This window comes from Marinobacterium litorale DSM 23545 (assembly GCF_000428985.1).
Taxonomy (GTDB): Bacteria; Pseudomonadota; Gammaproteobacteria; order Pseudomonadales; family Balneatricaceae; genus Marinobacterium_D; species Marinobacterium_D litorale.
Window position 1 is genome coordinate 57,672 of the sequence record NZ_KE386828.1, and the last position, 57,331, is coordinate 115,002.

At 57.5% G+C, this 57,331-nt stretch carries 55 protein-coding genes and 5 tRNA genes (2 of these 60 only partly in view); 28 read left to right on the forward strand and 32 right to left on the reverse strand.

Features of this window, described 5'->3' with window-relative positions; all coding sequences use genetic code 11:
* The 6 genes from queA to rnr form a co-directional block, all read left to right on the forward strand.
* Positions 1-161, forward strand: the end of a protein-coding gene (gene queA, locus G403_RS0120700; RefSeq protein WP_027855660.1) for a tRNA preQ1(34) S-adenosylmethionine ribosyltransferase-isomerase QueA. It extends 883 nt beyond the left edge of the window; the window shows 161 of its 1,044 coding nt (coding positions 884-1,044); its start codon lies beyond the left edge, outside the window; its stop codon occupies positions 159-161.
* Positions 162-187: 26 nt separating this feature from the next.
* Positions 188-1,309, forward strand: coding sequence for a tRNA guanosine(34) transglycosylase Tgt (gene tgt, locus G403_RS0120705; protein WP_027855661.1), 1,122 nt, complete (start codon positions 188-190; stop codon positions 1,307-1,309).
* Between the two features lie 58 nt (positions 1,310-1,367).
* Complete coding sequence (yajC, locus tag G403_RS0120710) at positions 1,368-1,697, forward strand: preprotein translocase subunit YajC (RefSeq protein ID WP_027855662.1); 330 nt, start codon at positions 1,368-1,370, stop codon at positions 1,695-1,697.
* A gap of 66 nt (positions 1,698-1,763) precedes the next feature.
* Positions 1,764-3,617, forward strand: a complete 1,854-nt coding sequence (gene secD / locus G403_RS0120715; RefSeq protein WP_027855663.1) for a protein translocase subunit SecD — start codon at positions 1,764-1,766, stop codon at positions 3,615-3,617.
* Positions 3,618-3,630: 13 nt separating this feature from the next.
* On the forward strand, positions 3,631-4,554 hold the full coding sequence (gene secF, locus G403_RS0120720; RefSeq protein ID WP_027855664.1) for a protein translocase subunit SecF: 924 nt from the start codon (positions 3,631-3,633) through the stop codon (positions 4,552-4,554).
* 155 nt (positions 4,555-4,709) lie between these two features.
* On the forward strand, positions 4,710-7,121 hold the full coding sequence (rnr, locus tag G403_RS0120725) for a ribonuclease R (protein ID WP_027855665.1): 2,412 nt from the start codon (positions 4,710-4,712) through the stop codon (positions 7,119-7,121).
* 7 nt (positions 7,122-7,128) lie between these two features.
* Here rnr and G403_RS0120730 read toward each other — a convergent pair whose 3' ends face one another.
* The gene (locus tag G403_RS0120730; protein ID WP_027855666.1) at positions 7,129-8,457 is read right to left on the reverse strand and encodes a phosphatase PAP2 family protein; all 1,329 of its coding nucleotides are present in this window, start codon (positions 8,455-8,457) and stop codon (positions 7,129-7,131) included.
* A gap of 98 nt (positions 8,458-8,555) precedes the next feature.
* Between G403_RS0120730 and serB the strand changes: the two genes are divergently transcribed.
* Positions 8,556-9,776: a phosphoserine phosphatase SerB gene (serB, locus tag G403_RS0120735; RefSeq protein WP_027855667.1), complete on the forward strand. Its 1,221-nt coding sequence runs from the start codon at positions 8,556-8,558 to the stop codon at positions 9,774-9,776.
* On the opposite strand, the gene G403_RS0120740 is transcribed toward serB, so the two are convergent.
* From G403_RS0120740 to G403_RS0120760, 5 genes are all read right to left on the reverse strand, one after another.
* Positions 9,777-11,906: an EAL domain-containing protein gene (locus G403_RS0120740; RefSeq protein ID WP_027855668.1), complete on the reverse strand. Its 2,130-nt coding sequence runs from the start codon at positions 11,904-11,906 to the stop codon at positions 9,777-9,779.
* Positions 11,907-11,999: 93 nt separating this feature from the next.
* Positions 12,000-12,074: transfer RNA gene (locus G403_RS0120745), tRNA-Gln, on the reverse strand.
* A 6-nt stretch (positions 12,075-12,080) separates the two neighbouring features.
* A tRNA-Met gene (locus tag G403_RS0120750) sits at positions 12,081-12,157 on the reverse strand.
* Positions 12,158-12,170: 13 nt separating this feature from the next.
* Positions 12,171-12,245 (reverse strand) — tRNA-Gln (locus G403_RS0120755).
* Positions 12,246-12,258: 13 nt separating this feature from the next.
* Positions 12,259-12,335 (reverse strand) — tRNA-Met (locus tag G403_RS0120760).
* 176 nt (positions 12,336-12,511) lie between these two features.
* Here G403_RS0120760 and G403_RS0120765 point away from each other — a divergent pair.
* Both G403_RS0120765 and G403_RS0120770 read left to right on the forward strand, forming a co-directional pair.
* Entirely contained in the window at positions 12,512-12,781 is a 270-nt protein-coding gene (locus G403_RS0120765; protein ID WP_027855669.1) for an SEL1-like repeat protein, read from the forward strand.
* A 65-nt stretch (positions 12,782-12,846) separates the two neighbouring features.
* Complete coding sequence (locus G403_RS0120770; protein ID WP_027855670.1) at positions 12,847-13,422, forward strand: DUF1285 domain-containing protein; 576 nt, start codon at positions 12,847-12,849, stop codon at positions 13,420-13,422.
* A 6-nt stretch (positions 13,423-13,428) separates the two neighbouring features.
* Here G403_RS0120770 and ychF read toward each other — a convergent pair whose 3' ends face one another.
* The 7 genes from ychF to G403_RS0120805 all read right to left on the reverse strand — a co-directional run bounded on the left by ychF (position 13,429) and on the right by G403_RS0120805 (position 19,349).
* A complete protein-coding gene (gene ychF, locus G403_RS0120775) occupies positions 13,429-14,520 on the reverse strand; it encodes a redox-regulated ATPase YchF (protein ID WP_027855671.1) in 1,092 nt (363 codons plus the stop codon).
* 14 nt (positions 14,521-14,534) lie between these two features.
* Positions 14,535-15,128 (reverse strand): aminoacyl-tRNA hydrolase, encoded by a 594-nt coding sequence (gene pth, locus G403_RS0120780; RefSeq protein WP_027855672.1) that lies wholly within the window; start codon positions 15,126-15,128, stop codon positions 14,535-14,537.
* Positions 15,129-15,150: 22 nt separating this feature from the next.
* Positions 15,151-15,738 carry a 50S ribosomal protein L25/general stress protein Ctc gene (locus G403_RS0120785; RefSeq protein WP_027855673.1) on the reverse strand — a complete coding sequence of 196 codons (588 nt, stop codon included), beginning with the start codon at positions 15,736-15,738 and terminating at the stop codon, positions 15,151-15,153.
* 121 nt (positions 15,739-15,859) lie between these two features.
* Complete coding sequence (locus G403_RS0120790; RefSeq protein WP_156899759.1) at positions 15,860-16,801, reverse strand: ribose-phosphate pyrophosphokinase; 942 nt, start codon at positions 16,799-16,801, stop codon at positions 15,860-15,862.
* Between the two features lie 75 nt (positions 16,802-16,876).
* Positions 16,877-16,951 (reverse strand) — tRNA-Gln (locus G403_RS0120795).
* Positions 16,952-17,055: 104 nt separating this feature from the next.
* The gene (gene lolB, locus G403_RS0120800) at positions 17,056-17,646 is read right to left on the reverse strand and encodes a lipoprotein insertase outer membrane protein LolB (protein WP_027855675.1); all 591 of its coding nucleotides are present in this window, start codon (positions 17,644-17,646) and stop codon (positions 17,056-17,058) included.
* The gene (locus G403_RS0120805; protein ID WP_027855676.1) at positions 17,643-19,349 is read right to left on the reverse strand and encodes a tetratricopeptide repeat protein; all 1,707 of its coding nucleotides are present in this window, start codon (positions 19,347-19,349) and stop codon (positions 17,643-17,645) included. Before G403_RS0120805 ends, lolB begins: the two co-directional genes overlap by 4 nt.
* A gap of 144 nt (positions 19,350-19,493) precedes the next feature.
* Here G403_RS0120805 and hemA point away from each other — a divergent pair, with 144 nt between their 5' ends.
* The 5 genes from hemA to G403_RS0120830 are packed head-to-tail and all read left to right on the forward strand — an operon-like array spanning position 19,494 to position 23,929.
* Entirely contained in the window at positions 19,494-20,765 is a 1,272-nt protein-coding gene (gene hemA / locus G403_RS0120810; RefSeq protein WP_027855677.1) for a glutamyl-tRNA reductase, read from the forward strand.
* A gap of 11 nt (positions 20,766-20,776) precedes the next feature.
* Complete coding sequence (gene prfA, locus G403_RS0120815) at positions 20,777-21,865, forward strand: peptide chain release factor 1 (protein ID WP_027855678.1); 1,089 nt, start codon at positions 20,777-20,779, stop codon at positions 21,863-21,865.
* Positions 21,866-21,871: 6 nt separating this feature from the next.
* Positions 21,872-22,729 (forward strand): peptide chain release factor N(5)-glutamine methyltransferase, encoded by an 858-nt coding sequence (gene prmC / locus G403_RS0120820; RefSeq protein ID WP_027855679.1) that lies wholly within the window; start codon positions 21,872-21,874, stop codon positions 22,727-22,729.
* Positions 22,730-22,732: 3 nt separating this feature from the next.
* Positions 22,733-23,494, forward strand: coding sequence for a molybdopterin-synthase adenylyltransferase MoeB (gene moeB / locus G403_RS0120825; protein ID WP_027855680.1), 762 nt, complete (start codon positions 22,733-22,735; stop codon positions 23,492-23,494).
* Between the two features lie 27 nt (positions 23,495-23,521).
* Positions 23,522-23,929: a CoA-binding protein gene (locus G403_RS0120830; RefSeq protein WP_036234928.1), complete on the forward strand. Its 408-nt coding sequence runs from the start codon at positions 23,522-23,524 to the stop codon at positions 23,927-23,929.
* A 30-nt stretch (positions 23,930-23,959) separates the two neighbouring features.
* Here the strand turns inward: G403_RS0120830 and G403_RS0120835 are convergent, their stop codons facing one another.
* From G403_RS0120835 to G403_RS0120910, 16 genes are all read right to left on the reverse strand, one after another.
* Entirely contained in the window at positions 23,960-24,568 is a 609-nt protein-coding gene (locus tag G403_RS0120835; RefSeq protein WP_027855682.1) for an ankyrin repeat domain-containing protein, read from the reverse strand.
* 18 nt (positions 24,569-24,586) lie between these two features.
* Positions 24,587-25,660, reverse strand: coding sequence for an SO_0444 family Cu/Zn efflux transporter (locus G403_RS0120840; RefSeq protein ID WP_245578408.1), 1,074 nt, complete (start codon positions 25,658-25,660; stop codon positions 24,587-24,589).
* Between the two features lie 19 nt (positions 25,661-25,679).
* Entirely contained in the window at positions 25,680-26,636 is a 957-nt protein-coding gene (locus tag G403_RS0120845) for an AEC family transporter (RefSeq protein ID WP_027855684.1), read from the reverse strand.
* 80 nt (positions 26,637-26,716) lie between these two features.
* Complete coding sequence (locus G403_RS0120850; RefSeq protein ID WP_027855685.1) at positions 26,717-27,211, reverse strand: SixA phosphatase family protein; 495 nt, start codon at positions 27,209-27,211, stop codon at positions 26,717-26,719.
* Between the two features lie 84 nt (positions 27,212-27,295).
* Positions 27,296-28,192 carry a DMT family transporter gene (locus tag G403_RS0120855; RefSeq protein ID WP_027855686.1) on the reverse strand — a complete coding sequence of 299 codons (897 nt, stop codon included), beginning with the start codon at positions 28,190-28,192 and terminating at the stop codon, positions 27,296-27,298.
* Positions 28,193-28,392: 200 nt separating this feature from the next.
* A complete protein-coding gene (locus G403_RS0120860; protein WP_027855687.1) occupies positions 28,393-28,878 on the reverse strand; it encodes a DoxX family protein in 486 nt (161 codons plus the stop codon).
* 5 nt (positions 28,879-28,883) lie between these two features.
* On the reverse strand, positions 28,884-29,624 hold the full coding sequence (locus G403_RS0120865; protein ID WP_027855688.1) for an HvfC/BufC N-terminal domain-containing protein: 741 nt from the start codon (positions 29,622-29,624) through the stop codon (positions 28,884-28,886).
* Positions 29,621-30,514, reverse strand: a complete 894-nt coding sequence (bufB, locus tag G403_RS0120870) for an MNIO family bufferin maturase (protein WP_084404143.1) — start codon at positions 30,512-30,514, stop codon at positions 29,621-29,623. Before bufB ends, G403_RS0120865 begins: the two co-directional genes overlap by 4 nt.
* Positions 30,515-30,561: 47 nt before the next feature.
* The gene (locus G403_RS0120875; RefSeq protein ID WP_036234930.1) at positions 30,562-30,885 is read right to left on the reverse strand and encodes a BufA1 family periplasmic bufferin-type metallophore; all 324 of its coding nucleotides are present in this window, start codon (positions 30,883-30,885) and stop codon (positions 30,562-30,564) included.
* A gap of 159 nt (positions 30,886-31,044) precedes the next feature.
* On the reverse strand, positions 31,045-32,568 hold the full coding sequence (locus G403_RS24170; protein ID WP_051299373.1) for an MFS transporter: 1,524 nt from the start codon (positions 32,566-32,568) through the stop codon (positions 31,045-31,047).
* 153 nt (positions 32,569-32,721) lie between these two features.
* Positions 32,722-33,423: an ABC transporter ATP-binding protein gene (locus tag G403_RS0120885; protein WP_027855691.1), complete on the reverse strand. Its 702-nt coding sequence runs from the start codon at positions 33,421-33,423 to the stop codon at positions 32,722-32,724.
* A 2-nt stretch (positions 33,424-33,425) separates the two neighbouring features.
* Positions 33,426-34,193, reverse strand: coding sequence for a high-affinity branched-chain amino acid ABC transporter ATP-binding protein LivG (livG, locus tag G403_RS0120890; RefSeq protein ID WP_027855692.1), 768 nt, complete (start codon positions 34,191-34,193; stop codon positions 33,426-33,428).
* Positions 34,190-35,446, reverse strand: a complete 1,257-nt coding sequence (locus G403_RS0120895) for a high-affinity branched-chain amino acid ABC transporter permease LivM (protein WP_027855693.1) — start codon at positions 35,444-35,446, stop codon at positions 34,190-34,192. The genes livG and G403_RS0120895 overlap by 4 nt, the downstream gene beginning before the upstream one ends.
* Entirely contained in the window at positions 35,446-36,375 is a 930-nt protein-coding gene (gene livH / locus G403_RS0120900) for a high-affinity branched-chain amino acid ABC transporter permease LivH (RefSeq protein ID WP_027855694.1), read from the reverse strand. Before livH ends, G403_RS0120895 begins: the two co-directional genes overlap by 1 nt.
* 79 nt (positions 36,376-36,454) lie before the next feature.
* Complete coding sequence (locus G403_RS0120905) at positions 36,455-37,567, reverse strand: high-affinity branched-chain amino acid ABC transporter substrate-binding protein (RefSeq protein WP_027855695.1); 1,113 nt, start codon at positions 37,565-37,567, stop codon at positions 36,455-36,457.
* 147 nt (positions 37,568-37,714) lie between these two features.
* On the reverse strand, positions 37,715-38,650 hold the full coding sequence (locus G403_RS0120910) for a LysR family transcriptional regulator (RefSeq protein WP_027855696.1): 936 nt from the start codon (positions 38,648-38,650) through the stop codon (positions 37,715-37,717).
* A gap of 235 nt (positions 38,651-38,885) precedes the next feature.
* On the opposite strand from G403_RS0120910, the gene aptA reads away from it, so the two are divergent.
* Complete coding sequence (aptA, locus tag G403_RS0120915) at positions 38,886-40,199, forward strand: omega-aminotransferase AptA (protein WP_027855697.1); 1,314 nt, start codon at positions 38,886-38,888, stop codon at positions 40,197-40,199.
* Between the two features lie 255 nt (positions 40,200-40,454).
* Here the strand turns inward: aptA and csiR are convergent, their stop codons facing one another.
* Positions 40,455-41,150 carry a DNA-binding transcriptional regulator CsiR gene (csiR, locus tag G403_RS0120920; RefSeq protein ID WP_051299376.1) on the reverse strand — a complete coding sequence of 232 codons (696 nt, stop codon included), beginning with the start codon at positions 41,148-41,150 and terminating at the stop codon, positions 40,455-40,457.
* Between the two features lie 187 nt (positions 41,151-41,337).
* Here csiR and glaH point away from each other — a divergent pair, with 187 nt between their 5' ends.
* From glaH to G403_RS0120960, 8 genes are all read left to right on the forward strand, one after another.
* Positions 41,338-42,297, forward strand: a complete 960-nt coding sequence (glaH, locus tag G403_RS0120925; RefSeq protein ID WP_027855699.1) for a glutarate dioxygenase GlaH — start codon at positions 41,338-41,340, stop codon at positions 42,295-42,297.
* Between the two features lie 86 nt (positions 42,298-42,383).
* Complete coding sequence (gene lhgO / locus G403_RS0120930; protein ID WP_027855700.1) at positions 42,384-43,583, forward strand: L-2-hydroxyglutarate oxidase; 1,200 nt, start codon at positions 42,384-42,386, stop codon at positions 43,581-43,583.
* A 119-nt stretch (positions 43,584-43,702) separates the two neighbouring features.
* Positions 43,703-45,151 carry an NAD-dependent succinate-semialdehyde dehydrogenase gene (locus G403_RS0120935; RefSeq protein WP_027855701.1) on the forward strand — a complete coding sequence of 483 codons (1,449 nt, stop codon included), beginning with the start codon at positions 43,703-43,705 and terminating at the stop codon, positions 45,149-45,151.
* Between the two features lie 560 nt (positions 45,152-45,711).
* On the forward strand, positions 45,712-46,737 hold the full coding sequence (locus G403_RS0120940; protein ID WP_036234933.1) for a TRAP transporter substrate-binding protein: 1,026 nt from the start codon (positions 45,712-45,714) through the stop codon (positions 46,735-46,737).
* A 115-nt stretch (positions 46,738-46,852) separates the two neighbouring features.
* Positions 46,853-47,395: a TRAP transporter small permease subunit gene (locus G403_RS0120945; RefSeq protein WP_027855703.1), complete on the forward strand. Its 543-nt coding sequence runs from the start codon at positions 46,853-46,855 to the stop codon at positions 47,393-47,395.
* The gene (locus tag G403_RS0120950; RefSeq protein WP_027855704.1) at positions 47,385-48,701 is read left to right on the forward strand and encodes a TRAP transporter large permease; all 1,317 of its coding nucleotides are present in this window, start codon (positions 47,385-47,387) and stop codon (positions 48,699-48,701) included. The genes G403_RS0120945 and G403_RS0120950 overlap by 11 nt, the downstream gene beginning before the upstream one ends.
* A gap of 4 nt (positions 48,702-48,705) precedes the next feature.
* Positions 48,706-49,125, forward strand: a complete 420-nt coding sequence (locus G403_RS0120955) for a universal stress protein (RefSeq protein ID WP_027855705.1) — start codon at positions 48,706-48,708, stop codon at positions 49,123-49,125.
* A gap of 59 nt (positions 49,126-49,184) precedes the next feature.
* On the forward strand, positions 49,185-49,769 hold the full coding sequence (locus G403_RS0120960; RefSeq protein WP_027855706.1) for a hypothetical protein: 585 nt from the start codon (positions 49,185-49,187) through the stop codon (positions 49,767-49,769).
* On the opposite strand, the gene ypfH is transcribed toward G403_RS0120960, so the two are convergent.
* Positions 49,760-50,407 (reverse strand): esterase, encoded by a 648-nt coding sequence (gene ypfH / locus G403_RS0120965; RefSeq protein WP_027855707.1) that lies wholly within the window; start codon positions 50,405-50,407, stop codon positions 49,760-49,762. The two genes, G403_RS0120960 and ypfH, sit on opposite strands and share 10 nt — an antisense overlap.
* 226 nt (positions 50,408-50,633) lie before the next feature.
* Here ypfH and G403_RS0120970 point away from each other — a divergent pair, with 226 nt between their 5' ends.
* From G403_RS0120970 to G403_RS0120985, 4 genes are all read left to right on the forward strand, one after another.
* Positions 50,634-50,936, forward strand: a complete 303-nt coding sequence (locus G403_RS0120970) for a hypothetical protein (RefSeq protein WP_027855708.1) — start codon at positions 50,634-50,636, stop codon at positions 50,934-50,936.
* A gap of 67 nt (positions 50,937-51,003) precedes the next feature.
* Entirely contained in the window at positions 51,004-51,594 is a 591-nt protein-coding gene (locus tag G403_RS0120975; RefSeq protein ID WP_027855709.1) for a CBS domain-containing protein, read from the forward strand.
* A gap of 129 nt (positions 51,595-51,723) precedes the next feature.
* A complete protein-coding gene (gene nifJ / locus G403_RS24175) occupies positions 51,724-55,347 on the forward strand; it encodes a pyruvate:ferredoxin (flavodoxin) oxidoreductase (protein WP_036234936.1) in 3,624 nt (1,207 codons plus the stop codon).
* Complete coding sequence (locus tag G403_RS0120985) at positions 55,347-56,351, forward strand: dihydroorotate dehydrogenase-like protein (protein WP_027855710.1); 1,005 nt, start codon at positions 55,347-55,349, stop codon at positions 56,349-56,351. Before nifJ ends, G403_RS0120985 begins: the two co-directional genes overlap by 1 nt.
* A gap of 19 nt (positions 56,352-56,370) precedes the next feature.
* Here the strand turns inward: G403_RS0120985 and G403_RS0120990 are convergent, their stop codons facing one another.
* The gene (locus G403_RS0120990; RefSeq protein WP_027855711.1) at positions 56,371-56,790 is read right to left on the reverse strand and encodes an Lrp/AsnC family transcriptional regulator; all 420 of its coding nucleotides are present in this window, start codon (positions 56,788-56,790) and stop codon (positions 56,371-56,373) included.
* A gap of 185 nt (positions 56,791-56,975) precedes the next feature.
* On the opposite strand from G403_RS0120990, the gene yjeH reads away from it, so the two are divergent.
* Positions 56,976-57,331, forward strand: the start of a protein-coding gene (gene yjeH, locus G403_RS0120995) for an L-methionine/branched-chain amino acid transporter (RefSeq protein ID WP_027855712.1). Its footprint extends 916 nt past the window's final position; only the first 356 of its 1,272 coding nucleotides appear in the window; the start codon lies at positions 56,976-56,978; its stop codon lies off the right edge, out of view.

The window sequence follows — 57,331 nt, forward strand, 5'->3', positions numbered from 1 at the left end:
TCCACCTGCCGGAGTCCACGCTGCTGATGCTGGTCAGCGCTTTTTCCGGCTATGACCACATGATGAACGCCTATGCCGAAGCGGTTGCCGAGCGCTACCGTTTCTTCAGCTATGGCGATGCCATGTTCCTGACCCGTCAGCGTCTATCGGAGACAGAATGAGCGACACAGATAACCGTCAGTGTTTTATGAGCTTTGAGCTTCTGGGAACCGAAGGCTCGGCTCGCCGGGGGCGTTTGACCTTTCCCCGCGGAACCGTGGAAACTCCCGCGTTTATGCCGGTAGGAACCTACGGCACGGTCAAGGGGATGTTGCCTCGGGATATCGAGGCGACCGGGGCACAGATTATCCTGGGTAATACCTTTCATCTGATGCTGCGTCCGGGCACCGAGATTATCGGCCAACACGGCGACCTGCACGATTTCATGCAGTGGAAGGGCCCGATTCTCACGGATTCGGGGGGCTTTCAGGTGTTCAGCCTGGGCAAAATGCGCAAAATCACCGAGGAGGGTGTGTCCTTCCAGTCACCGGTCGATGGCAGCAAGGTGTTTCTGAGCCCGGAAGTATCGATGGACGTTCAGCGCAAGCTGGGTTCGGACATCGTCATGATCTTTGATGAGTGCACGCCTTATCCGGCAACGGAGAAGGAAGCAGCGGACTCTATGCGTCTCTCGCTGCGCTGGGCTAAACGCTCGAAAGAGGCTCATGCGACCAGCCCATCGGCGCTGTTTGGCATTGTGCAGGGGGGGATGTATGAATCCCTGCGGGATGAGTCCCTGGCCGGGTTGACCGAGATCGGGTTTGACGGCTACGCCATTGGCGGGCTCTCCGTGGGTGAGCCGAAAGACGATATGATGCGCGTGCTCAAGCATATCGCGCCGAAAATGCCGCAGGATAAGCCGCGTTATCTGATGGGCGTCGGAAAGCCGGAAGATCTGGTCGAAGGGGTACGCCGGGGCGTGGATATGTTCGACTGCGTCATGCCTACCCGTAACGCCCGCAACGGTTTTCTGTTCACCGACACCGGTATCGTTAAAATCCGTAACGCGGTGAATAAAACCGATACATCACCGGTGGATGAAACCTGCAGCTGTTATACCTGTCAGAACTTCAGCCGCGCTTACCTTCACCATCTGGACAAGTGCGGGGAAATGCTTGGTGCGCAGCTCAACACAATCCACAACTTGCACTATTACCAGACGCTGATGGCCGGTTTGCGTGGCGCTCTTGAACAGGGTAAATTGAGCGCCTTTGTGGAGCAGTTCTACGCACGGCGGGGGCTTGATGTGCCGCCGCTTGATGAGCAATAAGGGTGTCTAGCAGGCACCAAACCACAGTTAAGATTTATTAATTCAGGAGATTGCTTTAATGAGCTTCCTTATCGCCCCGGCCCACGCCGCCGAAGGTGCCGGACAGATGGATCCGGGTATGTTTAACATCATCTTCCTCGTGGGTTTTGGTCTGATCTTTTACTTCTTCATGTGGCGCCCGCAGGCCAAGCGCGCGAAGGAGCACAAAAATCTGATCGCCGGCCTTGCGAAAGGTGATGAAGTTATCACCGCCGGTGGCATCATCGGCAAGGTGATTCGCCTGAATGAGGAGTACGTGGTACTGGAAGTCTCCGAAGGTACCGAGATGAAGTTCCAGAAGGCCCATGTGGCGGCTGAGCTGCCCAAGGGTACGATCAAAGAGATCTAAACCCGTTCTATCTCCCCCCGCCAGCGCATCGCGCTGGCGTTTCCGTTTTGTTAAGGATGGAGCACGATGCTCAACCGCTATCCTCTGTGGAAAAATCTCCTGATTGTCTGTGTGCTGGTGGTTGCGGCCATCTACGCCGCACCCAACCTTTATCCAGAAGACTATGCCGTACAGGTCTCCGGAACGCGGGAAGCGTATACGGTTGATACGTCCACCATGGAAAGGTTGGAGCAGCAGCTTCAGGAGGCGGGCGTCTCCTTCAAAGCGGTGGAGTTGAATGAGGGCACCGGGCTGATTCGCTTCGCTAACGGTGATGCGCAGCTGCGTGCCAAGGACCTTCTGGCACAGACGCTGGGCAACAACTACGTTGTGGCCTTGAACCTGGCACCGACAACCCCGGCCTGGCTGGAGTCAATCGGTGCCGGGCCCATGAAGCTGGGGCTGGACCTGCGTGGCGGTGTGCACTTCCTGTTGGAAGTGGATATGGCGCAGGCGGTCGGTCAGCGCCTGGATGTCTATGTCAGCGATATCAAAGGTCAGCTTCGTGATGAACGGTTGCGTTATCGGCAGGTAGAGCATCTGGATGACGGTCGGCTGTCCGTGCGCTTTGCGGACCCACAAGTCCGTGACGAAGCACAAAGCCTGCTAAGAAAAAACTTTCCGGAGTTTATGTTCGAAACCGCGGATGAGGAGGGAAATAACTTCCTCTACATCAACTTGACCGAGCAGACGATCCGGGAAATCGAAGACTACGCTGTCAAACAGAACCTGACCACTCTGCGTAACCGTGTCAACGAGCTGGGTGTCGCCGAGCCGCTGGTGCAGCGCCAGGGACGTAACCGGATTGTGGTTCAGCTGCCGGGTATTCAGGACGCTGCGGCGGCCAAGCGTATCATCGGTAAAACCGCTAACCTGGAGTTCAGACTGGAGGCCAAGCCGGACGCCAGCCGGGCGACGACTGAAGTTTACCCGTTCCGTAATGAACCGGGCCGCACCGCCGAGCTTGAGAAAGATATCATTATCACCGGCTCAAACGTAGCCAATGCCCAGGCCTCATTCGATGAAAACGGCATGCCGCAGGTGAATATTACCCTGGACGGCAAAGGTGGCCAGATGATGAGCCGAGTTACCCGCGGCGCGATTCAACGTCGTATGGCCGTGCTGTTTGTCGAGCACAAGTCGCGCATCGTGGAGCAGAAGGTTGATGGTGAAACGGTCGAAAAGCGTGTTCCCTACACCGAAAAGGGCTTGATCTCCCTGGCGACCATTCAGAGCACCCTGGGTAACTCTTTCCGCATCACCGGGCTTGAAAGTTCTCAGGAGTCTTCGGAGCTGGCACTGCTGTTGCGGGCCGGTGCACTGGCGGCGCCGATCTACTTTGTGGAAGAGCGCACGGTAGGACCGAGCATGGGGGCGGAAAATATCGAGATGGGCGTGACCTCAGTGCAGATCGGCTTCGCGCTCGTACTGGCGTTCATGCTGATCTACTACAAGGTGTTCGGCGTGTTGGCGAATATCGCACTGACCCTGAACCTGGTGCTGCTGGTGGCGGTGATGTCGATATTGTCGGCGACGCTCACCTTGCCGGGTATAGCCGGTATCGTACTGACCGTGGGTATGGCGGTGGATGCCAACGTATTGATATTTGAGCGAATCAAGGAGGAGCTTAAGAATGGTCTGCCGCCCCAGTCGGCAATCCATGCCGGGTTCTCCCGCGCCTATACCACCATTCTTGATGCCAACGTAACGACGCTGCTTGCGGCCGTCATTCTTTTTGCCATGGGAACAGGCCCGGTGAAAGGCTTTGCCGTGACGTTGTCGGTGGGTATTGTCACCTCCATGTTCACAGCGATTCTAGTGACCCGCGGGCTGGTTAACCTGGCCTATGGCGGTCGAACGCTGAAGAAGCTGGCGCTGTGAGGGGAGCGGAATAATGTCTAAAGCACAGAAAATTTACAATTTCATGGGGCCGCGCAAAGCGATGGCGGCCTTCTCCATTATCCTGTTGCTGATTTCCATCGGTTCCCTGGCGATCAATGGCCTGAAGTTCGGGCTCGACTTCACCGGCGGTAGTCTGGTGGAAATCGGTTACGAGCAGCCGGTGGATCTGGGTGGCGTGCGCGAGGCGCTGGAGGGGGCCGGATACCCGGACGTGACGGTACAGACCTTTGGCGCTGCCACCGATGTGTTGATTCGCCTGGGCGAAACCCACGACCCTCAGTTGGGCGATAATATCCTTGCGCTGCTGCAGGCGGAAGAGGAGCAAACCCTGACCCTGCGCCGCAACGAATTTGTGGGGTCGCAGGTGGGCGAGGAGCTCCGCGAGCAGGGTGGGCTGGGCATGCTGCTGGCCCTGGGCATGATCATGCTCTACCTGGCCTTCCGCTTCCAGATCAAGTTTTCGGTGGGTGCGGTGATGGCACTGGTGCATGACGTGCTGATCGTGCTCGGGGTTTTCTCCCTGCTGCAACTGGAGTTTGACCTGACCGTGCTGGCGGCGATTCTGGCGGTGATCGGTTACTCCCTGAACGATACGATTGTCGTCTATGACCGGATTCGCGAGAACTTTCGGGTGATGCGTACGGCCGGTCCGGTCGAAGTCATGAATGGATCGCTAAGTCAGACGTTGAGTCGAACCTTGATGACCTCATTCACCACGATCCTGGTCTTGGTGGCCCTGGCTGTCTTTGGTGGCAGCACCATTTTCGGTTTCGCGGTGGCGTTGCTGGCCGGTGTGCTGATCGGTACCTACTCTTCAATTTATGTGGCTGCCAACCTGCTGCTGATGCTGAAGGTGGATCGGGAGGATCTGATACCGCCTCCGAAAGAAGAGTCCGAAGTGGACGAAATGCCCTGATATCCCCGATAAGCCGGCCCTGAGCCGGCTTTGTCTTTTATTGGTCGCCGCGACCGGTAGGATTCGCGGCGCTTTACGACTATTCTAGAGTTTGATTTGAAACCAGACCCGCATAACCACGTTAGTTTTTTATCGGCGGGCAAAACGGAATACGAATGAGTAAAAACTGGAAAGATAAAGATCCCAACGCCTCCGAAGAGGCGAGTAAATACGACAACCCGGTACCGAGTCGGGATTTTCTGCTGGAGTTCCTGCGTAAATGGGGCGCTCCGATTAAGCACCCGTACCTCTGCCAGGAGCTGGGCCTCACCGACGAAGATGATATAGAAGCGGTTCGCCGCCGTCTGATTGCCATGTGCCGGGACGGGCAGCTGATCTCCAACCGCAAGGGAGAGTTCGGCCTGATTGAAAAGATGAACCTGATACCGGGCCGTGTTATCGGCCACCGGGATGGGTTCGGCTTTCTCAAACCGGATGCCGGGGGCGATGATCTGTTTTTAAGTCCCCGCAATATGCGCGAGCTGTTTGATGGGGACCGTGCGCTGGTCCAGGAGATCGGGGTCGACTATAAGGGGCGCCGTGAAGGTAAAGTGGTCGAGGTGCTCGAACGCAATACCCGCAAGCTGGTGGGTAAGTTCGATGGCGAGAACGGTTTTGGCAGTATCGTGCCTGAAAACCAGCGGATCACCAATCAGGTGATGGTGATTCCCGATCCGACTACAGGGTTGAGCTACGAGAATGGCCAGCTTGTTGTGGTAGAGGTGATGCAGCAACCTACCCGTCGCCAACCGGCGCGGGGACGGGTCATCGAGGTGCTTGGGGATCATCTGGCGGCAGGGATGGAGATCCAGGTGGCGATTCACAGCCACGATATCCCCAACGAGTGGCCAGAGCAGGTACACCAGGAGATCGGCGAGCTGACCCCCGAGGTACGTGAAGAGGATAAGCGTAACCGGGTTGATCTCCGGGATCTGCCATTTGTCACCATCGACGGAGAAGATGCACGCGACTTCGATGATGCGGTTTATTGTGAGAAGAAACGTTTCGGTGGCTGGCGACTGTGGGTCGCGATCGCCGATGTGTCCTATTACGTGCAGCCGAACTCGGCACTGGATACCGAGGCGGTTAACCGGGGTAACTCCGTTTACTTCCCGGAGTATGTGGTGCCGATGTTGCCGGAGTTGCTCTCCAACGGCCTCTGCTCGCTGAATCCCAAAGTTGATCGCTTGGCGATGGTCTGCGAAATGCAGATCAGTCGCGCCGGTAAGCTGTCTGATTTCTCTTTCTACGAGGGTGTGATCAACTCCAAGGCGCGGCTGACCTACACCAAGGTCGGTGCCATGCTGGCCGAGCCGGACTCGGAAGAGGGGAGTCAGTGGCGTCGGGAATACGGCGAGGTGGTGCCCCATCTGGAAGCGCTGTATGGTCTCTACAAAAAGTTGCGCCAGGCCCGTGAAGAACGTGGCGCCATGGATTTCGAGACCACTGAGACTAAGATAGTGTTCAGTGATGATCGCAAGATCGAGAAACTGGTGCCGGTCCATCGCAATGATGCCCACAAGCTGATCGAAGAGTGCATGTTGATCGCCAACGTGGCGACGGCGCAGTTCCTGGATAAGCTCAAAAAGCCGGCGCTCTATCGGATCCACGAAGGTCCGAAAGAGCAGAAGCTGGAAAACCTGCGCGCGTTCCTGGGCGAACTGGGTCTGAACCTTCCGGGCGGCGAAAAGCCAGAGCCGAAGGACTACCTGCGGTTGGCGGAGACCATTGAGTCACGCCCCGACCGGCATATTATTCAGACCATGATGCTGCGCTCCATGCAGCAGGCGGTCTACAGCCCGGATAATCACGGCCACTTTGGTCTGGCGTACGAAGCGTATACCCACTTTACGTCACCAATCCGGCGCTATCCGGACCTGATCGTTCACCGTCTGATCCGTTCGGCGATACACGCCAATAAGCGCAATAAGCACCTGGAGTGGCCCAAGGGCTTTAAGCCCAATGCGGATTTTGTGGTCGGTTACACCATGGAGCAGATGCTGAGCCTGGGTGAGCACTGTTCGATGACCGAGCGGCGTGCCGATGATGCCACGCGCGATGTGGTTGCCTGGCTCAAGTGTGAGTATATGCAGAGCCAGATTGGCGAGGAATACAGTGGCGTTATCGCTGCAGTTACCGGCTTCGGCGCTTTTGTTGAGCTCGACGAGCTCTACGTGGAAGGCCTGGTGCATATCACTTCACTGCCCAATGACTATTACCACTTCGAGGCTGCTAAACAACGCCTGATCGGTGAGCGCACCCGGCAGGTATTCAAGCTCGGCGACCCGCTGCAGGTGCGTGTGGTCCGGGTTGATCTGGATGAGCGCAAGATCGACTTTGAGCTGGCATCCAGCCCCGGCCAGGAGCCTGGCCGCAAGCCGACCAAGCGGGAACTGCTGGCATCGGGCAAAATTGGTGCGGGGCAGCCCAGGGGGAAACCCCGTGGCGAGGGTGGTGAGCGTACCGGTAAGCGTAAGGCACCCCATAAGCCCAAGCACCCACCCCGCGCGCGCCGGAAGAAAAGCTGAACACTCGTCAGTAGAAAGGACGTATCAGTAGATAGGCTGCAAGTAGCGCAGTGACAAGCGGCAGTATGAAACTCAGGGGTACACTCTGTGTGCTCCTGTGTTTTGTCAGCCATAGTTTATAGATGCCGGCAAATACCAACCCTTCCGCCAGCCCTGCGATCACATCCAGAGGCCAGTGCACGCCGAGCAATACCCTGGATACGGCAATCAGTAACGCCATCGCCGTTGCCAGGCAGTAACCCAGATGACGGGTACGGTGAGGCTTGTTCTCCATCAGCCAGATGGCGAGCAGCAGATAGGCGCTGGCAGCCGCGCTGGCGTGGCCGCTGGGGAAGCTGAAGCTGCTCAGTAACTGCTGTCCGACCTCGGGTCGAGCGATGGCCAACAGCTCTTTGAGTAGATAGTTTAGCGTCAGGACGGCGGCCAGAAACACGGCAACAGGCCAGCCACCGGTGAGGCGGTGGCGCCAATGCGCGGTTAGGGCGGCGAGCAAGATCATGGCCACTAGGAGCGGAGGATCACCCAGATGAGTCAGCGTTTGCACAAGGCCGGGCTGGTGAGCACCCAGCTCGAAAATCGTCTGATACATGGAGCGGTTCCAGGCGGGAGGGCCTGTTAACTGCAGACTCAAGGCACTAATAAAAATCAGCGCGCCGACCCCGACCATCAGCCATGCCGTCAAGGTGCCAAACGTCAGCCCGCGTTGCTCAAGTTTGACCTGCAGGCGCCTCGAAGCGCCGAGGTGCCAGTGGAACTGCTGCGCGATGACCAGTAGTGCGATCATCCCGAGTAGGGTGGTGAGCAGACCGGCGTCGGTGGAGGACAGCTCGCGTAAACCCAGGCCTGTGAGATAGCCCGGCAGCAGGTAGGCCGGTGCCCAGACCAGTGCAGAGCCCAGATTGAACAGTGTGAAGCGCAGAGCCGACATACCACAGCTGCCTGCAATAAGCGGAATGATGGGTCGGATCGGACCGATAAATCGCCCAAGTACCACGCTCCCGCCGCCGTAACGGGCAAAGTAACGGTGGCCCTGCTCAAGCCATTGCGGGTGATTCTTGAGGGGCGGATATCGGCTCAGCACCGGGGTGGCGAAGCGGCCCAGAACAAAGCTGGCCTGATCACCCAGAACCGCGCCGATAAAGCCTGCCAATAACAGCGCCGGCCAAGGCAGTGCCGCATCACCGGCCAGTGCGGCTAACGCGAACAGTATCGCCACTCCCGGCACGGCCAGACCGATTATCGCCAGACTCTCCAGGCACGCAACGAAAGCGATGGCCAGTACCAGAATAAATGGGTGCCCGTCAGTGAAAGATAGCCAGAACTCGGGCGTCATCATAGGCCAGCAGGGGTCCGTGCGGTTGTGTTACCACCGCCAAAGCGCTGTATAATGCAGGCCATTTCAGCTCCTGTCACTCGGCGGCGGACCCTTTTCCCATGCATGAGATTATTCTCCTAACGCTCTCCGGCGAAGATAAGCCGGGTGTTACCTCAGCCATTACTGGTATTCTGGCAAATTATCGCATCAGCATCCTGGATATCGGCCAGGCGGTTATCCACAACACCCTGTCACTGGGAATCCTGATTCAGGTCCCCAGAGAGGCGGAATCCTCCCCGCTGATGCGCGATATCCTGTTCAAGGCCCATGAGCTGAACCTCCAGGTCCGGTTCGAGCCGGTCAGCGACAGCGACTACGGGTTGTGGGTCGAAGGGCAGGGTAAAACCCGGCATGTTATCACATTGCTGGCGCGTCGAATTACGGCGACCCATATCGCACGGGTGACTGATATTGCGGCGGGCCACGGCCTGAATATTGATAATATCAGCCGTTTGTCCGGGCGTGTGGCCCTCGATGAAGGAGAGCAGGGCGAGCAAACCAAAGCCTGTGTCGAGTTTTCGGTGCGCGGTATGCCGTCAGATGCCTCGGAGCTGCGTGAGGCGTTCCTGAAGGCGGCCTCGGAACTGGATGTGGATATCGCCTTCCAGAAGGATGATATCTACCGCCGTAATCGCCGTCTGGTGGTCTTCGATATGGATTCGACCCTGATCGAGGCGGAGGTGATCGACGAGCTGGCCAAGGAAGCGGGTGTGGGCGATCAGGTGGTGGCCATCACCGAAGCGGCAATGCGCGGGGAGATCGATTTCAACGAGAGTTTCCGTCGCCGTGTCGCGCTACTCAAGGGATTGGATGCCTCGGTACTGGAAGGTATTGCCCAGCGCATCCCGTTGACCGAGGGGGCTGAGGAGCTGGTGTCCAATCTGCGCTCGCTGGGGTTCAAGACAGCGATCCTGTCCGGCGGCTTCACCTATTTTGCACATCGCCTGCAGGAGAAGCTTGGTTTTGACTATGTCCATGCCAACGAGCTGGATATTCAGGATGGGAAGGTGACCGGTGAAGTGATCGGTACCATCGTCAATGGTGAGCGCAAGGCCCAGCTATTGCGTGAGATCGCGGAGAAAGAGGGAGTTCGGCTGGAGCAAACCATTGCGGTGGGCGATGGCGCCAACGATCTGCCGATGCTGTCTATTGCCGGGCTGGGAATCGCTTTCCGTGCCAAGCCGCTTGTACGCCGCAGTGCCAAACAGGCAATCTCAACGTTGGGGCTGGACGGTATCCTGTATCTGATCGGTTTTCGCGATCGGGACAGGGCCGGTTAATCAGCCCTGAAAATAGTCATAGTCCATATTTTCCCGCGGGGGTTGCAGGTAGTAGCCCTGTATCAACTGGATACCGCATCGGAACAGTTTGCTGATGACGCGGGTATTCTCCACCAGCGGTGCGATAATCGTGGCGCCTCGCTCGATCGCGACCAGCAGTTGCGAGTGCAGCTGCTCCACGGTGATATCGCCGCTCTCCAGGTCCTGTATATAAGCGCCATCAAGCTTGACGTAGTCGATCTGTAGCTGACGCAGGACGTGCTGGGAGTTGGGTGAGCTGCCGAAGTGTTTGAGGCAGAAGCGGCACCCCAGTTTACTGGCAAGCTCCGAGAATCGACGGGCCTGCGCCAGGGAGGCGGCGGCATCACTTTCACTAAGCTGGAACACGATCTGATCTGGAGGAACCTGCAGTTCCTTCAGTTGTGACTGGAACCAGGTCAGCAGTGAGTTGCTATGCAGTGAACGACCGGCCAAATTGATAAACAGACGGTTTTTGGTCCCTTTATCGTTTTCCTCCCGGAGTTGTTGCAGGCCATGCTCCAGGACCCAGCGATCCATCTTGACCATGACATCGCTCTGTTCGATGGAGGTCAGGAAGAAGTTCGGTGCCAGCGTCTCGCCATTTTCATCCAGCAGACGAACCAACACCTCATAATTATGTGTTTCGGTATCCGCTTCCAGCGGAACAATCGGCTGGAACATAAGCTTTAGACGGCGGTCGCTGATGGCGGTCAGTACCCGCTTGACCGCTTCGGAATCATTTTGCGGATGCAGTGTCGCGGGTGGCTGATACAACACACAGCCGTTCCCGTCAGTCAGTTCATCCGCGGCTTTGCGCGCTCTGTGCAGCAGTTCGCTGGCGGGTGGTGCACTGTCGGTAATGCTGACAACGCCAACGGAGGCGCTGGTCGAAACTGTGGTCTGAGCGTGCTGTAGCTTAAGTCCGGCGATCTGGCGGGCCAGTTTCCGTGCCACTTTTAACGACTCATCGGTGTTGGGGTGGCGGAAGATGATCGCGAAGCTGTCATCTTCGAACCGGCAGACCAGGTGGGGATCGTAAAAGGCTTTGTCCAACCGCTCGGCAATCAGTCGTATCAGTCCGTTGGTCGCTTCTTGTCCGTGGGTGGCGAGGAGATCTTCATACTGGTCCAGGCGGATGTAAAACAGTTGCGCATCGTGACCGCCGGCCAGCGCATGCTGTGCTGTGTCATCCAGGCGCTGTATCAGGTACGAGCCGTTTTTCAGTCCTGTCAGTGGATCATCATCCCGGTGCACAGCAGCATTTGCCTCTTCGCTGAACTGCTCCGGCGTGATGTTCATGGAAAGTGCCGGCTGGCCCTGGTAGCGGCAGGTCTGGAACTGGACCTGTGCCTTAAACATGCTGTTATCGGGCCGTGTCAGTTCCAGGGGAAGGCTGGTGTCGATGGGGCGATGCTGGTCGGAAAAGGCATGCAGCATATCCGCCACTTTCTGCCGGTGCTCGGGCAGGATAAGTTGATCCAGCTCGGTGCCGATAAGTTCGTAAGACTTGCTCACTCCCATGAGCTCGACGAGGCTGTCATTGACGAAGATAATCTGGCCATCTGTCAGGTAGGCGATGGGGGTCCGGGACTGGCTGACCTGCTCATGGAAGTGCCGTTCTGCCACTTCCAGCATCGCTTCACTCTGACGGAGCCTGCGGCGATCCTCCAGCGCCTGAAGCTGCTGCAGCATTACATGAAGCAGCAGTTCGCCGGGTTGCGCCGGTAGCAGAGCGGCAATGCCATCCTTGTACGCCTGCAACTGCGCATCCTGAGAGGTATCGTGGCTCAGCTGAATAACCGGGATGTCTTTCTCGCGGCCCTGCAGTAACGAGACCGCTGTTGCTGCCGGGAAATCATGACCGTCTTCCAGAGTGCCGCAAAAGAGGAGATCCCAGCCACGCTCGCTGAGGGCTGCGAGCAGGTCCTCGCGGGATTGCACTTGCCGGCCGCGGGGCGCCATACGTCCGCTCCGAATCAGTGACAGAATCGGATCGACAGCATCCGGGTGAAAGCCCAGAAACAGAATATTGATCGTTTGGCGTCTACTGGCGCGACTGCTGGACAAACGATCCAGCAGCGCATAACTACTGTCGGCTGCAAGGCCCATGATAACTCTCCTCCCTGACAGAGAAATAGTAACCCGGGAATCGCAAATTGTCAGGATACGGCAACGTGAAAGTTATGCGCACGGAGAAGAAATTGGCAGGGGTAGCAGGATTCGAACCTGCGCATGCTGGAATCAGAATCCAGTGCCTTACCGCTTGGCGATACCCCTGTAGAATGGTGGCAATAGCGGGACTCGAACCTGCGACCCTCGCATTATGAATGCGATGCTCTAACCAACTGAGCTATATTGCCATCTGTCACGAAGTGGCTGGGGTAGCAGGATTCGAACCTGCGCATGACGGGATCAAAACCCGTTGCCTTACCGCTTGGCGATACCCCAATAACTTCGCAAATGGTGGCAATAGCGGGACTCGAACCTGCGACCCTCGCATTATGAATGCGATGCTCTAACCAACTGAGCTATATTGCCACGCGTTTGAGGCGCGAATTATTCGCTTTTTGGGTGTCTCTGTCAACAGGCATGCCAAGAAAAAAGCGCCGAATTTTAGGTGCTTGCGCGATAACGCGGAAAGAGTACCAAGGTGCCATTGTCTGGTCACCGGGGCTCCGTTTGAATAGGTTGAAATCTATCCAGAAGGAGCCGTCATGCGCCCCCTTTGCTGTCTTGCCTTTTTCGTCGCTGTCCCGCTGTTTGCCGCTTCTGAAGAAAACCTGCCGCCGGATTTTTATGATGCACGCCCCTCCGTGCAGCTGTTTAAAGCCTACGCCGAAGCTCAGTATGCGCTGGGTGTGATGTTGAGCACCGGGGTCGGGGTTGCCCAGAACCGCGCGCAGTCCCGATACTGGTTTGAGCAGGCCGCGGCCCAGGGACACCCGGGTGCTACGCGGGCGCTGGAGGAGGATGGTGGGGATTGAGTATTGATTGGGGGGCGCCGGTTGCTGCAGACTGAATTCACCATCAGGTATAACAATGAGCAGCCATGGTTGATAAGAGCACGAAAAAGGGTTTCGATCTGACGCAGTTAACTCGTGACGTCGAAACGCAGGGGCAGGATATTCCGCCATTGGAGCAATGGCAGCCTGAGTTTTGCGGCGATATCGATATGCGAATTGCCCGCGATGGCACCTGGTACCACGAAGGTACGCCCATCGGGCGCGAAGCGATGGTGCGGATGTTTTCCCGGATACTCTGGCAGGAGAATGGCGAATACTATCTGAAAACTCCGGTAGAACAGGTGCGGATTCAGGTGGATGATCTTCCGTTCCTGTTTGTCGATATGGAGCAGACGGAGGGGGAGCAGGGGACTGAGTTACTTTTTATCAGCACCACCGGCGATCGTGTCGCAGCGGGGCCGGCGCACCCATTGACCGTTGTTGAAAGCGAACGTGGAGAGCCGCAGCCGTCGCTGTTGGTACGGTTCGGGATGTCCGGGCGGATTAATCGCAACCTGTTCTATCGGCTGGTTGAGCTGGCAGCGACTGAAGAGTGTGCGGAGGGTGGAGAAGAGCTCGCGCTATACAGCGGTGGCGAGCGCTTCTCTCTGGGGCGGATCTAAACGGTGTTAGACGTTGAAGCGGAAGTGAACCACATCGCCATCCTGGACGATATATTCCTTCCCTTCCAGACGCCACTTACCGGCGTCCTTGGCACCCTGTTCGCCCTTGTATTCGATAAAGTCGTCGTAGGCGACCACTTCGGCACGGATAAAGCCTTTCTCGAAATCGGTATGAATGACACCGGCTGCCTGAGGTGCGGTGGCACCGACTTTAACGGTCCAGGCACGCACTTCTTTTACACCGGCGGTGAAGTAGGTCTGCAGTCCCAGTAGCTCGTAACCGGCGCGGATCACGCGGTCCAGGCCCGGTTCTTCCATCCCCATCTCTTCGAGGAACATCAGCTTTTCTTCATCTTCCAGCTCGGCGATCTCTGCTTCGAGCTTATTGCAGACGGGCACCACGCTGGCATTTTCACCGGCAGCCAGCTCCTTGACCTGGTCCAGCCAGGGGTTGTTCTCGAAGCCATCTTCCGCCACGTTAGCGATATACATGGTGGGCTTGGTGGTCAACAGATGGAAGGTGCGCACCAGCTTGCGTTCATCCTCTTCCAGGGCCAGCGAGCGTACCGGCAAGCCCTCTTCCAGATGGGGGATCAGTTTTTCCAGCAGTGCCTTGGCTGCGATCGATTCCTTGTCGCCGCCCTTGGCGGAGCGCGTTACGCGCTGAAGCTGTTTCTCGCAGGATTCCAGATCCGCCAGTGCCAGCTCCAGGTTGATGGTTTCGATATCTTCCAGCGGGTGAATACGATTTGCCACGTGGATAACGTTATCATCCTCAAAGCAACGCACGACGTGAGCGATGGCGTCTGTTTCGCGGATGTTGGCCAGGAACTTGTTGCCCAGTCCTTCACCTTTGGACGCACCCGCGACAAGCCCTGCGATATCGACAAATTCCATGGCGGTGGGGACCACGCGCTCCGGCTTGACGATCTCTGCCAGCGCGTCCAGGCGCGGGTCCGGCATGGGCACAACGCCGGCGTTGGGTTCGATGGTACAGAACGGGAAGTTTTCCGCTGCGATGCCCGATTTGGTCAGGGCGTTGAACAGAGTGGACTTGCCGACGTTAGGTAAACCGACGATGCCGCATTTGAATCCCATGTTGAAAATCCTGTTTAGCTGGAGGCGTTGAAACTGTGTAGGTGGTTCATGGCCCTTGGCCAGTCCCCTTTGATCGCCAGTGGCAATTGGCGCAGCGCTTCATCGATGGCGCTCTGGGTCAGCTCCCGCTCTTTCGGGGGGGCTTTACTGAGCACGAAATTCGAGACCTGGCTGGCGTGTCCCGGGTGGCCGATACCGATTCGCAGACGATAGAAGTCGCGACTGTTTCCCATCTGGCTGATGATGCTGCGCAGACCGTTATGGCCGCCGTGGCCGCCGCCCTTTTTGAGGCGGGCCGTGCCTGGGTCGATATCGAGTTCGTCGTGAACAACAAGGATGGCGTTGACCGGGATCTTGAAAAAATTGGCCAGTGCCGCGACCGCTTGGCCGCTCAGGTTCATGAAGGTTGTCGGTATCAGCAGGTGTACCGGCTCGCCCTCAATCAGAATCTTGCCGTACAGGCCTTTGTAGCGTGTTTCGACCTGCAGGGGGGTGTGCTGGTGGGCAGCAAGCTGCTCCACCAGCTCGGCACCGGCATTATGACGGGTATGCTCATACTTGCTGCCGGGGTTACCCAGGCCGACTATAAGGGCTATCCGATCATTCATGCCTGTGCCTTAAGCCTGAGGCTTACTTGGCTTTGGCGCCACGCGGAGCGTAGCAGTAGCCGATACCCTGGTCGTGGTCTTCGCCGCGACGCAGAGCAACGATCTCAACACCTTCCGGCAGAGTGATGTCGGAAAGGTGAGCGATTTCGCCCATCTGGATGTTGGACAGGTCAACTTCCAGTGCTTCCGGCAGGTCTTTCGGCAGGCAGAGAATTTCTACGGTGCTCGCTTCAGCCGCGAACTTGGCAGACGCCTTGGACGCAGCAGACTTGCCAAAGTTGACGAACTTCAGCGGTACCTGGATCTTGATCTTCTTGCTGTCATCCATGCGCTGGAAGTCAACGTGAAGAGCCAGCGGCTTGAACGGGTGACGCTGCAGGTCCTTGATGAACACGGTAGTGGCCTGGCCATCGACGTTCAGGGTCAGCGGCGAGGAGTAAAAACCCTCGATCAGCATCGCCTTGTACAGTTCGTTACCGTTTACGGAGATAGAAACCGGTTCACCGCTGCCGTACAGGATGCCCGGGATCTGACCTTCGCGACGCAGGCGGCGGCTCGCACCTTTCCCCTGATCGCTACGGGTCTGGGAGTTGATTACAAAATCTGTCATGGTTAATTACCTTTAAATAATAAAAACTGCAGGCTCCCGCGACCAGAAGCGTGCAGTTATTTCTTAGCCCTTTCGGGTGCGTGTGTACCGGACTATGCCGATACGTTCAGGCCTGAATCGCTTAGCGAAACATGGCGCTGATTGACTCCTCATTGCAGACGCGGCGGACCGCTTCGGCAAGCATCGGAGCCAGCGTCAGCTGACGGATCTTTTCACACTTCTCCGCCGCTTCCGAGAGCGGGATGGTGTCGGTCACGACAAGCTCATCCAGCTCTGAATTCGTAACGTTGCTGATCGCCGGGCCTGACAGTACCGGGTGGGTCACGTAGGACACCACGCGGGAGGCTCCCTTATCCTTCAGCGCTTTTGCCGCCTTGCACAGGGTGCCGGCGGTATCACACATATCATCGACCAGAATGCAGGTGCGGCCCGAGACATCACCGATGATGTTCATGACCTGAGCTTCGTTGGCTTTCTCGCGACGCTTGTCGATGATCGCCAGGTCACAGTCGAGCTGCTTGGCCACGGCGCGGGCACGGACTACGCCACCCACGTCCGGAGAAACCACGATCGGATCTTCATAGTACTGATCCAGAATATCGTCGAGCAGCACCGGCGAGCCGTACACGTTATCCACCGGGATATCGAAAAAGCCCTGGATCTGGTCGGCGTGCAGGTCGACGGTTAGTACGCGGTCGATACCGACGTTGGAGAGCATGCTGGCAACGACCTTTGCACTGATCGGCACGCGAGCCGAGCGCGGGCGGCGATCCTGACGCGCGTAACCGAAGTAGGGAATCACAGCGGTAACACGGGTTGCTGATGCGCGGCGCATGGCGTCGGCGAATACAATCAGCTCCATCAGGTTGTCGTTGGTCGGTGCGCAGGTGGACTGGATGATAAACACATCCTTGCCACGCACGTTCTCCTGGATTTCGACGCTGACTTCACCATCGCTGAAGCGGGAGACGTTCGCCTTCCCCATGGGGATGTCCAGTCGTTCCACCACTTTCTGGGCCAGCGCAGGGTTAGCGTTGCCGGTGAAAACCATCATTTTAGACACGGCGAATACCTTCTTGATTGCATCAGGTTGAGCGGATGAAGTCGCTGAAAGGGAGTCAGTCATCGATCACAATTCTGGCAGGGGTAGCAGGATTCGAACCTGCGCATGACGGGATCAAAACCCGTTGCCTTACCGCTTGGCTATACCCCTGTGTATTCAGGTGGCGGACCACCTATCCAAGAAGGCGCGTATTTTCGGTAAACAGGGCGCGAAAATCAACCCCTGAAGCGGGTTCAGGCCGGTTAAATGACGATTTATTCCGGCGGGGTTTTCTGCGGCTCCAGAGACCAATGGCCGATCACCAGTCGAATCCGGATATCGGCGTAGCGAAAATCCAGCCGGGAGGGGAGTGTGAGTTGATCGGAAATATCCGTCAGACGCAGTATCCCGACCTGCCAGCCCTGCTGTTCAAAGCCTGGCCCGCCGCTGCTCAGCGGTTGGGAGGGGAGGTCTGGCGCCGGTCGGCCGGTGACCCAGTAGCTGGCCTGACTGACTGGCAGATGCCAGCCCAGCGCTTGCTGCATGACCGACTCCGGGTTGGGGCCGGTCAGCGGTTGCTCCTCCCCGGGCAACGAAAGGCTGACAAGGCCTGGGCCGCCTTCGATGCGGGCGCCGCCCTGTCCCAGCGGCCCACTAACGATGATTTTGAATCGTTCGCCTTGCTGTTGCCAATCGATATAGGCGGTGTTTGAGCTTTCTCCACTGCGGATTGCCGCTTTACCTTCCAGTGACCAGTCCTGTCCCGGGTTGCCGCGTAGTTGATCGTTCTGACTTACGGGTGGAGCCTGGACACCAGCGCAACCCGTCAATAGCGTGAACAGGACCAGAGCAAGCAGTCGCGTCACAGGTCGATTCCCAAGCGTGATTGCACTTCATGCAGCTGCTCGGCGTCTGGGTTTTGCGCCAGGGTGTCCCTCAACACGGAGCGGGCACGCTCGGTCTGTCCGTCAACCCACAGCACTTCCACCAGATGGGCGGCCACTTCCGGGTCGGCGAAGCGTTCATACGCGCGGTTCAGGAAATCCAGCGCTTCATTGGTACGCCCCAGTTTGAACAGCACCCAGCCCATGGAGTCAAGTACCGCCGCGTCCTCGGGGTGTTGCTCCAGAGCCTCTGATATCAGGGTATGCGCCCGCTGATAGTCCTTTGTGTAGAGCGTCAGGGAGTATCCCAGCGCGTTGAGGAGCATGCCGTTGTCGGGCTCCAGCGTCAGCGCCCGTTCAAGGTCGGACAACATCTGCTGGGGATCGCTCGGCTCAATGAGCAGTGCGCGGCTGTACAGGAGGCCCACATGGTCCGGGTTAGCATCCAGAGCTGCATTAATACGCTGTAACGCGGGCTGCGTGTAGCCATGGGCCTGAAGCCACTCTGCATGCATCAGTGTGAGATCGATCCGTTGGTCGGGTGTCTCCTCGATCGCTCGGTCAATGAGACTGTCGACCTCATCCTTTAACTCGGGATCATCCATCAGGTTCAACGCCCGGGCACGTGCCTGCTGCAGGTTGGGCCCGTTACTGACCTGAAGGTAGCGCTGCAAGGCTGACTGGGTATCGCCCATCTTCTCTTCGATCAGACCCAGATAGAACTGCAGGGTGTCATTGTCCGGGTTGCCCTCCAGCAGGTCGAGAATCAAACCATGACTTTGCGGCAGCCGGTTATTGTCGAGCAGGAGCAGTGCGAAGTAGTACTGTAACTGGCTGTCATCCGGGTGCTCTTCGAGCAATGCACGAATTTCCTCCGTCGCTGACTTCGGTTTATTCAGATCGAACAGCAGTTGTGCCCGCTGGATACGCAGTTGCTTATGGTCCGGAGTCTCATCCAGGGCGGCTTCCACCGCCTTGAGTGCCTCGTTGGCCTGTCCTCTGCGACGCAGGATCTCCGCTTTTTGCAGAACCAGCTCTGACTGGGCCGGTTCTACCGCGAGCCCTTGTTCCAGTAGCTCCAGGGCACCATCCTGATCGCCGATGCGACGCTTAAGCAGGGCACGGGTCAGGAGCAGATCCAGCCGCTCAGGCTCTGCCCGGGAGTACTCTGCCAACAGTTGCTCATACACGGCGGCGGTTTGCGGCGGCAGTTCTGCGCTTTTGCTACCGATTAAAAGCACCGCTTCCGTGTTGTCATCCGCCAGCACCTGCTTGAGTAATGGCAGCGCTTCGTCGAAGCGCTGTTCGCTGATCAGAATGTTGGTACGAATGTGCAATGGCTCGGGATTGTCGGGCGCGGCGCGACTCCAGAGTTCGGCGGCCTGAAGCACCGCGTCACTGTCGCGCAGAAACTGAGCTATACGGGTAGCGCGCTCGGCCACATCGGCATCGCCGGTGGTCCGCGCCTGATGCAGGTAGAACTCCAGCGCCTGATCAAACTGGTGACGCTGACCGGCGATTTCAGCCGCCAGCAGCTCAAATACCGACTCGCGGTTGAGCTCCCCGGGTTGATACGTCACCGGGTCGGGTTCGGTGGGTGTGGTGGGTGCCTGTGTCGATACCGTGCCGGCGCAGCCGGTGAGCAGGGCGAGCAGGCTAAGCGTCAGGAGGCCAGTCGTTCTCATAATCCGTTCTGATCCAGATGGCAAAAAGCCACTATAGTAGATGCGCGGTGTCATTGTCATTGCCGTGCTGACTCACTTAATCAGCGGCGCGTTAAGGTGTATGATGTCGCGCTTGTCTGTTTAGGGTAGTGCGAACCACATTCTATGGCGTTGCTGGCATTAGGGATCAACCACAAGACCGCGCCGGTCGAGGTACGTGAGCGGGTCGCATTTGCGCCTGAGCAACTCGGCGAGGCGATGTGCGGTGCCCGTGAACACGCGCGTCTGCAGGAAGTTGCTATCCTCTCGACCTGCAACCGTACCGAGCTGTACTGCGCCACTGATCTGGAAAGTACGCGTCAGGTGCTGGAATGGATCGGCAGGTATCACGGGCTGGATCCAGACGAGCTGGAAAAGTGCAGTTACGTTTATCGTGACGAGGCCGCAGTCCGGCATATGATGCGTGTCGCCTGTGGGCTGGATTCGCTGGTGCTGGGCGAGCCACAGATTCTGGGTCAGCTGAAGACCGCCTTCAGCCTCTCCCAGGAAGCCGGAATGGTGGGGGCTGAGCTGGGGCGGCTGTTTCAGCACACCTTCTCCATCGCCAAGCAGGTTCGTACGGAAACCGCCATTGGTCAGAATCCGGTATCGGTGGCGTACGCGGCCGTGAGCCTGGCTCAGCATATCTTTGCCGATCTGGGCGAGAGTCGGGCACTGTTGATCGGTGCCGGCGAAACCATCGAGCTGGTGGCACGCCACCTGAAGCAGGCCGGTGTACACTCGATCACCGTGGCGAACCGCACGCTGACACGTGCCAGTGCCCTGGCGGAAGAGGTCGGCGGCGAGGCAATTGAACTCTCCGCCATGCCGGATGCACTCCCCCAGGCCGATATTCTGATCTCATCCACAGCGTCACAACTGCCCATACTGGGTAAAGGGGCTGTGGAGACCGCGCTCAAGAAACGCAAACATCGTCCCATGTTTATGGTTGATATTGCCGTACCCCGGGATATTGAACCCCAGGTGGCGGAGCTGGATGATGTCTACCTCTACACGGTTGATGACCTGACCGAGGTTATTGAAGAGAACCAACGCTCCCGTGAATCGGCCGCCGCCGACGCCGAATCCATAATCGAAGCCGGTGCCCATGCCTTTCTGGCGCGGCTGCGTGAGTTAGAAGCGGTTGATACGCTGACCGCACTGCGTCAGCAGGGGCAGGCGATCGCTGATGTGGAGCTGGATAAGGCGCTGCATCAACTGGCCCAGGGGCGTGATCCCGAAGCCGTTCTGCGCCAGATGGCGCGCGGCATCACCAACAAAATGTTGCATCAGCCTACTGTTCAGCTGCGCAAGGCTTCAGCCGAGGGGCGTAGCGAATTTGCCTCCGTTGCCCAGGAGCTGTTTCAGCTCGGTGATAACCCCTCCGGCGACAACTGACGGACCCATCCATGAAAGAATCTATTCAGAGCAAGCTGGAAAAGCTGTGCGACCGCTATGAGGAGCTCTCAGCTCTGTTGAGCGAACCCGAGGTGATCACCAATCAGGATCGGTTTCGTGACTACTCGCGGGAGTACGCCGAGCTTGAGCCGGTGGTCAAGACATTTGGTGACTGGCGTCAGGCACAGGATGATCTGACTGAAGCTCAGGCGATGCTGGAGGATGCCGATCCAGATCTACGCGAAATGGCGCGGGAGGAGATCGACAGTGCCCGCGAGGCGATCGAGCAGCTTGAGGCTGAGTTGCAGATCCTGCTGTTGCCAAAGGATCCTAACGACGGGCGGAACGTCTTTCTGGAGGTTCGCGCTGGTACCGGTGGTGATGAAGCGGCGATTTTTGCCGGGGATCTGTTCCGCATGTATTCGCGCTATGCCGAGCAGCGGGGCTGGCGTGTGGAAGTGATCAGCGCCAGTGAAGGTGAGCACGGCGGTTATAAAGAGATTATCAGCCGGGTGGTTGGTGAGTCTGTCTATGCCCGGCTTAAGTTTGAATCCGGGGCTCATCGGGTACAGCGGGTACCGGAAACCGAATCTCAGGGGCGTATTCATACCTCGGCCTGTACCGTTGCTGTGATGCCTGAGCTGGATGAGACCGCCGCCGTTGAGATCAATAAAGCTGATCTGAGAATTGATACCTTCCGCGCCTCCGGGGCCGGTGGTCAGCACGTTAACAAAACGGACTCCGCAATCCGTATCACCCACATTCCCACCGGTGTGGTGGTGGAGTGCCAGGAGGAACGGTCGCAACACAAGAACCGCGCCAAGGCGATGGGACTGCTCGCCTCACGGTTGCAGCAGGCGGAGACCGACCGGCAGAACGCGGCCCAGGCCAGTACCCGTAAAAGCCTGGTGGGCTCCGGGGATCGCTCGGAGCGGATCAGAACCTACAACTTCCCCCAGGGCCGGGTCACTGATCATCGCATCAACCTGACGCTGTACAAGCTTTCTGAGGTGGTGCAGGGTGATTTGGATGCGGTCATTGATCCGCTGCTCCAGGAGCATCAGGCAGAGCAGCTCGGCGCACTGTCCGCAGAAGGGTGATACCCGGTGACTGATCAAGCGTTGACGATCGCCCGGGCGCTGGAGCTTGCGCAGCGTATCGACTCGGACAGTGCGCGTCTTGATGCGGAGCTGTTGCTCTGTCATGTGCTGTCCAAACCGCGCAGTTATCTGTTCACCTGGCCCGAACGGGTTCTTGATCCTACCGATGCGGCTCAATTCAAGGCATTGCTGACGCGGCGTATAGCCGGCGAGCCGGTGGCTCACCTGACCGGCACCAGAGAGTTCTGGACACTGCAACTTGAAGTTTCGCCGGATACCCTGATCCCCAGGCCCGACACGGAAACGCTGGTTGAGGCCGCTCTGGCGGCCCTGCCCGATGGCAACTATCGTGTGGCGGACCTGGGGACAGGGAGCGGCGCCATTGCTCTGGCGCTGGCCAGTGAGCGCTCCGGCTGGCAGATCTATGCCACGGACCGGGTGCGATCAGCGGTGGCGCTGGCATCCCGAAACCGTGATCGGCATCAGCTTGCCAATGTCCAGGTGCTGGAGGGGAGTTGGTGTGAGCCCCTTGAAGGCCAGTTTGATCTGATTGTATCCAACCCTCCCTATATCGATGAAAAGGATCCTCATCTCAGTCAGGGGGATGTGCGCTTTGAGCCCGCCTCGGCGCTAGTCGCGCCTGATCAGGGGCTGGCGGATATCCGTTTGATTGCCAGCCAAAGCCGCGACAAGCTGGTCAAGGGTGGCTGGTTGATACTGGAGCACGGGTTTACACAGGCGCAGGCGGTTTCTGACATCCTGGCCCGGTTGGGCTACGTTAATATCGAGACCTTGCATGATCTGGGTGGACAGCCCCGCGTGACACGTGGCTGCTGGCAACCCGGCGGGAAGGATAAGGAGTAACAGGTGTTATCGGACCAGCAGTTGCTGAGATACAGCCGGCAGATCATGTTGCCAGAGGTGGAGATCGAGGGTCAGGAAGCCTGGTTGAATAGTCGCGTACTGGTCGTCGGACTAGGTGGGCTGGGCAGCCCGGCGGCGATCTATCTCGCGTCTGCAGGTGTCGGTCACCTGGTTCTGGTTGATGATGACCATGTCGACCTGACCAACCTGCAGCGTCAGATCGTGCACACCACTGAACGGGTGGGCGAGTCCAAAGTGGCTTCGGCTGCACAGACGCTGGGGGCGCTGAACCCTGAAATCCGCATTGATCAGATCGACCGGCGTCTCGGCGGTGAGGCCCTGGTTGAGCAGGTTTCCAGGGCGGATCTTGTAGTGGACTGCTCCGATAATTTTACCACTCGGTTTGCGTTGAACCGGGCCTGTGTTGCCACCGGTACGCCGCTGGTATCGGGCGCGGCCATCCGCTTTGATGGTCAGATCAGCGTGTTTGATCCCCGGGTTGAAGAGGCGCCCTGCTATCAATGCCTCTATCGCGAGGGCGAGGACGAAAACCTGAGTTGTGCCGAGTCCGGGGTGTTTGCGCCGCTGGTTGGTATCATCGGCTCGATGCAGGCGGCTGAAGCGCTCAAGGTGTTGGCCGGTGTCGGTGAGCCGCTGGTTGGACGTTTACTGTTGCTCGATGGTAAACGAATGGAGTGGCGAGCCCTCAAGCTGCGGCGTGATCCCGCGTGCCCGGTCTGCTCGGCGCCCCGGCCTAATCAATAAACAAGCCCGTTAAACGAGGTGACTGGTATGCAAAGCGAACAGGCATTGATCGAGAAGCTGGAGCGAGAGGTTAAGTTTATTGCACTGGTGGGGGCAAGCGACAAACCGCATCGGGCCAGTTATCGGGTCATGGAGTTTCTGTTACGCCAGGGTTATCTGGTGATCCCGGTTAACCCCAAGCTGGCGGGGCAAAATTTGCTGGGCCAGCCGGTGGTCGCGAAACTGTCCGATATCGGTACCCATATCGATATGGTCGATATCTTCCGTAACTCGGAAGATGCCGGTGAAGTTGTGGATGACGCCATCGCGGCGGGTGCCGGTGCCGTCTGGATGCAGCTTGGGGTTATCAATGAGTCAGCTGCGCGACGGGCCAAAGAGGCGGGGCTGGATGTAGTAATGGATCGCTGCCCGGCGATCGAGTGGCATCGGCACTGAGCCCTCAGCCCTCAGCGCAGAACATCGCTATCAGCGACCCAGCATCATCTCTCGAATACGGCGGTCTTCCGCGCAACGTTTGGCGTAGGTGATTAAATCCGGCGCGCAATTAACCCCTTCCAGGTCATCCGGCAGTGGCGTTCCTGAGTGGATCAGGAAATGAACCAGTGCCTGGTGATCTTTTTCCAATGCCTGAGTGAGAAGGCTCGCGTCGTTCAGGTCTGCTCCGTATTCGTTCAGGCGGCTCAAGTGCAGCATCAATGACTCGGGGCTGCAGTGCTCAAAACACCAGTGTACTACTGTGCGTTGTTCAAAGGTCTGATTCGGGTCGGCTCCCGCCTGAAGCAAGGTGGTGATCAAGCCCAGACTGTTTTCCCGTTGGCGCAGGGCGATCACTATGTAAGGCTCGCCAGTTGCCGCGAAGTAGCAGGGCTCAGGCAATTGAGTCATCACCCATTCGAGTGACGTAGCTTGGCCTGCTTCTAGACTGATCTCGATAGCATTGAGTGGGTCAGACAGGGGGGCTAACAGGGTCTGCGGCGTAAACTTACCGTTTAAGCGGGCAAGACGATCCCGGTCACCCTGACGCAGGGCTTCGACCAGCCGGTCGGTACGTTTTTGGCGAATGAGGCTCAACATCTTGAAACTATTCCGGGTTCAGGAACCGCAGCAGCTATCGCTGGTTGGCTCTTTGTAAAACAGTTGACGCAGCGGTTTGATGATCAGTACGGCTAACACGACGCCTGCCAGCGCCTTTATCCACAGTGCGGTCTCCGAATGCTCACCCAGCGGTGGCAGGCTCAGCATGTCGGTGGTCAGGAACGCGTTGGTGGTCAATGCCAGCGCCAGAGCCGTGGCGATAATGCCGAAAAGATAGAGTACAACCGTCCGCACGCCCAACTCGCGAATTAAAAGTCCCACCGATGCGATGTTGGTGGCCGGGCCGACCAGCATGAAGAGCAGGACTGCGCCCGGTGAAAGTCCCGCCCAGAGCATGATTGCGGCTATGGGCGTGGATGCGGTGGCGCAGATATAGAGCGGCAGGCTCAATAGCAAAATCAGCAGCATTACCCAGAGGCTGTCGCCCTGTTCGCTCAGGGCTGCCGGATCGACAAATGAACCCACCAGAGCGGCCAGAACCAGACCAAACAGCAGCCAGTATTTGATGTCATCCAGTAGGTCCAGCAGTGCCGGGTAAAAGCCTTCCGGCTCACTCTCTTTGTTTTTACTGGCGCAGCAATCGGTGGCGTTACCCGCGTTGGCGGTTTTCGAGCAGCCGCTACTCGTCTGTACTGATGAAGCATTGCCGGTGTTTGTGTCACCGCTAACCAACACCAGTAATCCGGTCGCGATGGCGCTGAAAATGGCCGCTATGGGACGGATAATCGCCATAATCGGGCCCAGCAGTGCGTAGCTCACCGCGATAGAGTCGACGCCGGTTTCCGGGGTGGCGATCAAAAAGGAGGTTGTCGCCGGGCGGCTGGCACCGGCCCGATGTAATCCGATCGCTGCCGGTAGTACGCCGCAGGAGCATAACGGCAAGGGGGCGCCGATCAGGGCACCACGGAACACAGGCCCGGCTCCGGTACCGCCCAGCCAGCGCTGGACCAGCCGGGTCGGCAGCACGCCTTTCAGCAGGGCCGCGAGGGCAAGGCCCAGCAGAAGCCAGATCGCGGTGTCCAGATACAGGTCCATCAGTGTCTGCAGGAACTGCATGATAAAGTCAGTCATCTGCAACTCCTCAATAGGGTTAGACCACGCCCAGTAGCCGGATCAGATAGATACTGATGCTCAGTGTAACCACGGAGCCCAAGGTTGTGGTCAGTACCACGTTAGCGGCGAGCTTGGCATTGGCACCCATCGCTTTGGCCATGATGAAGCTGGCAGCGGCGGTGGGGCTTGCGAACAGCACCATCAATATTGCCAGATCCTGGCCTTCAAAGCCCAGTAGCCAGGCGATGGGGGTCAGGATGGCAGGTAAAAGTACCAGTTTGATCAAGGTGGCCCAGAATGAGCTGCCCGAGGTTTCACGCAGGCTTTTGAGGTCCAGAGAACCGCCAATGGCGAGCAATGCCAAGGGTAATGTCAGGTCGGCGAAGTAATCACCGGTCCGGCTGAGCAACTGAGGTAGCTCGGTGCCGAAGTAGGAGAAGGGGAGGGCAAATACCACGGCGAGAATCAGCGGGTTGCGTGCAATTTCAATAAAGGTCTGCTTCAGGCTGACTCCGTCGGAACGCTTAAGCGGAAGGGTCAGGCAGATAATGGCCAATACATTGTAGAGCGGGATGATCAGCGCAAGCACCAGTGAGGCCTGTGCCAGTCCTGGCTGGCCAAACAGGTTGAAGCTGACCGCCAGACCCACGATGCCGTAATTGCTGCGAAAAGCACCTTGGATAAAGCTGGCCAGGTCTTCCGGCACTTTAATCCAGATACTGCCCGCCCACCAGATGAGGATGTAGGTGACCAGTGTACTGGCCAGTACATAGCCCAGCAGATGGGGATTGAACATGGCGTGGAAGTCCATCCGCGCAATGGATAGAAACACCAGCGCCGGAAGTGTCAGCGTAAAAACCAGTTTGGAAGCGGTATTAACGAAATTCTCGTTGATGATCCGCAGGCGGAGCAGAAAGTACCCGAGGAAAAGAATGAAGAATATCGGCGCAACAATCTGGCCGGTAAAGACCAGGGTTTCTAGATACAGATTCAAAGGGACTCCCAAAACAGACCGACAGGAGTCGCTAGTTTACCGGAAGCGGCCCGACTCGCGCAGGTGGGCCTGTGCAACGACTAGGTATGCAATTTGGGATAATCAAACCATTGAACCGCTCCACACCCCTCCGAGAGCTCACTCCAACCGAGTACGTTCAGCATCAGGTGCTGAACCGCGGAGGTCGGAAAATGTGGAGTCGGCGTTGCGCTAAGATAAGCACCCAGCTCCGCGAGACCGGGGTTATGCCCTACCAGCAGAATACTGGAGAGCGAGTCAGGCTGCCCCTGAAGCAGGTTGAGTAATGTCTCCCAGCAGGCCTCGTACATTTCTGGAATAGCCATGCACCGTTCATCCGCCAGGTTCAGCGTTTGCGCCAGTGAACGTGCGGTAACAGCTGTGCGAGTGGCGCCACTGTAGTAGAGGCGCCCGGGGATCAGGCCCATCGCCTTTACGCGCGCGGCCATCAGCGGCAGGTCGCGTTCTCCGCGGGGGTTGAGTGGTCGGTCAAAATCGCGCAGGTCGGGGTTGTCCCAGCTCGATTTGGCATGGCGAATCAAAGTGAGCTGCTTCATTGTTATCGGTGTCCTTGCAGCCAGTCGGTCCCCTCAGTATACCCCGCTTTTCGGAAATGATAGCCCGTATGTGTTGATCTTGGTCTAAAGACGGGCTCTTGGGATTGTGTGGCTCGGAAGTCGATGGCCGAAGAAGAAAAGGCCCAACCCTGCCAGGGTAAAACCGGCTCCCAGATAAAGCCCCTGGCTGAGCGGCTCATCATTGAACAGGTGGCCGATCAACAGGGCGAATACCGGAGTCATCAGGGTGACAAGCGCCACGGTGCTGGCATGAAGGTGCTTGAGCACAAAGAAATAAGATACAAAGCCCAGCAATGAACCGATCAGTGCCAGATAAATCACGGACCAGAACGAGCGGCTGGCCGGGTCTAGCGGTTGCCAGTTTGCCCCCATCAGATACCAGGTTAACGCGTAACAGGGGATGGATAGCAACAAAGCACCCACCGTTTGCGCCAGGGGATCCAGTCCGGCGTTCTGCTGTTTAACCAGCACGCCGCTCAGGCTGAACAGGGAGACGCCCAGTACCAGCAGTAAAAGCCCTGGCAGGCTGTCGGGGCCGACGATTACATCATCGCGGAAAATCACCGCCAGCCCCCCAAGAGCGAGCAGGCAGGCAATCCAGCGGTAGGGTGGAAAACGCTCTTCGTTAAACAGCAGGCGGCTAAAAAGAGCCGATAGAATGGGGGCCAAGCCAAACAGAACCGATATCAGCCCCGACGGTATGAAACGTGCGGCCAGGTACACACTGCACATGGCCCCATATACCCCCAGGGTGGCACAGCCGTAGGACTTGAACGACACCCCCGTCATCGGCAGACGTTGGCCGCGCAGCTTGAGAATCACCCAGCCAACACTGGCCGCCAGCAGCATCCGCAACCCGGCCGCAGCAACCGGGTCGATGCTTTCGCCGCTCCAGGCAATAGTGATCGGCGTCGTGGACCAGATAATCACGACCGTGAGGTAGGCTGCCGGTACCAGCAAGGGAAGGCTCCATCCGTCAGGTATATAACAGGCGTTGGGTAAATACGCCAATAAAAAGGGGCCCGACGCAGTCCCGCGTCAGGCCCCATGCTGGAGATCTTGAAACTTTAACTCAACCAAGATGGCGCGAATTGACCGCACCGTCAATCGGCTCAATAAGAACAGAGAGTTGCAGTTTTTCGAGGTTGTCGCCAGATCTATCAATATCCCTTGCAGCGGCGTGCTAGCCAGTGATCCAGAGAAACGGCTCCGGCACCCCGTGTCATCAGCAACAGCAATACGGTGGCCCAGACACCGTGGGTTGGATAGGCACCGGGGTATACAAACAGTTGAATCACTGCGGTTATTATAAGCAGGGCCAGCGCCGAGAACCGGGTGGCAAATCCGGCCAGTAACAGAAGTGGGAATATGTGCTCGGCCAGGGTGGCCAGGGTTGCAGCCCATTCCACCGGGATCAGAGGCAGTGCGTACTCCTCACGAAACAGAAACAGCGTTGAGGGTGCGAAGCTGGGCCAGCCCAGCTCGAAACGCCCGGCCACCACATCGACGGCGAACCCCTGTATTTTGGTCTGTCCTGAGGTCCAGAAGATGGCTGCGATAGAGAATCGCGCAAGCAGCAGAATCAGCGTCTCGGGTATGCTGGCGAGCGTGCGGTGCGCAGTTTTTATCAATGTTACAGCGTTCATAAGGGCTACCTTTGGATGGGCTGAATTGAGGTCAGCGCGCCTTGTGAGAGCAGGTGTAGTAGCAGTGAACGAGTGGAGGGTGTTAACCGGGTCTCTTTTACCGCGTGCAGCGTCTCGATCCGGTCGACATCAGTGCCAGAGAGCGGCAGTACCAGTACCTCCATGGCTGGGCGCACGATCAGTGCAGCCTGGGCGCGCTGCAACTGAATCGATGACAGGGAGCCTCGTCCATGATGTGCGGCCCAGATTGAAACACTGGCAAACGCCGACCGATAGATTTGAGCTGAAGGGTGAAAGCCCACAGTCACGGTTGCGTCCACACTGATTTCATTAAGCCTTGAGATACCCTCATCTTCTGAGAGCGGGGCGGCGTCGGCGGCATCGTAGGCGACGCCCCGGAGCCACTCCAGCCTCGCTACATCGGCAAGATAGGGAAGGCTTACGGCTGGCTCGAAGCTGCTAATAAAGTCAGGAAAGGCTGCGCCGTACTCGGACAGGATCGGTGTTTTGGGCAGCGCCTGGTCGACAAAAGCCAGGGCCATGGCCCGGAAAAACGGAGTACCGACCAGTTGCAGGGTCACTTCGAAGCGTGCACTCAGGGCGTCAATCAGGGAGACCACCACGTTGTTGCGATACACGTTAAAACGCTGTGTTACAGACGTGCTGTTCCAGCTGCACAGATCGCCGGGCGGCGGCTGTTCGGGGTCGAGGAGTGCGCTTGTGAATGTTTGACTGACAGTGTTCATAGCGCCGGCTCCCGATGCAGGTCACGCTGTATACTGGCGGCCTGCAGTGCCTCGTCTGCCAGCGTTGTCAGAGAGGGCAGATTGCCATCGCGCTCAATCAATGTCGGTTTTGGGCCGCAACGCTCAAGTGTCTGTCGGTAGAGTGTCCAGACCGCCTTCGCGACTGGCGCATCATGGCTGTCGATTAAGAGTGGAGCGCCCAGGTCATCCTGGTCACGACTGAAGCCCGCCAGATGTATCTCTCCGATACGGTCCAGCGGCAGAGCGTTTATGTAATGCGCGCTGTTCCAGCCGTGATTGATGCAGCTGACATAGACATTGTTTATATCGAGTAGCAAGCCGCAGCCGGTGCGCTGAAGGACCTCGTTGATGAATTCGGTTTCCGCCATCTGCGAAGATCGGTACTGGAGGTATGTGGCAGGATTCTCCAGCAGCATCTGACGCTTCAGGTACGTTTGAGTCTGGTCGATATGGTCACAGACCTGCTGCAGACGCGCCTGTGTGTAGGGCACCGGGAGCAGGTCGTTCAGAAAACAGCCGCTGTGGGTGGACCAGGCCAGGTGTTCGGAGAAACATTCTGGTTGATGGCGCTCCAGGAGTTCGCTGAGCCGCTTGAGGTGAGCTATATCCAGATCCGCGTCGCCCCCGATCGATAGCCCCACACCGTGGACGGAGAGCTGATAGTGTTCATGAATCCGGCTCAGGTAGTGGTGACCGGGGCCCCCGGCCATCATATAGTTTTCGGCATGGACTTCCACGAACTGCAGCGGCGGGCGCTGGGTCAGGATGGCCTCAAAGTGTTCCGGTTTGAGACCGATACCAACGGAGTCCAGACGCGAGGCTGGGCGGGTAACCTGTATGACCGGAGGGCTGGCAGCAAGGTTATTCATAGGGAAACCTCGGGCCCGGTCCGAGACCGGGCCTTGATTGAGTCTGATTAAGACATGGTTTCTTCAAAGGCTTCCAGTTGCCCATGCCCGGTGGGAGAGGTCTTGGACTCCATCTGGGTGCAGGTGCCAGCCGGAACCAGTTTCCAGGCATTGCCCTGATGGTCCCGCTTTGAAGTGCCCGCACAGGTCGTACCGGGACCCGCTTTGCAGTCGTTTTGGCCCTTGAGTGCCACGCCGTAGCACTTCTCCATCTCCTTATCCATGCCGTGATTGTCGGCAGAGACATGTACAGAGGTCAGGCCCAGTGCCGCGCCCATGGCGAATGCGAGTGATGTGGCGGCGCTTTTGGATTGAATGCGTGTAACAGACATGATCTTTCTCCTGATTGAACTTTCCGATTCCAGAAGCGCGTCAAAGCCGCTTCCTGTGAACTGAGTCGCAGGAGAAATCGAATCCTTACAGGCGGTTTTTTATTTTCTTGCAAAAAAAGCCCGGACAGTGCCGGGCTTCGAGGGATGAGTGTTTGGGTATCAGCGTTTGGATCTGTCTTCGTCCTCATGCTGTTTTAGCTCAGGGGAGGACTCGGCAGGTGCTTCCGCGCCCGGGACGTCTGACGTCGACGGCTGTTCCCTTTCGCTTCGGCGGCGCTCCCATTCCGACGCTTCCACTTCCGGCATACCAATCATCTCTCCGCCTACCTCGATATCCTCGCCGGCCGCAGACAGCTCATGTTCGGGTGTTTTCTTCTCCTCTTTAGAGGCATCATCCCCCCAGGCTTCAACCCACTCGTCCGGGAAGATATCCTCAATGGTACTGGATTTCTCTTCCTCCACATCCAGGCGAGGGTCGAACTCCCGGGATACCTGGGTTTCCGGCATCGTCGCCACATAATGTTCCTGGGCGGTGACCGGAATAGGCGGCATCAGCTTCTGACGATAACGGACGTAGATTGTGAGCAGGACCAGCAGGATCGCAAAGCCGATAAACATGGTTGCCGGTTGGAATGCTTCCATCAGCATGGAACCGGCCACCGGGCCGATAATGCTGCCGATGCCGTAGCTCAGCATCAACGCCGAGCTCGCTGCCACTCGGGCGCTGCTGTCGATGCGGTCATGGGTGAGTGCAACGGATAGCGAATTGACCAGAGAGAGTAGACCCAGTAGCGCGGCCATCAGTATCAGTCTGAGGATAAAAGGCAGGTCTACGGTGAGTGCCACGCCGATGCTGATGAACGAGCCAACAATCGTTATAACCAGCATCACCGAGCTGCGCTGAACCCGGTCACAGATCCAACCGATGGGCCAGGCCAGCAGCAGGGCGGTTAATACAGAGGCGGTCATGACCTGTGAGACCTGAGCGATGCTCATCTGTGTCAGGCTGCCAAACAGCGGTGCCAGGGAGTAGTAGCTGCCCAGCATAATGCCGCCGGTGAAGGCGCAGGTCAGGCCCAAGGGTGCCTCTCGGTAGAGTGCGAGCAATGACATCTTAGGACCGGGCTCGATAACCGGGGATTGCATCCGCGACAGCGTCAGCGGAATGATTGCCGCGAGCAGCACCAGGCCCGCGGCGGTAAAGGGTACCGGACTTGTGGTTTCGCTGTAGCCCACCGATAGCTGAGCCAGCGTTGAGGAACCATACGCAGCCACTTGATACAGCGCGAACAGGGTGGCGCGGTTGTTGTTGGTTGCGACAGCGCTGAACCAGCTCTCGATAATCACGTACAGGCCCGCAGCGGTAATGCCCCCCACAAACCGTAAAAGCGCCCAGAAGTAGACCGAGTCGAGCAGTGGGTAGCTGATCGAGGCCATGGCGGTCAGCGCCGCGAATGCGGCGAAAGTCCGGATATGGCCAACCTTGGCCACCAGACTGGTGCAGTAATGCGAGCCCACGGCGAAGCCGATCGAGTAGCAGACCATGACGAAACCCACCTGGGTGGGCGGGACGCCTTCGGCACCAAGGCGGACACCGAGATAGGTCAGAAGATAAGCATTACCGCTGATGACCAGCATCAGACTGATAAACAGGGCAGAGAGGGAAATAACGATCAGGCGCACGGTCAGACTCCGTCCTTACCAATGTGAATGAATACGACCTGCCCGGTCGAGTATCTGTGTGCAGATGCGAAATTTAATAGTAGCAGGTTACGATGACAGCGGTGGTCTTATATGGGGTGTGACCGGCGGCCTTCCTGGCCACCGGTCAGGGGGCTAGCCGCCCAGGTAGGCTTTACGAACCGCATCATGCGTCAAGAGCGCTTCACCGGTATCGCTCATGACCACACGACCATTCTCCAGCACGTAGCCCCGGTCAGCGATTTTCAGTGCCTGGTGCGCGTTCTGTTCGACGAGAAATATCGTCACCCCTTCATCCCGCAGTTTTTCGATGATTTCGAATATCTGCTGAATGATGATGGGGGCCAGCCCCAGTGATGGTTCGTCCAGCAGAAGCAGTCGAGGATGGCTCATTAATGCCCGGCCGATCGCCAGCATCTGCTGCTCGCCCCCGGACATGGTGCCGCCGCGTTGGTGGTAACGCTCCTGCAGCCGGGGAAACAGTCCCAGAACATGCTGTAGCTGAGCTTCGTAGGTGGACTTGTCACTGAAGTAAGCCCCCATGTGCAGGTTTTCGGCCACGGTCAGCCCCGGGAAAATGCGCCGGCCTTCCGGTACCACGGCCAGTCCCTTGCGCATGATCAAGGAGGTGGGCATCTGGGCAATTGTCTCGCCCTCGAACAAAATCTCACCGGACGACGCCTGAGGCGAACCGCAGACGGTCATCATCAATGTGGTTTTTCCGGCCCCGTTGGCACCGATCAGCGTGACGATCTCACCCTGATTAACGGTGATTGAAACGTCATGGAGAGCCTGGATCTGGCCGTAGTGTGTATTTACATTTTTGAGTTCAAGCATGTTTAGCTCTCCCCCAGGTAGGCTTTAATAACATCGGGATTCTCTTTGACATCCATCGGCGACCCATCCGCCAGTGGGGTGCCCTGCGCGATCACGTAGATGTGATCGGAGATTCCCATGACCAGGCCCATATCGTGCTCGATCAGCAGCACGGATATCTCATGCTCATCCCGCAGTCGGATGATCAGTTCATCCAGCTCCTTGGTTTCCTTGGGGTTGAGGCCCGCAGCGGGCTCATCCAGCATCAGAAGCTCCGGCTGAGTTACCATGCAGCGTGCGATCTCCAGCTTGCGCTGCTGACCGTAAGCCAGATATCCCGCCTCACGGTTGGCGTGCTCAAGCAGATCGACCTCTTCCAGCCAGTAGATCGCCCGGTCCATCGCTTCCTGCTCCAACCGTTTGTACCCCGGGGTTTTGAGCATGCCGGAGAGCAGGTTGGTGTTGAGGTGGCGGTGCTGAGCCACCAGCATGTTCTCGATCACGGTCATCCGTTTGAACAGACGCACGTGCTGAAACGTGCGCACCAGCCCTTTGCGGGAGATCTGGAAATCCTTGAGTCCGGCGAGTTGCTCACCGCGAAACAGAATGCTGCCATCCGTCGGGATATAGAAGCCGGACAGGCAGTTAAAGACCGTAGTTTTACCGGCCCCGTTGGGGCCGATGATGGATACGATCTGACGGTTTTTGACCTTCAGATTGACCTCGTTAACCGCGAGCAGACCACCGAAGCGCATGGTCAGCTCGTTTACATCAAGCAGTAACTGACTCATTGTTGTTTCAACTCCAGGTGGGGACGCTTCATCGGCACCAGGCCCTGGGGACGCCAGCGCATCATCAGTACCATCAGCAGACCGAACATCAGCATCCGGTACTCGGAAAACTCGCGGGCCAACTCCGGCAAAATCGTCATCACGATGGCCGCACAGATCACGCCCACCTGAGAGCCCATGCCGCCCAGAACCACAATGGCCAGAATGATTGCTGATTCGATAAAGATGAACGATTCCGGGCTGATAAAGCCCTGACGCGCGGCAAAGAAACACCCGGCGAAACCGGCCGTAGATGCACCCAGCGTGAACGCGGAGAGTTTGATCACGGTACGGTTCAGGCCCAATGAGCGACAGGCGATCTCATCTTCACGCAGCGCCTCCCAGGCGCGGCCGATCGGCATCCGCATCAACCGATTGATCAGGTAAAGCACGATCAGTACCAGTACCACGGCGATCAGATAGAGGAAGATTACCTTCTGGCTGCTGTCGTAATCGATCCCGAAGAACTCGTGGAAACTCTGCGAGCCCTCGCTGACCCGTCGGCTGAACTCAAGCCCGAACAGGGTTGGCTTTTCGATACCGGAGATACCGTTGGGGCCACCGGTCAGGTCGGTCCAGTTATTGAGCAGGATACGGATGATTTCACCAAAGCCCAACGTGACGATCGCCAGATAGTCGCCCCGCAGGCGCAGGACCGGGAAGCCGAGAATAAAGCCAAAGAAGGCGGCAAGCATGGCGGCGATCGGCAGACAGACCCAGAACGAGAGTCCGAAGTATTCCGACAGCAGGGCGTAGGTGTACGCGCCCACCGCGTAGAAGGCCACATAGCCCAGATCGAGAAGGCCGGCCAGACCCACAACGATATTGAGGCCCAGGCCCAGCATGATGTAGATCAGCGTCAGCGTAGCCAGATCGACAGCGCCCCGGGACACCATGAACGGCCAGATCAGCATCCCGACGATCAGCGCCGAGAACGCCCAGGGCTTGATAACACGCCATTTGGATTCTTCCGGCTTGAGGGCGGCCAGGTTGGGTTTGGGCATCCGGCCGAAAAACGCATCAATCTGCGGTGAAAACAGCTGAACGAAGAAGACCAGTGCGATACCGGCGATAATCCAGATCCAGCGCTCTGCATCGGCACCCTGAACAGTGAGGGCTGTGCCTTCCGCGTTCAGTTGGACGCCCAGCATCAGACAGGTCAGTACCAGGGTGATACCGGCTGCAAAAACGGCATTGTACAAAGTTCCGCGCATCAGACTTTCTCCACCTCCGGTTTACCCAGAATGCCGGTGGGCCGGAACAGAAGAATCAGCACCAGCAGACTGAAAGCCACCACATCTTTGTATTCAGACGGGAAATAAGCGGCGGTGAGCGCTTCGGTCACGCCCAGAATCAGGCCCCCCAGCATGGCACCTGGAATTGAGCCGATACCACCCAGAACCGCTGCCGTGAAAGCTTTAAGACCCGCGATAAACCCGATAAATGGATTCACGACGCCGTAATAGAGCCCAAGCAGCAGGCCTGCAACAGCAGCGAGTGCGGCACCAATCACAAAGGTCATGGCGATGATGCGGTTGGTGTCGATTCCCAGCAGGTTGGTCATGCCGATATCTTCGGCACAGGCGCGACAGGCTCGGCCCATCCGGGATCGGGAGATGAACAGCGTCAGTACCGTCATCGAGATCAGGGTGACCACCCAGATCAGCAACTGCATCCAGGAGATAGTGACCTGGAAGGTTTCCAGAGAGCCGAACTCGACCAGAGAGCCGGAGACCAGCGGCGGCATGGCGACATCCCGGGATCCCTGGGCCAGAACCACATAGTTCTGCAGGAATATGGACATGCCGATTGCCGAAATCAGGGCGATCAAGCGATTGGAACCGCGCAATGGTCGGTAGGCGACCCGCTCGATGGCCCAGCCGTAACTGCTGGCCACAACCATGGCCACCACTAGGGCGATAAATAGAACAACGGGAAGGGCGACCATGCCCATGCCCAGCAGGCCCGTGATCACGATAAACGCGACATAGGAGCCGATCATATAGATCTCGCCGTGAGCGAAGTTGATCATGCCAATGATGCCGTAGACCATTGTGTAGCCAATGGCGATCAGGGCATAAGTCGAGCCGATAGTCAGTCCATTGATGATCTGCTGCAGAAAATAAAGGCTGGCTTCAGTCATCGATACATTACCAGTAGATAAACAGATACCCCTGGCCGAAGGCGCAGGGGTATTGAGTTCAGTGAGGAACCGTCAGGGATTACTGAGCGGCAGTTTTTGAACCGTCAGCGTGCAGTTCGTACACGAGGAAGGTGGACTCTGTCAGGTCACCTGCTTCGTTGTACTTGACGGTACCGATGGCGGTATCGAAGCTGTTGGCTTTCATGTACTCAGCCATGGCGATGGGATCGGTGCTGTCGATCGCTTCGATGGTGCTCGCCATCACCTGTACAGCGGCATAAGCCGGGAATACGAAAGGACCGGTGGGATCTTCACCCTTTTCTTTAATGGCTGCAACGCGCTCTGCGTTTTCCGGGTTTTGATCGAAGCTCTTCGGTGCGGTAGCGAGAACACCTTCTACCGCTTCGCCGGCGATCTTGGCCAGGTCAGAGTTTACGATACCTTCAGGGCCCATGAACTGAGCTTCAAAGCCCTTCTCCATGCTTTGACGCAGGATCAGGCCCAGCTCCGGGTGGTAACCACCGTAGTAAACGAAGTCCACGTCGGCTTTTTGCAGTTTGGCGATCAGGGCGGAGAAGTCTTTGTCACCGGCTGTTACACCTTCAAACATGACCGGCTCGATTCCGGCATCTACCAGTGCGTCACGCACCGTAGTCGCCAGACCTTCACCGTACTGCTGCTTGTCGTGAATGACCGCGATACGCTCAGGCTTGACGGTGCCGGAGATGTAATCGGCAGCCAGTGAGCCCTGCAGGCTGTCCAGACCGATGGTACGGAAAATCAGGTCGTAACCTTTTTCAGTGATGCTCGGAGAAGTGGAAGCGGCGGTAATCATCAGCACGCCTTCCTCTTCATAGATATCGGAGGCGGGTTCGGTGGAGCTGGAGCAGAGGTGACCCACAACGTGCATGATGCCGTCATTGATGATCTTGTTGGCAACAGCGACCGCTTGTTTCGGGTCGCAGGCGTCGTCATAAATAACGCCTTCCACATCCATACCGTTGATGCCGCCATTGGCATTCAGGTAATCGATAGCGGCCGTTACGCCGATCTTCTGCATGTCACCGTATTGAGCGACAGGGCCGGTGGCCGGGCCTGCCAGCGCGATTTTCAGAGTTTCCGCCTGGGCGGCGCCGCTGATAGCCAGTGCAGTCGCGGCTGCAATCAGGGTCTTGCTGAAGCGTTTCACCATTGTTCTTTTCCCCTTCATCCATTCGTCTGTGGACCCGGTCGGGCCACTGATGGTTAGCAAGTTGGACAACCGTCTGATTATTACACAGATAAAAATTGCCGGTACAGGCAGGTTTTACTTTTTATCGACTAATTTCCGGGCTTCGGGCTAATCAGGCGCAGATTCTGTCAGTTTTTCCTCCAGTAGCGAGATGAAAAGGTCTCTTGCCTTGTTGGGACGCGCTGACTTGCGCACGATCGCACCCAGGTCCAGTCGATAGTGATGGGCGTCGGGCTGTAGTGCCCGCAGCTCACCGGGCTCGGTTTCATTGGCGACATAAAACTCGGGCAGGAAGCCGGTGTACCGTCCGGACCGGATCAGTGCCAGCCGGGTTTCATAGTAGTAGGCGGTGGCGCGCAGTTCCATCTGCTCGATCAGGCGCGCCGCGTCGCGATGGGGTTTTAAGCCCGCCTGCACAAACGGTTGTTCATCGATCAAGGCGGCCGTGAGCTCCTTGTCCGGGACGTTGAACAGTGGATGGCGCTGGTGGCAATACAGGCGGCAGATGTCGGTGAACAGGTGAATGTAGTCCAGTCCTTCGATCTGCCGATGAATCGGCACAAAGCCGACTTCGGCCTCCTCGTTGATCACCATCTGCTCGATCTCCGACATGGAGGCCACGTCAACGGTGATGTAGACATCGGGCGCCAGTTCATTCACCCGGTTGATCAGGTCGGGCAGCCCCAGCCTCGGATCGCCGCTGACCGTATCGGAAAAGATCAGGCGCAGGTCGCCCGACAGCGTTGCGTTAAGGTTGTTGACGGTTGACCGGAACTCCTCCACCGAGCCAAACAGCCGCTGTGCCGCTTCATAAATGACGCGCCCCTCTTCGGTGAGGGCAAAACCGGCACGGCCACGCTGGCAGAGCTTGAGGTTGAGTCGTGCTTCCAGATTGGCGATATGAATGCTGATGGTAGAGCGGGTGATGTTGAGCTCGGTTTCGGCGGCCGAGAAACCGCCGCACTGCACCACCGTGGTGAAAACCTTGAGTTGCTTGATCTCGAAATCGCCGACCTGGCCGAGCCAGTACTTGCGTTGGGACATGATCTGGGGAAGCTCCGGTTTTTAAACGCCATCCTACCACAGGGAAAAACAGAAACAGCGGCCTCAATTAACGTAGCGGCGAGACTTGGGACGAAAGTTTGATGCGGATAAACCTGGGCTTTTATGCGGCGAGGTTTTTCGCGCTGTCATCCGCAGCCTACACTCGATTCCATACGTTCATGAACGGATAACAAAGTCGTGTCCGTGAACCCAACGCGAATGACAGGTCAGTACAATGAAGAACTACCAAAGCATGGATCACTTCTGGATGCCGTTTACGGCCAACCGGGCCTTCAAAGCGGCGCCGCGTATTATCGAGCGTGCCGAGGGCGTCTGGCTGTATAACGACAAAGGTGAAAAAATCCTCGATGCCACCGCAGGCCTGTGGTGCGTCAACGCCGGTCATGGCCGCACCCGGATTGCCGAGGCAATGGCAGCTCAGGCGGTCAAGCTGGACTACAGCTCCCCGTTTAACCTGGGCCATGATATCGGCTTCGAGTTTGCCGAGCGTCTGGTTAAGTACACGCCCGAAAACCTGAACCGCGTCTTCTTCGCCAACTCAGGCTCGGAGGCGGTGGAAAGTGCCCTGAAAATCGCACTGGCTTACCAGAATGCCCGCGGTAAAAAAGGGAAGTATCGTTTTATCGGCCGCGAAAAGGGCTACCACGGTGTGAACTTTGGCGGTATCTCCGTCGGCGGCCTGACACCGAACCGCAAAGGTTTCGGCCCGCTGCTGCCTGTTGATCACCTGCCTCATACTCTGGATGTGGAACGCAATGCGTTCAGCCAGGGGCTGCCGGAACACGGCCTGGAAAAAGCGGATCAGCTTGAGAACCTGCTGCAGTTCCACGACCCGGACAGCATCGCAGCTGTGATTGTGGAACCGGTTTCGGGTGCGGGGGGCGTTGTTCTGCCGCCGATCGGCTACCTGAAGAAGCTGCGCGAGATCTGTACGCGCCATGATGTGTTGCTGATCTTTGATGAAGTGATCACCGGTTGGGGACGCCTGGGTGCTCCGTTCGCCTCACAGAAGTTTGATGTTGAGCCGGACATGATCACCTCCGCCAAGGGTATTACCAACGGTGTGGCACCGCTTGGCGCCGTGTTTGTGCGCGATGAAATCTACGACACCGTCGTGAATGCGGCACCGGAGAACACGATCGAGTTCTTCCACGGGTATACCTATTCCGCTCATCCGGTCTCCTGTGCGGCGGGTCTGGCAACGCTGGATATCTACGAGCAGGAAGGGCTGCTGGAACGTGCCAGCGGTGAGATCGGGGAATACTGGCAGGCGGGCCTGCACTCGCTGAAGGGCGAGCCGGGTATCGTCGATGCCCGAAACTGCGGGTTGATCGGTGCGGTTCAGTTTGCAGCGCCGGACGGTTCTCTGGTGGGCCCCAAGATCATGCAGCGCTGCTACGAGAAAGGCCTCTCAGTACGCGCTGTCGGCGACATCATTGCCTTCTCGCCACCGCTGATCATCGAAAAGCCCCACATCGATCAGATCGTGGAAACGCTGAGCGGTATCGCTCGTGAGATGTTTGGCTGAGTAACACGGGTCCTCATCACCCCTGGTGTGCAGGCATGCTCTGATCGCCGTCGCGCTTGAGCCGTGCACATCGTGCTTTACCGGGTTTCCGCTCCGCAGGGAAACCCGGTTTTTTTATGTGCAGGAGGTACGGTATTCCGCGAGCGCATGGATGCGCAGAACTGCGCCTGCTGATCGACAGCGATGACACGCGGTATTCCGCGAGCGCATGGATGCGCAGGAGCGGTTATGTACAGGACGTACGGTTATTGTTTTTTATCTAATCCCGCGCTGACACAGGATCTCGGTGATAATCGGGATCGGGTTCATCATATGCTCGAACATCTCCTGGCGGGCCTCGGTGCTTTTGCCGGATAACAGTTTATCCACCAACACGCGATGCTCTTCCCGTTTACGCTCCAGTGCTTCGCTGGAGAAGACCATCTCCCGCAACCAGAGCTGGCGATAGCGCTCCGCCTGATCAAGCATGGTTTCACGTAACTCCAGCAGCTTGGGGGAACCGCAGCCACTGGCAATGGCCAGGTGAAACGCTTTATGACGGCTATCCCAGAGGGTGAGCATCTCTTCCGGCGCGTGTATCTCGGTGACTCGGGACAGGGTGTGCGCGGCGGCGATGATGCCCGCCTCCCAGCTATCACCCCCTTTCTGCACGGCCAGCTCGGTAATCAGGGCTTCGAGCTGGGCGCGCGCAAAGTAAATATCCCGGAGTTCGTCAATCGACATGGTCGCAACCCGGAACCCCCGTTGGCTGGCTGCAGTCACCAGGCGCTCCGCCACCAGGCGGGATAGCGCCTCCCGCATGGGGCCGGCTCCAATATCATAGCGCTCACGCAGCGCGCTCATCAGGAGCTTATCACCCGGCCTGAAGACACCTTCGGTGATATCCCGCTTTAACTGCACATAGGCGATGTCGGCCAGATTACTTTTTTCCTCGGTTCCCGTTCCGGTCATACCAACCCTGCTGATCCTGAGAAGAGGCTGGATTATAGCGGGCAGAGGAATAATGCAGCAAAAGTTCAATTTTGTTGACGTTTTATAAAAATGTAGATATTTTTATAAAAAATAAATATTGCGCTCGCCGGCGCTGCTGCCCCGATCGCTCCGCTGCGATTTAACGCCGATAAGAAAGAGGAATGTCATGTCTCTAGCTGCCCAAAAAATCGAATCCAATACCTCCGGCTTCTCTCTGGAAACCTCCGAGCTCAGTCCCCGTCTGCTTGAGCTGCGTTTCGAAAAGTCTGTGGTTGATGCCTTCCTGAACGCGATTGCGCCCTGGCCTGTGCAAGCGCTCGAGTACAAGTCGATGCTGCGGTTTCGGGTGGGTAAGATCCTTGACGATCTCTGTGATAACCAGCTTCAGCCGCTGCTGATTGAAACATTGGCTGATCGCAATAGTGGTGCGCTGCTGATTACGCCGGAAGGGCTTGATGGTGTTGAGCAGGCAGAGGACATGGTGCGTTTCACTACGGCGGTTGCCCACCTGTTTGGTCGCTCCAACTTCGATGCCATGAGTGGTCAGTACTATGCCCGCTTTGTGGTCCAGAATGAGGACAACTCAGACAGTTACCTGCGCCAGGCGCATCGTGTGATGGAGCTGCACAATGACGGCACCTACGTGGATCAGGACACCGACTATGTGCTGATGTTGAAAATCGATGAGCAGAATATGGAAGGCGGCAATTCACTGCTGCTGCATCTGGACGACTGGGAAGATCTCGACACGTTCAGCAGCAATCCGCTGGCTTACCAGCCCATGCGCTGGGCGGCGCCGCCGAGCAAAAACACCACGGCAGATATCTACCACTCGGTGTTTGATATCGATCGTAGCGGTAAACCGATCATGTCGTATATCGATCAGTTTGTTCAGCCCAAGGATGACGAAGAGGGCAACTGGCTGACCGATCTTTCCGAGTCGCTTGAGAGCAGCCGGGCCATCGTTTCAGTGCGCGTGCCGGTGGGTAGCTTTCTGTTGATCAATAACCATTTCTGGCTCCACGGTCGCGACAAGTTTACCGCACATCCGGGACTGCGCCGCGAGCTGATGCGTCAGCGCGGTTACTTCAGCCACGCCAAGACACTGCGTAATCCCAAGCAGTAATCCGGCTGTATCCGCTGCGCGCACACGTTATCATCCAGAAACCATCGGCAGTGATGCCGATGGTTTTTCCGCTTACAGAGGTCAGAATGTACGATTTTCTTATCATTGGTGGTGGCATCGTCGGTATGTCCACGGCCATGCAGCTGCTCGGACGCTATCCCGACAAAAAGATTCTGGTGCTGGAGAAAGAGTCGGGACCGGCGCATCACCAGACCGGGCATAACTCCGGCGTTATTCATGCGGGGGTGTACTACACACCGGGGAGTTTGAAAGCGAAGTTCTGTCTGGAGGGTAACCGCAATACCAAGGAGTTTTGTCAGGAGAACGGTATTCGTTACGACGAGTGCGGCAAGCTCCTGGTGGCCACCAACGACCTTGAGCTGGAACGGATGAAGGCGCTTTGGCAGCGCACCGAAGCCAACGGGCTGGAGCGCCACTGGCTCAATGCCGACGAGCTGAGCGAACGGGAACCCAATATCACCGGGATTGGCGGGATTTTCGTCCCTTCCAGTGGCATCGTCAGCTATCGAGAGGTGACTGAAGCGATGGCGCGCAAGATCATTGAGCGTGGCGGGGAGATTCGCTTTAACACGGAAGTGACGGGGCTGCGCGAGTCCGACAGCGAAGTCAGTGCACAAACCACACAAGGTGACTTTAGCGCCCGGTACCTGATCTCCTGCTCCGGATTGATGGCGGATCGCGTGGTCCGGATGCTGGGCCTGGAACCACAATTCCAGATCTGTCCGTTCCGTGGCGAATACTACCTGCTGCCGGAGCAGCATAACCGGATCGTCAATCATCTGATTTACCCGATTCCCGATCCATCCATGCCTTTCCTGGGGGTGCATCTGACGCGAATGATTGATGGCACCGTCACTGTTGGCCCTAACGCCGTACTGGCCTGGAAACGGGAAGGGTACCGCAAGAGCGATATCTCCCTGAAAGACAGTTTGGAAACCCTGGGTTACGCTGGTATCCGCAAGGTGTTGCAGAAAAATCTCAAGCCGGGATTGATCGAGCTGAAGAACTCGTTGTTTAAGGGCGGTTATCTTAAAGAGGTGCAGAAATACTGTCCCAGTCTGACCAAGGCTGACCTCAAGCCTTACCCGGCGGGCGTTCGTGCCCAGGCCGTATCCAGGGATGGCAAGCTGGTTGATGACTTCCTGTTTGTCAAAACCCGGCGCACGATTAACGTATGCAACGCCCCATCCCCGGCTGCCACATCGGCGCTGCCGATCGGGCGCTATATTTTGTCCGAAGCCAGCGATCAGTTTGATCTGGCCTGAGGTGAGCGGGGTTAAGTTTGATCGATGTGAAACTTAACGTTTACAGTCGATCAACCGTAGGCGGCGGTGCCGGTGATAGACTCGGGCATCGCCAATGACAGGATTCCCGAGAGAGACTTATGACAGATAACCTGATCAACAAGACCCAGGCCTATATCGACGGTCAGTGGGTGTCCGCCGCATCCGGCAAAACGCTGGCAGTTCTCAACCCGGCCAACGGTGACCATCTCGCCGATGTGCCAGATATGAGTGCAGCAGAGGCGAGTCGCGCCGTTGAAGTGGCCCATAAGGCTTTTGCCAGCTGGAAGAAAACCACCGCAAAGTCCCGTGCCCAGCTACTACGCCGCTGGTATGAGCTGATCATGGAAAACCAGGAGCGCCTGGCTCGGTTGATGACGGCAGAGCAGGGCAAGCCTCTGGCTGAAGCCCGTGGCGAAGTCGCTTATGGTGCGTCCTTCGCCGAATGGTTTGCCGAAGAAGGCAAACGTGCCTACGGCGAGCATATTCCTTCCCCGTCTCCGACCTCCCGCATCGTCACTATCCGTCAGCCGATTGGCGTGGTTGCGGCGATTACGCCCTGGAACTTCCCCGTCGCCATGATCACCCGCAAGATCGCGCCGGCGCTGGCAGCCGGTTGCACCGTGGTGCTCAAGCCTGCCGAAGATACGCCACTGTCAGCACTGGAGCTGGCGGCGCTGGCAGAAGAAGCGGGTTTTCCGGCCGGCGTGATCAATATCGTCACCACGGCTGACCCGGTGGCCGTGGGCGATACGCTGACCTCTCACCCGTTAGTGAGCAAGGTTTCATTTACCGGCTCCACGCCGGTGGGTAAGCATATCCTGCACCAGGCAGCGGATACCGTGAAGAAGGTGTCACTGGAGCTGGGCGGAAACGCGCCGTTCATCGTGTTCGAAGACGCGGACCTGGATGCAGCGGTGAAAGGTTTGATGATCTCCAAGTACCGCAACGCCGGTCAGACCTGCGTGTGTACCAACCGGGTTTATGTGCAGCGCTCGGTGCTTGATGCCTTCGTCGAGAAGTTCAAGGCCGGTATCAGCAGTCTTAAAGTAGGCGCCGGCGATCAGGAGGGTGTCGAGATCGGTCCGCTGATCAATACCAAGGCGGTAGAACGCGTTGATCAGGTTGTTAAGGAAGCGGTTGATGAGGGAGCTGAGCTGGTTCAGGGCGGTAAGCGCTCCAGTGCCGGCGAGCTGTTCTACGAGCCGACCCTGCTCAGCGGTGTGACCGAATCGATGGCGATTGCCAACCAGGAGCTGTTTGGCCCGATCTCCACGCTGTTCGTGTTCGATGATGAAAATGAGGTTATCGAGCGCGCCAACGCCACTCCCTTTGGTTTGGCCGCTTACTTTTACTCCCGTGATATCGGTCGTTGCTGGCGTGTGGCCGAAGGCCTCGAGTACGGCATGGTTGGTATCAATGAAGGGATTCTGTCGAATGAAGTTGCGCCCTTTGGCGGCGTAAAAGAGTCCGGTATCGGCCGTGAAGGCTCCAAACACGGTCTTGATGACTACCTGGAGATAAAATATCTCTGCATGGGCGGTATCTGATCTGTCCTGTTGGTCGGGGCGGTCACTCGGTGCCGCTCCGACGCTCCCCCTGCAACACCTCGCTGTACCTCTTTTCTCTGTTTCCTAGCGCTCTTTCCCAGGTCTTGATGTGGGTCATCTAGGGGCTACGGAATTAATGCGTTCATTCAGGTCTAAAATCTTCGTTTTTTATCGTATGAAGATGATCATTCTGCGCTAGATCATTAACTTCAGTAATTCTTCTTTATGTGTGCCGTTTTGGTGCATTAGAATTTGCAGCGGTTGAGCTCTGCGAGTTCTTCTCCGCTTGATCTGGGTAACCGCTTGTAAAGTATGGTTTTTTAGGGTTCTCTGGATGGTCTTTTGCCGGTCCGGGTGTGCTTTCCCATGGGGCGTTCTACAGGCGTGGATACGCACAATGGTGCAACTCAGAGTCTTTGACCAAGTGGTTGATTTAGTTTGATAACACTCAAAGTGAACGTGTGGTCGGCGGCGTTTATTGCACAGGGCCCCTTTGCCATAGTCGGTTCACCTGATGTCACAAAACTGACTCTTATATAAAGACTAAAGGGGAGCGATTAATGAAAACAATACTGGGAAAAGTATCCCGTCGTCTGGCCACCGGTGCAGTGGCTTTGACGTTGAGTGCCGGCATGGCTGCCAACGCCGTTGCGGCTGAATATAACTGGCGCTTTGCCAACCTCTACAGCCGAGGTACCGCCTTTGGAGAGGTGTACCAGAGCATGGCCGATAACATCGAGACGATGTCCGGCGGCCGTATTTCGGTCAAAATGATGTACGCCGGTGAAGGCGTCAGCACGAATGGTATCTTCGGTGCGGTGAAAACCGGCCTGATCACCATGGGTGCGCCTTTCCAGCCGATGCATGCCGGCGAAATGGCCGAAGGCATTATCGAAGTGGGCTTGCCGGGCGGCACCGACAACCCGGCGGAGCTGATGGATCTGTTCTATGAAAAGGGCTTTGGCGAGATCCTGGACGAGGCTTACGCCGCTCACGGTATCAAATATCTTGATCCGTACATCCAGCCCCCGGTTTATATCCTGACCAAGGAGCCGATCAACTCGGTGGAGGATTTTGAAGGTCTGAAGATCCGTGCACCGGGCGCCTATGGCAAGTTCCTGCGCAACCTGGGTGCATCCCCGGTTAACCTGACCTGGAGCGAGATCTACACCAGCCTCTCAACCGGCGTTATCGATGGCTCCATCGGTTCCAACCTGATCGACCACCGTGACGGTAATCACGTGGAAGTCGCCAAGTACATGTACCGCCTGCCGCTGGCCGGTGCTCAGGTACTGCCGGTTATCGTTAACCAGAAAGCCTGGGATCAACTGCCGGAAGACCTGCAGGCGATCGTCAAGGCCGCGACTACTGTCCATGCCCGCGATCAGCTGACCAAGTCCCGTGCCTGGGAATCTCAGGCTGTCGCTGATATGGAAGCCAAGGGTCTCAAGTGGAGCCCGGAGCCCAGCGATGCGGACCGCAAGGCGTGGAAAGCGGCCGGTGCCAACCTGTGGGAAGAGTACGCCAAGGAGAGCGACTACAGTGCTCGCCTGATCGAAGTTCTGAAGCAGGACGCGGCTCAGTAATACATACCTGAACAACAAGGGGCGGGCCTGGGGTCCGCCCCTTTTCAGTTTACGCGGGTGAGGCGGCTGGAGCTTCCGGCATCCGCGTAAGCTGATGACAGCCGGGGTAATCCACATGCTCGCAACGCTTATCCGAAGTTACTGTCTGTCGGTGAATTTCATTGTCCGCATCATCGGCCGTTCGGTGGCCTATCTGGTACCGGTTCTGGCGCTGGTGGTGGCTTTTGAAGTCTTCGCTCGTTATCTGTTTAACAGCCCAACGATCTGGGCCTACGACCTGTCTCTGTTCATATTCGCCTATGTGGCGGCGTTGGGAGGTGCTTATGCCCAGCAGAAACAGGCCCATATCAACGTCGACATTCTCTATTTGAAGGTCTCAGCCAACACGCGGCGGGTCTTCAACCTGCTGACCTATGCCCTGGCGCTCTACTTCATGTGGGTGCTGATCGATATCAGTACCGACAAGTTGCTGGAAGCGATCAAGTTTAACTACCGCCGCCAAAGTGAGTGGGCGCCACACATGCATCATTTCTGGGTAATGATGATCACCGCCAGTGCATTGATGGCCGCGCAGCTGCTGGCGCAGTGGCTGGAGGACGGTTATGCGCTGATCAGCGGTCAGGAACTGTTTGAACAGGAGAGCAATGATGAGTATTGAGGTCCTGACCGCGGTATTACTGGGCTGCATACTGCTGGCATTCGCCTTTGGCGCGCCCGTAGGCCTGGCGCTGGGCGGTATCGCCATGGCGGTGGGCTATGCGACCTGGGGCGAAGGGATATTCAACATTATCCCGTCCACGATCGATTCCACCTATTTCAGCTTTATCCTGCTGGCGATTCCGCTCTATATCTACATGGGTCAGCTGCTGACCCGCTCCGGGATTGGCGATGCGATGTTCAACGCCAGCCAGTTGATTATCGGCAAAGTGCGCGGTTCATTGGCCATCAGTGTGATCGGGGTCTGTTCGATGATCGGTGCCATGGTCGGTATTATCGGCGCCGGTATCATGACCTCCGGCAGTATCGCCCTTAAACCGATGCTCGAGCGCGGCTACGACCGTCGTCTGGCACTGGGCGTTATTATGGCCGGCGGCGGTCTGGGGATACTGATCCCCCCCAGCGTGCCGATGATCATGTTCGCCTCTTCGACTCAGAATTCGGTGGGGCGGATGTTCATAGCGGCGCTGGTTCCGGCGCTTATCTCTGTGATTTCTCTGGCGGCATACGTGATCATAAGCTGTAAGCTCAATCCCAACCGCGCGCCTCTGGGGACCGGGGCTGAAACGCAGATGTCACCCCGTCAGAAAATGATCACGCTACGCGATGGACTGTTCTCGGTACTGCTGATCGTAGCGGTGCTGGGCAGCATTATCTCCGGGATCGCCACGCCGACAGAGTCCGGGGCGATTGGTGTGGTAGGCGCTTTGATCCTGGCCATACTGTTCAAGCGCTTCAAGCTCTCCATGTTCCGCAACGCCGGTTTCGAAACAGCTGTACTGGTCAGCGTGGCGATGTGGATTATTTTCGGTGCGACTTTGTTCAGTAACTTCCATCTGCTGATGGGGGTGCAGGATATGGTGGCCTCGTTTACCGAGGATCTGGGGTTGCCGCCGCTGGGAGTGATCATCCTGATGCAGGTGATCATGCTGCTGCTGGGATTCATTATCGATGAGTTCATCATCGTGCTGATGTGTGCGCCGCTGTTTACGCCAATTGCCGTTTCACTGGGGTTTGATCCCATCTGGTTCGGGATTCTGATGATTCTCAATATCGAGATTGCGGTCCAGACGCCACCTTACGGGTTTGCGCTTTTTTACCTGAAGGGGATAGCGCCTCCCGGGGTGACTATGGGCGAGATCTACCGCTCGGTACTGCCGTTTATCAGTATCAAACTTGCTGTTCTGGTGCTCTGCATGCTCTTCCCCGAGATCGTGCTCTGGCTGCCTAACCTGATAATGGGGTGATGCGATGTACTCGAATATTCTGATACCGATGGACCCGGATCACGCCGATCTTTTTGAGCGGCAGGTGGAGGTGGCAGTCAGGTTGTTGGCACCGGAGGGTAAAATATCCACGCTGTATGTGAACCAGAACTATATTCACCATGCGCTGGCGGCCACCAGCCCGGACCGGCCCACGGAGATTGAACGGGCGGTGATCGATCGGGTAATGGTCCGGTTTGAGGAAACCATACCCAAGGAGATGCGTGGTCGGGTGTTCAGTCAGCGTGGCGTGGTGCATGATCAGATTGTCAGAATCGCCAACCGTACGGGAGTGGATCTGATTATCATGATGGCCTGCAAACGTCCGCTTGCACGCTACTTCCTCGGCTCAAACACCCGTAAGGTGATGACCGAAGCGAAATGTGCGGTATTCGTCCAGCGCTGATTTCAGTGCGGCCCACTCCCCGCTAGAATGGAGCAATCGATCAAGCGGGGAGTGTCATTATGAGTCATCTGCAGCGAATCCCGTTCGGGTTCGGTAGCCTGTTGTTGGTATTGGCGGCAATGTTGCTGACCACGCCGGTGCGGGCTGCGTTGGAGCCGGCGCGTATCGAGGCCTATATTGCGACCCTGCCGGCGGTTCGTGAGCTGGGGGAAACGCTGAAAAGTGAAGGTAAGCAGGCGTTTCTGGCGCGTCAGATCATGCCGCGGGCCGGGGAGCCGTTTGACCCCCATCATCGTGCTGTGCAGGCACTTCAACAGGGTGAGCCGGACTATTTCCGCCAGCTGGAGTCGACGGTGCTGGCGCAGGGTTTTACCAGTGCGACAAGCTGGGCGAACACCGGTGACCAGGTGGTGCTTGCCTACGGTGCGGTGAAAGTTTCAGCAGAGAGTCCCGAGATGCTGGCGCTGTCACAGCAGGGCAAGGCGCAGCGCGATATGTTGCTGCAGACCCTGCCACCCCAACAGCGTGAGCAGTTGCGCCAGGCGCTGACCATCGCCGATGCTCTGGCTCAGGTGTCCGTGGCAGATCGGGAAGCTGTGCGCCCCTATATAGCCGAGCTCGATCGGTTATTTGCTCAGGATTGATCGGCTGCCAGGGTTTCAGACAGGTGCTGAACCGCGCATTCGAGCAGTAGCGGCGTGATTTCGTGGGCCGTACCTTTTTCGGTATCCAGGGTCACAGTGGCACCCAGCGACTGTAAACGCTCACAGGCGACGCGTGCATGTGTTACCGGGATCACCTCATCGGCTTCGCCATGCAGCAGATGAATGGCCGTGGCTCCAGGGCCGGAGTCCGGTAGCCGAGCGAATCGACCGGAGAAGCCTAAAACAGCTCTTGCCAGCGCCGGTTTCTGCGTGACGGCTTCCAGCGACATGATCGTACCCTGGGAAAAACCCACAAGAACGGTATGCGCAGAATCAACGTTGTACTGTTTTTGTAGGGTTTCCACCATCATGATGAAGTCCGGCAGCGCGTCAGCGACCCGTTGAGGACGGTTCTGATCGGTGATGCCGGTCAGGGAAAACCACTGACGTCCGCCGAAGCCGCCATCAAAAGGCTCGAAACCATCCACGATCACCGCACAGGCAGTGGGGAATGCACCGCTCAATGCCTGGCCCAGCGGTGCCAGGTTCTCTTTGTTACTGCCCACGCCATGGGCCAGTATGAACAGATACTCCATCTGCCCGCGCGGGGCGATTTCGATCATCTCTGTTTGCGCCATGTGCACTCTCCTCGATTAGGCCCGGCAGTTATCAGCATAGACTGAGCTCTCTGCCAGGTCTTGGTTAATGGGTCACGGATATGGGGGTTCAAGGGTAGTCTGCAAGAGGGATACCGAAAATAGGGTAAAGGAATTTTAATGCTATGAGCGCTTGCATCCCACTCGCGCTGATCTATCTTTAACCTAGACCCGGTCGATTGGCGATCGGGCGCAGTAGATCCTGAATATGCCGCCCAACGCTCGCTCGATTTCGCAACTTACCCTGTCGGTTCTCGTCGCATCGCTACTGCTAACTCTCACCTGCACCCACGTGAAGGCCGGTGAATGGGTTGGTCCGTCTGAAGGGATCCCGGTTGCCTCTCTCCTTGAGCACGACAGTGGTGTCAGTGATCTTGAACCCGGGCTGATCAGTGATCTGATGCCGAAGATCATCAGGTCTCGCTCCGGGGCGCTGTTGGCGATCTATGTGCCGCCTGTTCTCATCTCATCCCCGGTTTTACCGCCCTCCCGCGCATCTCCTGCTCGCTGATTATTTCTGCCAGTAGTTCCGATGTTTTTTGTTGGTTTCTCGCCAAGTGCGAGGGAGGTTTACCGTTATGAATAAGTATCAAGAACTCAAGTCTGTCGATCTTGCCGAGTACAGCACCATTGTCAGTCCCGGCGAGGTAGCCAGTGTTGATCTGGACAGTCCCGCACAGTTGGTGGTAACGGACTTTAATGAAAGCAGCCCACTGATTCTGCGACCCGAAGTCGGTGTGGATGAGGCGATTGCCGCCATGCGCCGGGCCCATGTTCGCTCCGTTCTGGTGACCGATGACAAAGGATCATTCCGCGGCATTGTCACTGTGGCAGACCTGGAAAGCCGTAAGGTATTAAGCCTGGCGACAAGTTCCGGGCAATCACGCAGTGACCTGACTATCGGTGAGTTGATGACACCCAAGGCGAAACTTAAGGGCGTCCCTGTCAGCGCCATAGAGTCGGGTAATATCGGGGAGCTTCTGCAGACGCTCAAAAATGTGGGGCAGCCTCATATGTTGGTGGTTGATCCGGAACATCACGCGATCCGGGGCATCATTTCGTCCAGTGATATCGCGCGGCGATTGAACGTCCCGGTGGAGATCAACCAGCGTGCGACCAGTTTCCGCGAGCTGGTGGAGGTTATCTCCGCCGGTCGTGAGGTCAGTTAATCCGCGCCATTCGACTATCCTGATAACCACACAGCCCAAGACATTTTCTTGGGCTGTGTCAGTTAAGGACTCGCTGCAAGCTGCCATACTGGAAAAACCCGGGCTGTTGCAGACAAGAAGGAGAAACGAATGGCGCGCGAATACCGGATGATGGATGGCAATGAAGCCGCCGCGAGCATCGCCCACCAGCTCAATGATGTGATCGCGATCTATCCGATCACACCCGCCTCGCCCATGGGTGAGCTGTGCGATAGCTGGAGCTCCAATGGGCGGACCAACCTTTGGGGCGCCGTCCCCGATGTCATAGAGCTGCAAAGCGAAGCCGGTGCCGCTGGTGCGGTACATGGCTCTCTCCAGGCAGGTGCCAAAACCTGTACGTTCACGGCCTCCCAGGGTTTGCTGCTCAAGATACCCAATATGTTCAAGATCGCCGGTGAGCTGACCCCGACGGTATTTCATGTGGCCGCCCGCTCGGTGGCCACCCATGCGTTGTCTATCTTCTGTGACCACTCCGATGTGATGGCGGCGCGCAGTACCGGCTTTGCCTTGCTGGCCTCCAGCAATGCCCAGGAAGCGATGGACATGGCGTGTATTGCCGAGATGGCCACGCTGGAGGGGCGGGTACCGGTGTTGCACTTCTTTGATGGTTTTCGTACCAGCCACGAGGTCAGTAAGGTCGAATTGGTGGATGCAGACCAATTGCGTCAATTGGTTCCGCCGCATCTGATCCAGGCCTGTCGTGACCGCGGGATGTCGCCTAACCGCCCGCAGGTACGGGGCACGTCCCAGAATCCGGATGTGTTCTTCCAGTCGCGGGAGGCGACAAACCCCTTCTACAGTGCCTTTCCCGCCATCGTGCAGGGTGCCATGGACCGCTTCGCCGAGGTGACCGGACGCCAATATCATCTATACGATTATGTGGGCGCAGAGGATGCGCAACAGGTCATTGTGCTGATGGGCTCCGGTGCCGAAACGGCCGAGGAGACTGTTCGGCACTTGGCTGACTCTGGTGCCTCGGTTGGGGTGCTCAGGGTGCGTCTGTTCCGCCCCTTTGACGGGGATCGGTTGCTGGATGCGATTCCTGGCTCGGCTAAAGCGATTGCGGTGCTGGATCGCACCAAGGAGCCGGGTGCCGATGGCGAACCCTTGTACAAGGACGTGGCCACCGCGCTTTTCCAGCGCTGGAGCGCCGGACACTGGGCCGGCGACGAACTGCCGAAAGTCGCCGGTGGGCGCTTCGGCTTAGGTTCCAAGGAGTTTACTCCGGCCATGGTCAAAGCGATCTTTGACCGGTTGGCTGATGGCTCGCTGAAATCCCCCTTTACCGTCGGCATTGACGATGACCTGTCCGGTCTCAGCGTTCCCTACGATCCGGCGTTCCGTACGCAAGCGTCAACACGCTGGATCCAGGCGGTGTTCTATGGGCTGGGTGCCGACGGTACCGTCAGCGCCAACAAGAACAGCATCAAGATTATCGGTAATCAGCCCGGTCGTTATGCACAGGGCCACTTTGTCTACGACTCGAAGAAGTCCGGGGCGGTTACCGTTTCACATCTGCGCTTCGGGCCCGATCCAATTCAGGCCGCCTACGAGATCCAGCCGGGGCAAGCCGACTTCGTCGCTTGTCATCAGCCCCAATTCCTTGAGCGCTACCCCATGTTCGAGTTGGCGGCAGATAATGCTGTAGCGCTGATCAATACGCCGCTGACGGGTGATGAATTCTGGAGCAGTCTGCCGGGTGCTGTTCAACGACTGATTCGTGATAAGAAGCTGCGGCTTTACCTGGTGGATGCCTACAAGGTGGCGGCCGATGCAGGGCTGGGTAAGCGGATCAACACCATCATGCAGACCTGCTTCTTTGCGTTGGCTGAGGTGCTGCCCAAAGATGAGGCGATTGCCGAGATTAAAGCGGCCGTGGAGAAAAGTTATGGCCGTCGCAGTCGCCGCATTGCCGATATGAATATCGAGGCGATCGATAACGCGCTGAGCCATCTACATGCGTTTGCAGTGCCCAGCGTGGAGCCGGGACATATTCCCATGCGCGAAGTCTCGGTGGCCTCCAAGGATCCGTTCGTGCAGACCGTGACGGCGGAATTGATTGCCGGGCGCGGTGATGCTCTGCCGGTCAGCCGGTTGCCGGCGGATGGCAGTTGGCCCTCCGGTACGGCCCAGTATGAAAAGCGGGATCTGGCGCTGGAGATCCCCAGTTGGGAACCGGATCTGTGCACTCATTGCGGTAAATGCGTGCTGGTGTGTCCTCACAGTGTGATCCGCTCCAAGGCATTCAATGCCAAGGAGCTGGTCAGCGCACCGGACGGTTTCAAGGCGGTGCCGATCAAAGGTGCCAAAGACTTCCCGCCCGATACCCAGATCAGTTATCAGGTATCCCCGGAAGACTGTACCGGCTGCACACTCTGTGTAGAGATCTGCCCGATCACCGACAAGAGCAACGCCAGCCGCAAGGCGATCAATATGGTGCCCAAGCAGGAAACACTGGAGCAGGAGAAGCGCAACTGGGCCTTCTTCCGCGAGCTGCCGGAGTTTGATAGGACACAGGTGAAGGAGACCACGCTCAAGGGCTCCATGCTCTACCAGCCACTGTTCGAATTTAGCGGTGCCTGCTCCGGCTGCGGTGAAACACCCTACATCCGGTTGCTGAGCCAGCTTTACGGCGACCATATGCTGGTGGCCAACGCCACCGGATGCTCATCGATTTATGGAGGCAACCTGCCGACCACCCCCTGGACTCACAATGCCGACGGGCAGGGCCCCGCCTGGAACAACTCGCTGTTTGAGGATAACGCCGAGTTTGGTCTGGGGATGAGAGCGGCCTTGGACGCCCAGCGGGCCTATGCGCGCGCCTTGCTTAAGGGGTTGGCAGGTCAGGTTGATGCAGCGTTGTCTGCGGCCATTCTGGACGCGGATGAAAGCAGCGAAACAGAGCTGGCCGCCCAGCGTGAGCGGATCGAGCAGCTCAAGCAGGCGCTTGAGCAGATTGACGATCCGGCGGCACGTGCTCTGATCGATGTGGCCGACAAGCTGGCGCGTCATACGGTATGGATTATTGGTGGTGACGGCTGGGCCTACGATATCGGCTATGGCGGTCTGGATCATGTGTTGGCCTCGGGGCGTAACGTGAACATCCTGGTGCTGGATACCGAGGTGTACTCCAATACCGGCGGACAGACCTCCAAGGCGACGCCACGTGCTGCGGTGGCCAAGTTCTCCGCCGGTGGCAAGCCGGGGCCAAAGAAAGATCTGGCGCGTATCGCCATGGATTATGAACACGTTTATGTGGCCCATGTGGCCTACGCCGCCAAGGATGTGCATACCCTGCGTACTTTCCTTGAGGCGGAAAGCTATGAGGGGCCTTCTCTGATCATCGCCTACTCGCCCTGTATCGCCCATGGCTTCGATATGGCGGATAACCATGAGCATCAGCGCCTGGCGGTGGACTCTGGCCATTGGCCTCTGCTTCGTTATGACCCACGGAGAGCTCAGGCGGGGCAAAACCCGTTACGCCTGGACTCCAAGCCACCGTCGATTCCCTACCATCATTTTGCCCGCACCGAGGCCCGTTTCAGCATGCTGGAGCGCACTCACCCAGAGGCTGCCAAGGCATTTCTGGAAGCGGCCCAGCACGAGGTAAGCGAGCGCTATCACCGGTATGCGCAGTTGGCGGAGCTGAGCTGGGAAGAGGTGGAGTCGCCCCATGATGATGAACTGGATACAGATGCAGAGGAGATCCATTGATGACTAATCGACTGGAAGCACGCTACCTGGGGTTAAGTCTGAAGTCCCCGCTGGTTCCCTCTGCATCGCCTCTGACGGCTACGCCCAGCGGTGCCCGAGAGCTTGAGGAGGCCGGTGCCAGCGCTATCGTGATGCACAGCCTGTTCGAAGAGGAGTGTCAGCACGATCAAAAGATGCTGCATCGGTTTCTGTATGAACAGGAGCTGGGTCACTCGGAGTCGGAGGGATATCTGCCGGTACCGGATACCTTTCGAACCGCCGAGGAGCGCTACCTGGAGATGCTGCACCAGATGAAGGTGGGGCTGGAGATTCCGGTGATCGCCAGCCTCAATGGCATCACCCGTCGAGGCTGGGCCGAGCATGCCCGCCAAATTGCCGAGGCGGGGGCCGATGGGTTGGAGCTCAATGTCTATTACGTGGCGGCGGATTGTGAGGAAACAGCCCAGGACGTGGAACGACGCTACCTGGAAATCGTGCATTCAGTGCGTACCGCGGTGCCACACATGCCCCTGGCGGTAAAAATCTCCTCTCAGTTCACCAGTCCCGCGCACTTTGTTCAGCAACTCAAACAGGTGGGTGCGGATGCCGTGGTGCTGTTTAACCGGTTTCTGCAGCCGGATATCCAGCTGGTATCGCGTAAACTCAAGCCATTACTCGAACTCTCCCGCTCAGAGGAGTTGCGGGAGCGGTTGCGCTGGATCGCTATTATCCGGGCCCAGATCGCGATTGATATCGCGGTTACCGGAGGCGTTCATAACACGGATGATGTGCTCAAGGCGCAGATGTGTGGTGCCGATATTACCCAGATGGCCAGCGCCCTGATGCAGGCAGGACCCGGCGTAATACGCCGTATAGAGGCGGGTTTGCTGGAGTGGCTGGATGAAAACGAATATGAGTCCCTGCTCCAGCTCAAGGGTAGTGTGTCCTATCGCAATGCGGCGGACCCGTCGGGGTTTGAGCGTGCCAACTACCTGGATGCATTGGACAGTTGGCGCCCAGAGTGAGCGGGGAGTGGGAGATGAGTTACATCTCCCACTCTTTTAAAACGATATGCGTCTTGACGCGAACCATCTTGTGAAAGTTTTCAAAGGCTGCCCGTATTTCCAGCAGGCGATCCATACTGGCGGTCTCCAAATAGACCAGCATATCGGTATCGCCACTGATACCGCAGCAGCGTTTGACCTCCGGAAAGGCCCGGATCTTATCCACATAGGTTTCGCAACGGCTTTCGTTGTAGAACAGCTCCAGATAGGCGCGAACCACCGGCGTTTCCCCATCGCAGACATCCGCGTGATAACCCCGAATAATCCCCCGCGTTTCCAGCTGGCGGATACGATCGCTCACCGCCGTGCGTGACAAGTTGACCTCGCGTGCGATGGTGGTCACGGCCATGCGGGCGTCACGGCGCAGTAGCGCCAAAATCTGTTGATCAAACTTATCCACGTGTATTCCTTTATCCCGCCAGCCTGGCGATATTTTACCCGGTGAAGCTCCTTTGCCACAGAGGCTTGCATTATGCAGGCGTTTTCCCGCGATGTGCAGTGAATTAGCGTCCACCTGACAGCTCCCTTCGCTCCGTGTCAGCGCTAGTCTTACAGGCCTGTTTTCTGTGTTGTCGGGACAACCCCATGAGTCGTTTGAACAAAGAACTGAGCCTGCTGCAAGGCGTTGGCATGCTAACAACCTCTCTGCTTGGTACCGGGATCTTTATTGTTCCGGCAGCTGCAGCGGCTCTGGCAGACGCTGACTCATTATGGGCCTGGGTCGTGCTGACCGTTTTAGCGCTGCCGGTGGCCTTTACCTTTGCCAGTCTCGGTCAGCGCTATCCGCATGCCGGTGGCGCGCCTGCCTTGATTGGTCGCGCTTTCGGTGTATCAATGGAACGTAGCGTGGCGTTTCTGTTTCTTGCGGTCATTCCCGTCGGTTTGCCGGCGGCCTTGATGATGACGACCGGTTTCTGGCACGCCATCTTTGACCTGAGTCC

Coding starts and splice junctions, on each gene's coding strand:
- tgt (WP_027855661.1), top strand. CDS start 188: ATGAGCTTTGAGCTTCTGGGAACCGAAGGCTCGGCTCGCCGGGGGCGT.
- yajC (WP_027855662.1), top strand. CDS start 1,368: ATGAGCTTCCTTATCGCCCCGGCCCACGCCGCCGAAGGTGCCGGACAG.
- secD (WP_027855663.1), top strand. CDS start 1,764: ATGCTCAACCGCTATCCTCTGTGGAAAAATCTCCTGATTGTCTGTGTG.
- secF (WP_027855664.1), top strand. CDS start 3,631: ATGTCTAAAGCACAGAAAATTTACAATTTCATGGGGCCGCGCAAAGCG.
- rnr (WP_027855665.1), top strand. CDS start 4,710: ATGAGTAAAAACTGGAAAGATAAAGATCCCAACGCCTCCGAAGAGGCG.
- G403_RS0120730 (WP_027855666.1), bottom strand. CDS start 8,457: ATGATGACGCCCGAGTTCTGGCTATCTTTCACTGACGGGCACCCATTT.
- serB (WP_027855667.1), top strand. CDS start 8,556: ATGCATGAGATTATTCTCCTAACGCTCTCCGGCGAAGATAAGCCGGGT.
- G403_RS0120740 (WP_027855668.1), bottom strand. CDS start 11,906: ATGGGCCTTGCAGCCGACAGTAGTTATGCGCTGCTGGATCGTTTGTCC.
- G403_RS0120765 (WP_027855669.1), top strand. CDS start 12,512: ATGCGCCCCCTTTGCTGTCTTGCCTTTTTCGTCGCTGTCCCGCTGTTT.
- G403_RS0120770 (WP_027855670.1), top strand. CDS start 12,847: ATGGTTGATAAGAGCACGAAAAAGGGTTTCGATCTGACGCAGTTAACT.
- ychF (WP_027855671.1), bottom strand. CDS start 14,520: ATGGGATTCAAATGCGGCATCGTCGGTTTACCTAACGTCGGCAAGTCC.
- pth (WP_027855672.1), bottom strand. CDS start 15,128: ATGAATGATCGGATAGCCCTTATAGTCGGCCTGGGTAACCCCGGCAGC.
- G403_RS0120785 (WP_027855673.1), bottom strand. CDS start 15,738: ATGACAGATTTTGTAATCAACTCCCAGACCCGTAGCGATCAGGGGAAA.
- G403_RS0120805 (WP_027855676.1), bottom strand. CDS start 19,349: ATGAGAACGACTGGCCTCCTGACGCTTAGCCTGCTCGCCCTGCTCACC.
- hemA (WP_027855677.1), top strand. CDS start 19,494: ATGGCGTTGCTGGCATTAGGGATCAACCACAAGACCGCGCCGGTCGAG.
- prfA (WP_027855678.1), top strand. CDS start 20,777: ATGAAAGAATCTATTCAGAGCAAGCTGGAAAAGCTGTGCGACCGCTAT.
- G403_RS0120830 (WP_036234928.1), top strand. CDS start 23,522: ATGCAAAGCGAACAGGCATTGATCGAGAAGCTGGAGCGAGAGGTTAAG.
- G403_RS0120835 (WP_027855682.1), bottom strand. CDS start 24,568: ATGTTGAGCCTCATTCGCCAAAAACGTACCGACCGGCTGGTCGAAGCC.
- G403_RS0120840 (WP_245578408.1), bottom strand. CDS start 25,660: ATGACTGACTTTATCATGCAGTTCCTGCAGACACTGATGGACCTGTAT.
- G403_RS0120850 (WP_027855685.1), bottom strand. CDS start 27,211: ATGAAGCAGCTCACTTTGATTCGCCATGCCAAATCGAGCTGGGACAAC.
- G403_RS0120860 (WP_027855687.1), bottom strand. CDS start 28,878: ATGAACGCTGTAACATTGATAAAAACTGCGCACCGCACGCTCGCCAGC.
- G403_RS0120865 (WP_027855688.1), bottom strand. CDS start 29,624: ATGAACACTGTCAGTCAAACATTCACAAGCGCACTCCTCGACCCCGAA.
- bufB (WP_084404143.1), bottom strand. CDS start 30,514: ATGAATAACCTTGCTGCCAGCCCTCCGGTCATACAGGTTACCCGCCCA.
- G403_RS0120875 (WP_036234930.1), bottom strand. CDS start 30,885: ATGTCTGTTACACGCATTCAATCCAAAAGCGCCGCCACATCACTCGCA.
- G403_RS0120885 (WP_027855691.1), bottom strand. CDS start 33,423: ATGCTTGAACTCAAAAATGTAAATACACACTACGGCCAGATCCAGGCT.
- livG (WP_027855692.1), bottom strand. CDS start 34,193: ATGAGTCAGTTACTGCTTGATGTAAACGAGCTGACCATGCGCTTCGGT.
- G403_RS0120895 (WP_027855693.1), bottom strand. CDS start 35,446: ATGCGCGGAACTTTGTACAATGCCGTTTTTGCAGCCGGTATCACCCTG.
- livH (WP_027855694.1), bottom strand. CDS start 36,375: ATGACTGAAGCCAGCCTTTATTTTCTGCAGCAGATCATCAATGGACTG.
- G403_RS0120905 (WP_027855695.1), bottom strand. CDS start 37,567: ATGGTGAAACGCTTCAGCAAGACCCTGATTGCAGCCGCGACTGCACTG.
- G403_RS0120910 (WP_027855696.1), bottom strand. CDS start 38,650: ATGTCCCAACGCAAGTACTGGCTCGGCCAGGTCGGCGATTTCGAGATC.
- aptA (WP_027855697.1), top strand. CDS start 38,886: ATGAAGAACTACCAAAGCATGGATCACTTCTGGATGCCGTTTACGGCC.
- csiR (WP_051299376.1), bottom strand. CDS start 41,150: ATGACCGGAACGGGAACCGAGGAAAAAAGTAATCTGGCCGACATCGCC.
- glaH (WP_027855699.1), top strand. CDS start 41,338: ATGTCTCTAGCTGCCCAAAAAATCGAATCCAATACCTCCGGCTTCTCT.
- lhgO (WP_027855700.1), top strand. CDS start 42,384: ATGTACGATTTTCTTATCATTGGTGGTGGCATCGTCGGTATGTCCACG.
- G403_RS0120935 (WP_027855701.1), top strand. CDS start 43,703: ATGACAGATAACCTGATCAACAAGACCCAGGCCTATATCGACGGTCAG.
- G403_RS0120940 (WP_036234933.1), top strand. CDS start 45,712: ATGAAAACAATACTGGGAAAAGTATCCCGTCGTCTGGCCACCGGTGCA.
- G403_RS0120945 (WP_027855703.1), top strand. CDS start 46,853: ATGCTCGCAACGCTTATCCGAAGTTACTGTCTGTCGGTGAATTTCATT.
- G403_RS0120950 (WP_027855704.1), top strand. CDS start 47,385: ATGAGTATTGAGGTCCTGACCGCGGTATTACTGGGCTGCATACTGCTG.
- G403_RS0120955 (WP_027855705.1), top strand. CDS start 48,706: ATGTACTCGAATATTCTGATACCGATGGACCCGGATCACGCCGATCTT.
- G403_RS0120960 (WP_027855706.1), top strand. CDS start 49,185: ATGAGTCATCTGCAGCGAATCCCGTTCGGGTTCGGTAGCCTGTTGTTG.
- ypfH (WP_027855707.1), bottom strand. CDS start 50,407: ATGGCGCAAACAGAGATGATCGAAATCGCCCCGCGCGGGCAGATGGAG.
- G403_RS0120970 (WP_027855708.1), top strand. CDS start 50,634: ATGCCGCCCAACGCTCGCTCGATTTCGCAACTTACCCTGTCGGTTCTC.
- G403_RS0120975 (WP_027855709.1), top strand. CDS start 51,004: ATGAATAAGTATCAAGAACTCAAGTCTGTCGATCTTGCCGAGTACAGC.
- nifJ (WP_036234936.1), top strand. CDS start 51,724: ATGGCGCGCGAATACCGGATGATGGATGGCAATGAAGCCGCCGCGAGC.
- G403_RS0120985 (WP_027855710.1), top strand. CDS start 55,347: ATGACTAATCGACTGGAAGCACGCTACCTGGGGTTAAGTCTGAAGTCC.